This window comes from Streptococcus anginosus subsp. whileyi MAS624, from assembly GCF_000478925.1.
Lineage (GTDB): Bacteria > Bacillota > Bacilli > Lactobacillales > Streptococcaceae > Streptococcus > Streptococcus whileyi.
The window spans coordinates 502,719-560,389 of record NZ_AP013072.1; the positions used below are offsets into that span (position 1 = coordinate 502,719).

At 38.0% G+C, this 57,671-nt stretch carries 50 protein-coding genes and 3 pseudogenes (2 of these 53 cut by a window edge); 35 read left to right on the forward strand and 18 right to left on the reverse strand.

The genetic code is table 11. The features are described from left to right. On the reverse strand, window positions 1-1,312 hold the 5' portion of the coding sequence (pepF, locus tag ANG_RS02610) for an oligoendopeptidase F (RefSeq protein ID WP_025271626.1). Its footprint begins 488 nt before the window's first position; 1,312 of the gene's 1,800 nt are visible here — the first part of the coding sequence; the start codon lies at window positions 1,310-1,312; its stop codon lies beyond the left edge, outside the window. 448 nt (window positions 1,313-1,760) lie between these two features. On the opposite strand from pepF, the gene pnp reads away from it, so the two are divergent. From pnp to rpsI, 12 genes are all read left to right on the forward strand, one after another. After that, window positions 1,761-3,941, forward strand: a complete 2,181-nt coding sequence (gene pnp, locus ANG_RS02615; RefSeq protein ID WP_003035136.1) for a polyribonucleotide nucleotidyltransferase — start codon at window positions 1,761-1,763, stop codon at window positions 3,939-3,941. Window positions 3,942-3,990: 49 nt separating this feature from the next. Beyond that, entirely contained in the window at window positions 3,991-4,575 is a 585-nt protein-coding gene (cysE, locus tag ANG_RS02620) for a serine O-acetyltransferase (protein ID WP_025271627.1), read from the forward strand. A gap of 45 nt (window positions 4,576-4,620) precedes the next feature. Then, window positions 4,621-5,385 carry a nucleoside phosphorylase gene (locus ANG_RS02625; protein ID WP_003035161.1) on the forward strand — a complete coding sequence of 255 codons (765 nt, stop codon included), beginning with the start codon at window positions 4,621-4,623 and terminating at the stop codon, window positions 5,383-5,385. After that, window positions 5,378-6,721 carry a cysteine--tRNA ligase gene (gene cysS / locus ANG_RS02630; RefSeq protein WP_020999811.1) on the forward strand — a complete coding sequence of 448 codons (1,344 nt, stop codon included), beginning with the start codon at window positions 5,378-5,380 and terminating at the stop codon, window positions 6,719-6,721. Before ANG_RS02625 ends, cysS begins: the two co-directional genes overlap by 8 nt. Further along, window positions 6,714-7,118, forward strand: coding sequence for a Mini-ribonuclease 3 (locus ANG_RS02635; protein ID WP_003026238.1), 405 nt, complete (start codon window positions 6,714-6,716; stop codon window positions 7,116-7,118). Before cysS ends, ANG_RS02635 begins: the two co-directional genes overlap by 8 nt. Next, a complete protein-coding gene (locus tag ANG_RS02640; protein WP_003035118.1) occupies window positions 7,105-7,977 on the forward strand; it encodes a helix-turn-helix domain-containing protein in 873 nt (290 codons plus the stop codon). The genes ANG_RS02635 and ANG_RS02640 overlap by 14 nt, the downstream gene beginning before the upstream one ends. A gap of 110 nt (window positions 7,978-8,087) precedes the next feature. After that, window positions 8,088-9,218, forward strand: a complete 1,131-nt coding sequence (locus ANG_RS02645) for an ABC transporter ATP-binding protein (RefSeq protein ID WP_003035146.1) — start codon at window positions 8,088-8,090, stop codon at window positions 9,216-9,218. A 155-nt stretch (window positions 9,219-9,373) separates the two neighbouring features. Beyond that, a complete protein-coding gene (gene rlmB / locus ANG_RS02650) occupies window positions 9,374-10,102 on the forward strand; it encodes a 23S rRNA (guanosine(2251)-2'-O)-methyltransferase RlmB (protein WP_003035157.1) in 729 nt (242 codons plus the stop codon). After that, window positions 10,099-10,623, forward strand: a complete 525-nt coding sequence (locus tag ANG_RS02655) for an NYN domain-containing protein (protein WP_003035162.1) — start codon at window positions 10,099-10,101, stop codon at window positions 10,621-10,623. The genes rlmB and ANG_RS02655 overlap by 4 nt, the downstream gene beginning before the upstream one ends. Continuing rightward, the gene (locus ANG_RS02660; protein ID WP_003035163.1) at window positions 10,613-11,482 is read left to right on the forward strand and encodes a DegV family protein; all 870 of its coding nucleotides are present in this window, start codon (window positions 10,613-10,615) and stop codon (window positions 11,480-11,482) included. Before ANG_RS02655 ends, ANG_RS02660 begins: the two co-directional genes overlap by 11 nt. Window positions 11,483-11,663: 181 nt before the next feature. Beyond that, on the forward strand, window positions 11,664-12,110 hold the full coding sequence (rplM, locus tag ANG_RS02665) for a 50S ribosomal protein L13 (protein ID WP_003026230.1): 447 nt from the start codon (window positions 11,664-11,666) through the stop codon (window positions 12,108-12,110). A gap of 19 nt (window positions 12,111-12,129) precedes the next feature. Continuing rightward, the gene (gene rpsI, locus ANG_RS02670) at window positions 12,130-12,522 is read left to right on the forward strand and encodes a 30S ribosomal protein S9 (RefSeq protein WP_003035124.1); all 393 of its coding nucleotides are present in this window, start codon (window positions 12,130-12,132) and stop codon (window positions 12,520-12,522) included. Between the two features lie 109 nt (window positions 12,523-12,631). Here rpsI and ANG_RS11340 read toward each other — a convergent pair. From ANG_RS11340 to ANG_RS02705, 6 genes and pseudogenes are all read right to left on the reverse strand, one after another. After that, window positions 12,632-13,852: pseudogene (locus ANG_RS11340) on the reverse strand (site-specific integrase). Window positions 13,853-13,921: 69 nt separating this feature from the next. Beyond that, window positions 13,922-14,182 (reverse strand): helix-turn-helix transcriptional regulator, encoded by a 261-nt coding sequence (locus ANG_RS02680; RefSeq protein WP_003035154.1) that lies wholly within the window; start codon window positions 14,180-14,182, stop codon window positions 13,922-13,924. A gap of 63 nt (window positions 14,183-14,245) precedes the next feature. Continuing rightward, complete coding sequence (locus ANG_RS02685; RefSeq protein ID WP_003035134.1) at window positions 14,246-15,616, reverse strand: Rep family protein; 1,371 nt, start codon at window positions 15,614-15,616, stop codon at window positions 14,246-14,248. A 280-nt stretch (window positions 15,617-15,896) separates the two neighbouring features. Continuing rightward, window positions 15,897-17,243: a hypothetical protein gene (locus ANG_RS02690; RefSeq protein WP_025271628.1), complete on the reverse strand. Its 1,347-nt coding sequence runs from the start codon at window positions 17,241-17,243 to the stop codon at window positions 15,897-15,899. Continuing rightward, complete coding sequence (locus ANG_RS02695; RefSeq protein WP_003035132.1) at window positions 17,236-17,583, reverse strand: hypothetical protein; 348 nt, start codon at window positions 17,581-17,583, stop codon at window positions 17,236-17,238. The genes ANG_RS02690 and ANG_RS02695 overlap by 8 nt, the downstream gene beginning before the upstream one ends. A gap of 464 nt (window positions 17,584-18,047) precedes the next feature. Continuing rightward, the gene (locus ANG_RS02705) at window positions 18,048-18,983 is read right to left on the reverse strand and encodes an IS30 family transposase (protein ID WP_020999450.1); all 936 of its coding nucleotides are present in this window, start codon (window positions 18,981-18,983) and stop codon (window positions 18,048-18,050) included. A gap of 132 nt (window positions 18,984-19,115) precedes the next feature. Here ANG_RS02705 and ANG_RS02710 point away from each other — a divergent pair, with 132 nt between their 5' ends. Continuing rightward, window positions 19,116-20,039, forward strand: coding sequence for a hypothetical protein (locus ANG_RS02710; RefSeq protein WP_003038291.1), 924 nt, complete (start codon window positions 19,116-19,118; stop codon window positions 20,037-20,039). Window positions 20,040-20,237: 198 nt separating this feature from the next. Here ANG_RS02710 and ANG_RS02715 read toward each other — a convergent pair whose 3' ends face one another. Then, entirely contained in the window at window positions 20,238-20,585 is a 348-nt protein-coding gene (locus tag ANG_RS02715; RefSeq protein WP_003038271.1) for a helix-turn-helix domain-containing protein, read from the reverse strand. Window positions 20,586-20,804: 219 nt separating this feature from the next. Here ANG_RS02715 and ANG_RS02720 point away from each other — a divergent pair, with 219 nt between their 5' ends. Both ANG_RS02720 and ANG_RS02725 read left to right on the forward strand, forming a co-directional pair. Further along, complete coding sequence (locus tag ANG_RS02720) at window positions 20,805-23,753, forward strand: SEC10/PgrA surface exclusion domain-containing protein (RefSeq protein WP_025271631.1); 2,949 nt, start codon at window positions 20,805-20,807, stop codon at window positions 23,751-23,753. Window positions 23,754-23,803: 50 nt separating this feature from the next. After that, a complete protein-coding gene (locus ANG_RS02725; RefSeq protein ID WP_003038287.1) occupies window positions 23,804-24,502 on the forward strand; it encodes a hypothetical protein in 699 nt (232 codons plus the stop codon). A gap of 184 nt (window positions 24,503-24,686) precedes the next feature. On the opposite strand, the gene ANG_RS02730 is transcribed toward ANG_RS02725, so the two are convergent. Then, window positions 24,687-24,875 (reverse strand): hypothetical protein, encoded by a 189-nt coding sequence (locus tag ANG_RS02730; RefSeq protein ID WP_003038285.1) that lies wholly within the window; start codon window positions 24,873-24,875, stop codon window positions 24,687-24,689. A 116-nt stretch (window positions 24,876-24,991) separates the two neighbouring features. Between ANG_RS02730 and ANG_RS02735 the strand changes: the two genes are divergently transcribed. Both ANG_RS02735 and ANG_RS02740 read left to right on the forward strand, forming a co-directional pair. After that, complete coding sequence (locus ANG_RS02735) at window positions 24,992-25,249, forward strand: type II toxin-antitoxin system Phd/YefM family antitoxin (protein WP_003038281.1); 258 nt, start codon at window positions 24,992-24,994, stop codon at window positions 25,247-25,249. After that, on the forward strand, window positions 25,246-25,617 hold the full coding sequence (locus tag ANG_RS02740; protein ID WP_003038274.1) for a type II toxin-antitoxin system death-on-curing family toxin: 372 nt from the start codon (window positions 25,246-25,248) through the stop codon (window positions 25,615-25,617). Before ANG_RS02735 ends, ANG_RS02740 begins: the two co-directional genes overlap by 4 nt. Window positions 25,618-26,144: 527 nt before the next feature. Here the strand turns inward: ANG_RS02740 and ANG_RS02745 are convergent. The 3 genes from ANG_RS02745 to ANG_RS11550 form a co-directional block, all read right to left on the reverse strand. Beyond that, window positions 26,145-27,215, reverse strand: a complete 1,071-nt coding sequence (locus tag ANG_RS02745) for an ATP-binding protein (RefSeq protein ID WP_080671903.1) — start codon at window positions 27,213-27,215, stop codon at window positions 26,145-26,147. 61 nt (window positions 27,216-27,276) lie between these two features. Beyond that, window positions 27,277-27,603, reverse strand: coding sequence for an AlbA family DNA-binding domain-containing protein (locus ANG_RS10855; RefSeq protein ID WP_080671904.1), 327 nt, complete (start codon window positions 27,601-27,603; stop codon window positions 27,277-27,279). 224 nt (window positions 27,604-27,827) lie between these two features. Then, entirely contained in the window at window positions 27,828-27,959 is a 132-nt protein-coding gene (locus tag ANG_RS11550; RefSeq protein ID WP_003038280.1) for a hypothetical protein, read from the reverse strand. A 971-nt stretch (window positions 27,960-28,930) separates the two neighbouring features. Here ANG_RS11550 and ANG_RS10860 point away from each other — a divergent pair. Further along, window positions 28,931-30,282 (forward strand): IS3 family transposase gene (locus ANG_RS10860; RefSeq protein WP_148290573.1). Its coding sequence is split into 2 segments (ribosomal slippage): window positions 28,931-29,393 and window positions 29,393-30,282, totalling 1,353 coding nucleotides; the frame shifts between segments, so codons are not numbered across the junction. A 50-nt stretch (window positions 30,283-30,332) separates the two neighbouring features. Here the strand turns inward: ANG_RS10860 and ANG_RS02760 are convergent. Then, window positions 30,333-30,914, reverse strand: a complete 582-nt coding sequence (locus tag ANG_RS02760) for a TetR/AcrR family transcriptional regulator (protein WP_003035520.1) — start codon at window positions 30,912-30,914, stop codon at window positions 30,333-30,335. Window positions 30,915-30,940: 26 nt separating this feature from the next. Here ANG_RS02760 and ANG_RS02765 point away from each other — a divergent pair. Continuing rightward, window positions 30,941-31,447: pseudogene (locus ANG_RS02765) on the forward strand (glycosyltransferase family 2 protein); the annotation flags it as partial. An 8-nt stretch (window positions 31,448-31,455) separates the two neighbouring features. Next, a complete protein-coding gene (locus ANG_RS02770) occupies window positions 31,456-32,559 on the forward strand; it encodes a glycosyl hydrolase family 8 (protein WP_003035429.1) in 1,104 nt (367 codons plus the stop codon). A 186-nt stretch (window positions 32,560-32,745) separates the two neighbouring features. Here the strand turns inward: ANG_RS02770 and ANG_RS02775 are convergent. Then, window positions 32,746-35,955, reverse strand: a pseudogene (locus ANG_RS02775) (LPXTG-anchored zinc carboxypeptidase). A 275-nt stretch (window positions 35,956-36,230) separates the two neighbouring features. Between ANG_RS02775 and ANG_RS02780 the strand changes: the two are divergent. Beyond that, window positions 36,231-39,512 (forward strand): polysaccharide lyase family 8 super-sandwich domain-containing protein, encoded by a 3,282-nt coding sequence (locus ANG_RS02780; RefSeq protein ID WP_038677202.1) that lies wholly within the window; start codon window positions 36,231-36,233, stop codon window positions 39,510-39,512. 317 nt (window positions 39,513-39,829) lie between these two features. Continuing rightward, on the forward strand, window positions 39,830-41,857 hold the full coding sequence (locus ANG_RS02785; RefSeq protein WP_025271633.1) for a SpaA isopeptide-forming pilin-related protein: 2,028 nt from the start codon (window positions 39,830-39,832) through the stop codon (window positions 41,855-41,857). Window positions 41,858-42,007: 150 nt separating this feature from the next. Here the strand turns inward: ANG_RS02785 and ANG_RS02790 are convergent, their stop codons facing one another. From ANG_RS02790 to ANG_RS02805, 4 genes are read right to left on the reverse strand one after another with little or no spacing between them, the layout of a single operon-like run. Next, the gene (locus ANG_RS02790) at window positions 42,008-42,637 is read right to left on the reverse strand and encodes a bifunctional 4-hydroxy-2-oxoglutarate aldolase/2-dehydro-3-deoxy-phosphogluconate aldolase (RefSeq protein ID WP_025271634.1); all 630 of its coding nucleotides are present in this window, start codon (window positions 42,635-42,637) and stop codon (window positions 42,008-42,010) included. 9 nt (window positions 42,638-42,646) lie between these two features. Further along, window positions 42,647-43,648, reverse strand: a complete 1,002-nt coding sequence (locus ANG_RS02795; protein WP_025271635.1) for a sugar kinase — start codon at window positions 43,646-43,648, stop codon at window positions 42,647-42,649. A gap of 31 nt (window positions 43,649-43,679) precedes the next feature. Continuing rightward, window positions 43,680-44,321, reverse strand: a complete 642-nt coding sequence (locus tag ANG_RS02800; RefSeq protein ID WP_025271636.1) for an RpiB/LacA/LacB family sugar-phosphate isomerase — start codon at window positions 44,319-44,321, stop codon at window positions 43,680-43,682. A gap of 15 nt (window positions 44,322-44,336) precedes the next feature. Then, entirely contained in the window at window positions 44,337-45,152 is an 816-nt protein-coding gene (locus ANG_RS02805; protein ID WP_025271637.1) for a gluconate 5-dehydrogenase, read from the reverse strand. 289 nt (window positions 45,153-45,441) lie between these two features. Between ANG_RS02805 and ANG_RS02810 the strand changes: the two genes are divergently transcribed. The 13 genes from ANG_RS02810 to ANG_RS02870 form a co-directional block, all read left to right on the forward strand. Beyond that, window positions 45,442-45,876 carry a PTS sugar transporter subunit IIA gene (locus ANG_RS02810; RefSeq protein WP_025271638.1) on the forward strand — a complete coding sequence of 145 codons (435 nt, stop codon included), beginning with the start codon at window positions 45,442-45,444 and terminating at the stop codon, window positions 45,874-45,876. 13 nt (window positions 45,877-45,889) lie between these two features. Beyond that, a complete protein-coding gene (locus ANG_RS02815) occupies window positions 45,890-47,080 on the forward strand; it encodes a glycoside hydrolase family 88 protein (RefSeq protein ID WP_025271639.1) in 1,191 nt (396 codons plus the stop codon). A gap of 10 nt (window positions 47,081-47,090) precedes the next feature. Continuing rightward, the gene (locus ANG_RS02820; RefSeq protein WP_025271640.1) at window positions 47,091-47,582 is read left to right on the forward strand and encodes a PTS sugar transporter subunit IIB; all 492 of its coding nucleotides are present in this window, start codon (window positions 47,091-47,093) and stop codon (window positions 47,580-47,582) included. A 16-nt stretch (window positions 47,583-47,598) separates the two neighbouring features. Beyond that, complete coding sequence (locus tag ANG_RS02825; RefSeq protein ID WP_025271641.1) at window positions 47,599-48,378, forward strand: PTS mannose/fructose/sorbose/N-acetylgalactosamine transporter subunit IIC; 780 nt, start codon at window positions 47,599-47,601, stop codon at window positions 48,376-48,378. After that, window positions 48,365-49,180 carry a PTS system mannose/fructose/sorbose family transporter subunit IID gene (locus tag ANG_RS02830; protein ID WP_003035586.1) on the forward strand — a complete coding sequence of 272 codons (816 nt, stop codon included), beginning with the start codon at window positions 48,365-48,367 and terminating at the stop codon, window positions 49,178-49,180. The genes ANG_RS02825 and ANG_RS02830 overlap by 14 nt, the downstream gene beginning before the upstream one ends. Further along, window positions 49,180-49,488 (forward strand): preprotein translocase subunit YajC, encoded by a 309-nt coding sequence (locus ANG_RS02835; protein WP_003035584.1) that lies wholly within the window; start codon window positions 49,180-49,182, stop codon window positions 49,486-49,488. The genes ANG_RS02830 and ANG_RS02835 overlap by 1 nt, the downstream gene beginning before the upstream one ends. Window positions 49,489-49,750: 262 nt before the next feature. Then, window positions 49,751-51,649 carry a heparinase II/III domain-containing protein gene (locus tag ANG_RS02840; RefSeq protein WP_025271642.1) on the forward strand — a complete coding sequence of 633 codons (1,899 nt, stop codon included), beginning with the start codon at window positions 49,751-49,753 and terminating at the stop codon, window positions 51,647-51,649. Window positions 51,650-51,731: 82 nt separating this feature from the next. Then, window positions 51,732-52,736 carry a LacI family DNA-binding transcriptional regulator gene (locus tag ANG_RS02845; protein ID WP_003035460.1) on the forward strand — a complete coding sequence of 335 codons (1,005 nt, stop codon included), beginning with the start codon at window positions 51,732-51,734 and terminating at the stop codon, window positions 52,734-52,736. A 111-nt stretch (window positions 52,737-52,847) separates the two neighbouring features. Beyond that, window positions 52,848-53,114, forward strand: a complete 267-nt coding sequence (locus tag ANG_RS02850; protein WP_003035507.1) for an ACT domain-containing protein — start codon at window positions 52,848-52,850, stop codon at window positions 53,112-53,114. 13 nt (window positions 53,115-53,127) lie between these two features. Then, window positions 53,128-54,465, forward strand: a complete 1,338-nt coding sequence (locus ANG_RS02855; RefSeq protein ID WP_025271643.1) for a PFL family protein — start codon at window positions 53,128-53,130, stop codon at window positions 54,463-54,465. 46 nt (window positions 54,466-54,511) lie between these two features. Further along, window positions 54,512-55,207 carry a histidine phosphatase family protein gene (locus ANG_RS02860; RefSeq protein WP_003035530.1) on the forward strand — a complete coding sequence of 232 codons (696 nt, stop codon included), beginning with the start codon at window positions 54,512-54,514 and terminating at the stop codon, window positions 55,205-55,207. Window positions 55,208-55,342: 135 nt separating this feature from the next. Then, a complete protein-coding gene (locus ANG_RS02865; protein WP_003035435.1) occupies window positions 55,343-56,038 on the forward strand; it encodes a histidine phosphatase family protein in 696 nt (231 codons plus the stop codon). 205 nt (window positions 56,039-56,243) lie between these two features. Further along, window positions 56,244-57,671, forward strand: the 5' portion of a protein-coding gene (locus ANG_RS02870; protein WP_003035577.1) for a BglG family transcription antiterminator. It continues 630 nt past the right edge of the window; 1,428 of the gene's 2,058 nt are visible here — the first part of the coding sequence; the start codon lies at window positions 56,244-56,246; the stop codon falls past the right edge of the window.

Genomic DNA, 57,671 nt, shown 5'->3' on the forward strand with positions numbered 1-57,671 from the left:
TTTGGCGCGGATTGTCAAATTGATGCTCTAAATAGTTGCTAAGCAGCAGCTCATTAAAGGTAGAAGGAGCTTCTACATAATAAGTTGACATGTGGGTATTAAAGTAGCTTTGGCTGTTGTCTGAGAAGATAAATTGACCAGAGTGACCAATTTCATGAATCAGAGTATATACATCACTCATACGACCCGTCCAGCTCATGAGCACATAAGGGTGCACACGATAAGGGTCAGTTGCATAGCCTCCGGAGTCCTTGCCGGCATTAGCTGCAAAATCCACCCAGCGCTCTTTTTGATAATTGGCAATTTCGCGCGTGTATTCTTCTCCAAGCGGAGCAACGGATTTCATTACTAGTTCGTAAGCGCCATCAATAGTGACATCAGGATTGAGTGCGCTATCCAAGTCCAATTTCCAATCTGCAAAGGTCATTTTTTCAAGACCGTTGATTTTAGCAACGTGTTTGAGGAACTTTTGTGCAACAGGGGCGAATTCTGTCATGATGAGGTCAATCTGCCGGTCAAACATAGAATGGTCTACCTCTTGCTCAGCCAAAAGATAGTCAAAGACAGAGTCATATCCCCGCATATCAGCAATCAGCTTTTCAGATTTCACTTGAGCCAGATAAGCTGCAGCAGTAGTATGTTGATGTTTGCGAAGTCCAGCTGAGAAAGAACGGAAAGACTTTTCACGGACTTGAGCATTTTCGTGATTTTGGTAGAAATTTTCGTAGCTGATAAAGCTATTCTTATAAACTTTTCCGTCTACTTCAAAATCCTCCATGGCAAAATCACCTGCCCTCATTTTGGTGTAAATGTCTTGTGGGCTGTAAAAAACTTCACTGAGATTTGTCAGAGCCTTTTCGACATCGGCACCTAAATAGTGAGCTTTTTGAATTTTTGCTTGACGAATTGCAGCAGTCAAATGCGGTAGTTGTCCGAGACGGTCAAGTACTTTTTCATCAGCATTTACCAAAGCTGCGTCAAAGAAGCTAAGCGCAACGCTGGCTTCTGTTTCAAAATCTGTACCTGCTTGCGCAATCTGTGCAAAGTTTTCATCACCGTAGTCCGTTGTTTGCGGCATAAAGCTGTAGTTGCCGATATGACTTCTTTGAATGTAGATTTGTTCTAATTCAGCAAAGGCTTTTTCAAAATCCTCGAAAGTATGGAGGTTATCCTTATAATCACGTGTGAATTGGTTAATATCCTCACGCGTTTTTTCAATCGCACGCAAGAAATCCTCTCGGTCTTGATAGAGGGCTGTTAAGTCCCACAGTTCATTTTCTGGAAATTCAGAACGTTGTTTTTGTTCAACCATAAATCTATTTCTCCTTGTCATTAACTTTCTTCTAGTATAGCAGAAAAACACAATAAATAGACGGCATTTCAAAAATTATCGCTAAATTCTCAAAAATTCTTGGTAAAAAGCTGTTTTAAGGCTTTTTCTTTTAGTTGAAAATATGATAAAATAAGATTTATACGTGCTTGATACAAAGATGAGGATTTAAAGGCTTATTAGGGACAATCCTTGTTTATTTCAAAAGTATAGCAGATGAACATTGTGAGCGTTTAACGAGATTTGCGACAGGAACTTGTTAAATCGGTATTATTTGGCAAGAGGCTTTGACTTAGCAAGGCATTTAGCGATTAGCGTAAACTGATTAGGTACTAAGTACCAATCAATTTTAATGCTTTGTATCTTGATCTTTGTAGGCAAGACGTATAAAAAAATTAGAAATTGAGCATAAGCTCAAAGAGGAATATATATGACAAAGCAAGTATTTAAAACTACTTTTGCTGGTAAAGACTTGGTAGTTGAAACAGGTCAAGTGGCAAAACAGGCAAACGGCAGCGTAGTGGTGCGCTATGGTGAAAGTACCGTTCTGACAGCAGCCGTTATGTCAAAGAAAATGGCGACTGGTGACTTCTTCCCACTTCAAGTCAATTATGAAGAAAAGATGTATGCAGCTGGAAAATACCCTGGCGGATTTAACAAACGTGAAGGTCGTCCTTCGACAGATGCGACTTTGACAGCTCGCTTGATTGACCGTCCAATTCGTCCGATGTTTGCGGACGGTTTCCGCAATGAAGTGCAGGTTATCAATACGGTTCTTTCTTATGATGCAGATGCTTCGGCACCTATGGCAGCCATGTTTGGTTCATCTCTTGCTTTGTCAATCTCAGACATTCCTTTTAACGGTCCAATTGCTGGCGTGCAGGTCGGCTATGTCAATGGAGAATTGGTTATCAATCCAAGTCAAGAGCAAAAAGAAGCTTCTTTACTGGAATTAACCGTTGCAGGAACCAAAGAAGCAATTAACATGGTTGAGTCTGGTGCCAAAGAATTGTCAGAAGAGCTGATGTTGGAAGCCCTTCTGAAAGGTCACGAAGCAGTTAAGGAATTGATTGCTTTCCAAGAAGAAATCGTGGCAGTAGTTGGAAAAGAAAAAGCAGAAGTTGAGCTTCTTCGTGTGGATGAAGAATTGCAAACAGAAATTGTAGCAGGCTATAATGCCGATCTTCAAAAAGCCGTTCAGGTAGAAGAAAAATTAGCTCGTGAAGCCGCAACGCAAGCTGTTAAAGACGAAGTTATAGCCCTTTACAAAGAAAAATATGCTGAGCATGAAGAATTTGACCGTATCATGCGTGATGTGGCTGAAATTTTAGAGCAAATGGAACATGCAGAAGTACGGCGTTTAATTACTGAGGACAAGATTCGTCCAGATGGTCGTAAGGTAGATGAAATTCGTCCACTAGATGCTGAAATTGACTACCTACCACGTGTGCATGGTTCTGGTCTCTTTACTCGTGGGCAAACGCAGGCTTTATCTGTCTTGACCTTGGCGCCGATGGGCGAAACACAAATCGTTGACGGTTTAGATCCAGAATACAAGAAACGCTTTATGCATCATTATAATTTCCCACAATATTCTGTAGGAGAAACGGGACGCTATGGAGCACCTGGTCGTCGGGAAATCGGTCATGGAGCTCTTGGTGAACGTGCACTAGCGCAAGTGCTTCCTAGCCTAGAAGATTTCCCTTATGCGATCCGTTTGGTAGCAGAAGTTCTTGAGTCAAATGGTTCATCTTCACAAGCCTCGATTTGTGCTGGGACACTTGCTCTTATGGCCGGTGGGGTACCAATTAAAGCACCTGTAGCCGGAATTGCTATGGGGCTCATTTCAGATGGTAGCAATTACACGATTTTAACAGATATTCAAGGCTTAGAAGATCATTTCGGAGATATGGATTTCAAGGTGGCTGGTACACGTGAAGGAATTACTGCTCTTCAAATGGATATCAAGATTGAAGGAATTACTGCTGAAATCTTGCAAGAAGCATTGGCTCAAGCTAAAAAAGCACGTTTTGAAATTTTAGATTTGATTGAACGTACAATTCCAGCTCCTCGTCCAGAACTCGCTCCAACCGCTCCAAAAATTGATACCATCAAGATTGATGTTGATAAAATTAAGATTGTCATCGGTAAAGGCGGTGAAACGATTGACAAGATTATCGCAGAAACAGGTGTCAAGATTGACATTGACGAAGAAGGAAATGTTTCTATTTACTCTAGCGATCAAGATGCGATTAACCGTGCCAAAGAAATCATTGCAGCTCTTGTGCGTGAAGCAAAAGTAGATGAAGTTTATCATGCCAAAGTGGTTCGGATTGAGAAATTCGGTGCTTTTGTCAATCTCTTTGACAAGACAGATGCCTTGGTGCACATCTCAGAAATGGCTTGGACGCGTATTAATAAGGTTGAAGATTTGGTACAACTTGGTGATGAAGTAGATGTCAAAATCATCAAGATTGATGAAAAAGGTCGTGTGGATGCTTCTATGAAAGCATTGCTTCCGCGCCCTCCTAAAGAGGATAAGGAGAAAAAACATCATCATAAAACGCATAAAGAGCATAAAGCTGTTCAAGAAGAAAAGTCGCAAGACTAGACAGGTTGCTAAGTGTTTGCCTTCAGTCTAAAGCTAGAAAGGAGTCATCATGGGTTGGTGGAAAGAGACGATAGATATTGTAAAAGAAAATGATCCGGCAGCTCGCTCTTCACTTGAGGTGCTGTTGACTTATCCTGGGATTAAGGCTTTGGCTGCTCACCGACTTTCTCACTTTCTGTGGAATCATGGATGTAAACTTTTAGCTCGGATGCATAGCCAATTTTGGCGCTTTTGGACTCAGATTGAGATTCATCCGGGGGCACAGATTGCTTCAGGTGTCTTTATTGACCACGGGAGTGGTTTAGTGATTGGCGAGACGGCCATTGTAGAAAAAGGAGTGATGCTCTATCATGGTGTCACTCTTGGAGGCACAGGGAAAGATTGTGGGAAACGTCATCCGACGGTTCGTCAAGGTGCGCTTATTTCAGCTCATGCGCAGCTAATTGGTCCGATTGAAATTGGTGAAAATGCCAAAGTCGGAGCGGGTGCGGTTGTGGTAGCAGATGTGCCAAGTGATGTGACTGTTGTTGGGATTCCAGCTAAAATTGTCCGAGTTCACGGGCAAAAAGATGTTCCAACGATCAAGAATTTAGAAGAAATCCGCGAAGAAAGTTATTATTCGTCTAAGTTGTAATGGGAAGTAGTTGAAATGTAGGCTGGGAAGAAGGTATATCGTATCGTGTTGTTAGAAGAATTTGAAAATGTAGCTGGTGTAATCGAGCCGACGAATAGACTACAAGATCAAGATGAGAGCTGTGAAACCATTATCCTGTCTTTTAATGGTGAAATTGTAAATCGTTTGATCGAAACGGGAACAGTTCGCGACGGTGGTCACTTAAAGAGTTTAAATGGTAAGCAGCCTTGGTATCTATATGAACAAGGGGAAAATAAAATTGCTGTTATGTTGGCTCTTATTGGAGCACCAGTGATTGTTGGTCAGCTAGAAGAGTTGGCAGCCAGAGGCTTTAAAAACTTCATCATCTTAGGCTCCTGTGGGGTTCTAGATGGCTCGCTAGCAGCAGATAAAATTATCTTGCCAGAATTTGCTCTTCGAGATGAAGGGATCAGCTATCATTATGCTCAGGCTAGCGATGAGATTGCCTATGAGGAAGCTTTGCTAACCAAGATGGAGAATATCTTTGACAAACATGGCATAGAGCATATCCGATCCAAGTCCTGGACGACGGATGCATTTTATCGTGAAACGCCAGCTAAGGTCAAGCACCGTTTAAAAGCGGGTGCTCAGGTGGTTGATATGGAAGCCTCGGCAATTATGGCCTGGAGCCAATTTCGAAAAAAGAAAGTCTATCAGTTTTTCTATACAGCAGACTATGTTGACCATCACAATCATGAGTGGGATGCAAGACATGAAGAAAGAAAAGCAGATGCCATGACTTTTTTTGATGTTGCTTTACAGATAGAAAAGGAATTAGAATATGATTAAAATCTATGACACCATGACCCGCAGTCTGCGTGATTTTGTCCCTCTGGAGGAAGGCAAGGTCAAGATGTATATCTGCGGGCCAACGGTTTATAACTATATCCACGTCGGCAATGCTCGCTCAACAGTGGCCTTTGATACAATTCGTCGTTATTTTGAGTATCGTGGGTATGAGGTGGCTTACATATCCAATTTCACCGATGTGGATGATAAAATTATCAATCGAGCTAAGGAAGAGGGGATCACACCTCAGGAAGTGGCAGACAAGTACATTGCGGCTTTTCGGGAAGATGTGACGACGCTGGGGGTTCAACCAGCTACCCAGCACCCGCGCGTAGTGGACTACATGATGGACATCATTGATTTTGTGCAGACTTTGGTGGATAAGGGCTACGCCTATGAGTCAGAAGGCGATGTCTATTTCCGAGTGGAAAAGTCTCACAATTATGCCAAACTAGCCAACAAAACCTTGGCTGATTTAGAGTTAGGCGCTTCTGGTCGGACAGATGAGGAGACCACCCGCAAGGAAAATCCAGTGGACTTTGCCCTCTGGAAGGCGGCTAAACCGGGCGAGATTTTCTGGGACAGCCCATGGGGGCCTGGTCGTCCAGGCTGGCATATCGAATGTTCCGTCATGGCGACAGAAATTCTGGGAGATACGATTGATATTCACGGTGGCGGAGCTGATTTAGAATTTCCGCACCATACCAATGAAATCGCTCAATCAGAAGCTAAAACTGGAAAGACTTTTGCCAACTACTGGATGCACAATGGCTTTGTCAATATTGATGATGTCAAGATGTCTAAGTCTCTGGGGAACTTCATTACCGTCCACGATGCCCTTAAAACCATTGACGGACAAGTCTTGCGTTTCTTTTTTGCGACTCAGCACTACCGCAAGCCTATCAATTTTACAGAAAAAGCCGTTCACGATGCGGAAGTGAATCTAAAATATCTGAAAAATACTTACGAGCAACCCTTTACGGGAACGGTCAATTTGACAGAATTGCAGGTTTTTCTGGATAAATTTACAGCTGCTATGGACGAAGATTTCAATGCAGCAAATGGGATTACAGTTGTTTTTGAACTGGCTAAGTGGATTAATTCCGGTCATTACAATCAAGAGGTGAAAAGCGCTTTTGCTGAGCTTCTGCAAGTTTTTGGTATTGTCTTTACAGCAGAAGTACTGGATGCGGATATTGAAGCCTTGATTGAGCAGCGCCAAGCTGCGCGTGTTGCCAAGGACTTTGCAACAGCTGATAAAATCCGTGATGAATTGGCAGCTAAAGGGATCAAGCTTTTAGATACCAAGGACGGAGTGAGGTGGATCCGTGATTGATGTCAATCTTATAAATGGTATTGCCTTGGCTTTTGAAGGCGATGCTATCTACTCAACTTATATCCGTCGTCACTTGATTTTCCAAGGCTTGACAAAACCGAACCAGCTACACAGAGAAGCAACCAAGTATGTGTCAGCTCGTGCGCAAGCTAATCTCATTTCGCAAATGTTGGAAGAAAAAATTCTGACAGAAAAGGAAGAAGACATTTATAAGCGTGGACGCAATGCCAATAGCCATACTAAAGCTAAAAACGCAGATATTGTAACCTATCGCATGTCGACAGGTTTTGAAGCCGTTCTGGGATATTTACACATGACCGATCAAATCAAGCGTTTAGAAGAGCTGATTGATTGGTGTATTGTGAGAGTGGAGGGCGCACATCATGACAAAAACTGATCTTTTAGAATGGTTCCCTCAAGGGAGGCTTCAATCCAATCCAAATGCAAAAGAGGATGAAGTGGCAATTCCCATTTCAAGTAATCAATGGTTGTTATTAAAAAAAAGCAGTCTGACAGAGCGAGAGCAAGAACTTATTTCTTTACTGACTGGGAAAGACTCTGCATTTGATGGTGGACCTTGGTATGATTATTTGGTTCATAACCGTGGCAAAATGCCTCAAAACGTTCAAAAGCTACAGTTCGTCCATTGTCATTTATTCCATTATGAAAATGAAACAATTGGGTCTTGGTTGGAAATGATGCGAACCATATTGCCCAATAGAATAGCAGATTTTCAGCTATCCTATCAGGATTACATCTTTGTGCTGGATCAAACGCAGTTAGTCCCTGTAAAAGATGTTCTTCGTGATACTTTATCGGCTATCGAATATGACTTCAGTTTAACTCTGACAATTCAAATCGGACAGATTTGGACTCGCATTTTTGAGGAAAACTATCCTGAGCTATTTCAAGCAGAGAATACCCTTTTTTCCAAGTGGTGGGAACAGGCTCAGCATTCCAATGTGCATTCTTTTTCTCAACTCTTTTTGTGGGGGATTAGCCAAAACGATTTCATATTGCCAATTTTAACAAAGAAACTTCACCAATTGATTGAAAGTCAGGAACAGCTCATTGATATTATCGCTGCTTTGTGGGAAAATACGGCGGTTGTGACAAAAGCTGCCCAGCAGTTGTATATTCATCGGAACACATTGCAATATCACATTGATAAATGGGAAGAACTGACGGGCTTACAGCTAAAAGACCTGACAGATTTGACCCTGTGTTACCATATTGTCATCAATGATTTAGTGTAATGTTTTGTGCATCCTGCACAAAACATTTTTTTTATTTTGTTCACTTTGCCATAGGATAATGAAGCGTTTTCATATATAATAAAATCATAATAACAAAGGAGTTCCATTTTATGGTAGAATTAAATTTAAAAAATATTTACAAAAAATATCCAAACAGCGAACATTACTCTGTAGAAGACTTCAACTTGAATATAAAAGATAAGGAATTTATCGTTTTCGTTGGTCCTTCAGGATGTGGGAAATCTACTACACTTCGTATGATTGCTGGACTTGAAGATATCACGGAAGGTGAATGTTCAATTGATGGCCGCGTGGTCAATGATGTTGCGCCAAAAGATCGTGACATTGCCATGGTTTTCCAAAACTACGCTTTGTATCCACACATGACTGTGCATGACAATATGGCTTTTGGTTTGAAACTTCGTAAATACAGCAAGGATGATATTGAAAAACGTGTAAATGAAGCAGCAGAGATTCTTGGCTTGAAAGAATTTTTAGATCGTAAACCAGCTGACCTTTCAGGTGGTCAACGCCAACGTGTAGCGATGGGACGTGCTATTGTTCGTGATGCAAAAGTATTTCTTATGGATGAACCGCTTTCTAATTTGGATGCGAAATTGCGGGTATCTATGCGAGCAGAAATTGCTAAAATCCACCGTCGTATTGGGGCAACCACTATCTATGTTACCCATGACCAAACAGAAGCAATGACTTTGGCTGATCGTATCGTTATCATGTCTGCAACAAAGAATCCTTCAGGAACGGGTACAATTGGACGTATAGAACAAATCGGTACCCCACAAGAAGTTTACAAAAACCCAGTTAATAAATTTGTTGCAGGCTTTATCGGAAGCCCAGCGATGAACTTTATCAATGTAACTTTGAAAGGTGATGAAATTGTAGCACAAGACCTTTCTCTGAAAGTACCAGAAGGTGCCTTGAAGGTACTTCGTGAAAAAGGCTATGAAGGCAAGAAACTCATTTTTGGTATTCGTCCAGAAGACATCAATACAGAAGCTGCTTTCCTTGAAACCTTCCCAGATTCAGTAGTACATGCTAAAATCTCTGTATCCGAATTGCTTGGTTCGGAATCTCATTTGTATTGCCAAGTGGCTGACAATGAATTTATTGCTAAAGTAGATGCTCGTGATTACCTCAAAGCTGGAGCAGGTATTGACCTTGGCTTTGACTTGAACAAAGCACACTTCTTTGATCCAGAAACAGAAAAGACAGTTTATTAATTTACAATGCCTTTAGAATAACTAATAAGAGAATGCAGGATGCCTTGTTTTTAATACAAGACTCCTGCATTTTTTATAGAAGAAAATTTGGATTTAACGGTAAAGTGATTTATAAATAAGAAGAAGCATTTTAAATTTTATGTTATACTAAAGTCATGGAAAATAACGATATTGTCTATGGTGTACATGCTGTAACCGAGGCCTTGATGGCTAATACGGGAAATAAACTTTATATTCAAGATGATCTTCGTGGGAAAAATGTTGCTCAGATGAAAGATTTGGCAGCAGAAAAAAAGGTTTCTATTTCTTGGACTACCAAAAAAACATTACAAGAAATGACAGGTGGTGCCGTTCATCAAGGTTTTGTTTTGCGTGTTTCAGAATTTGCTTATACGGATTTTGAGGCGATGTTGAAAATGGCAACTCAGGAAGACAATCCTCTGTTGCTCATTTTAGACGGTCTAACAGATCCGCATAATTTAGGCTCTATTTTACGGACGGCTGATGCGACAAATGTTACAGGTGTCATTATTCCTAAGCATCGAGCGGTTGGTGTCACGCCGGTCGTCGCCAAGACCTCTACTGGTGCGGTGGAGCATATTCCTATTGTTCGTGTGACCAATCTCAGCCAAGCTCTGGATAAACTAAAACATGCAGGTTTTTGGATTTTTGGCACAGATATGAATGGCACCCCTTCGACTAAGTGGAATACGGCAGGTAAACTGGCTCTGATTATCGGCAATGAAGGCAAGGGCATTTCTGCTAATATTAAAAAGCAAGTTGATGAAATGCTTACCATTCCTATGAATGGACATGTGCAGAGCTTGAATGCTAGTGTGGCGGCGGCTATTCTCATGTATGAAGTGTTTAGAAATCGCCTATGAAACGGAAAATTTTATTAGTAGATGGCTACAATATGGTAGCTTTTTGGCAAGAGACTCGTTCTTTATTTAACAAAGGGGAATTAGACGTAGCACGAACCATTCTGCTCAACAAACTTAGTAATTACGCTAGTTTTGAGCAATTGGAAATTATCTGTGTGTTTGATGCGCAGTATATGCCGGGAGTTCGCCAGACTTATGATGAGTTTAATGTTACGGTTGTGTTCACTGAGGAAGAAGAAACAGCAGACGATTACATTGAGCGTTTGGCAACTGATCTCAACAATCCTAGAAATCAGGTATCTGTGGCAACGAGCGACTTAAATGAGCAGTGGACTGTCTTTGCTCAAGGGGCTTTGCGTGTTTCGGCTCGTGAACTAGAAAAACGAGTAGCTGTTACAAAGTCGGATCTGAATCAAATGAGTCAACAGCTTCAAATGGGAAAACCACCTTTGCGTCCTATGGACAATCCAACCTTGCGCGATTTACAGAAAATGATGGAGAAAAAGAAAGATGACTTTTAAAATTTTAACGGATTCAACCGCAGACCTTCCAGAAAGCTGGGCTTTGGAAAATGATGTTCAAATCCTTGGCTTGACTATTCAGTTGGACGGGACAACTTATGAAACGGTCGGGGATAAGAAACTGACGAGTGAGCAGCTCCTCTCTAAAATGGAAGCAGGGAGCCAGCCAACAACCAGCCAAATCAATGTCGGTCAGTTTGAAGATATCTTTCGTGGTTACGCTGAAATCGGTATGCCAGTTCTTTATATTGCGTTTGCTTCAGTCTTGTCAGGAACTTATCAGAGTGCGGTCATGGCACGGGATATGGTTTTAGAAGATTTTCCAGAAGCGGTTATCCGGATTATTGATACCAAGGCTGCGTCTATGGGAGAAGGTCTTTTGGTGATGAAAGCGGTGGAAGCGAAAGCTGCCGGTCAAAGTTTGGAACAGATAGTTGCTTTGATAGAATCTTTAGTGCCAAAAGTAAAAACGTATTTTCTAGTAGATGACCTAAACCATCTTATGCGTGGTGGACGAATTTCAAAGACCGCAGCTCTCATGGGAAGTTTAGTCAATATTAAGCCGATTATTGCTGTGAAAGCCGATGGTAGGCTGGATTCTGTGGCTAAAGTTCGTGGAAAGAAAAAGGCTCATGCTGAAGTGGTGCGCATGACCTTGGAAGATATTGCCGATCCGCGCGTGGTAATCGCCTATGCAGGATCAGATAGTCAGGAAGTAGCACGAACTCTCAAAGATCAGCTTCTTGCCTCCGAACAAGTCAATGATGTTTTTATCTTGCCATTAGGTCCCGTTATTGCCACCCACACTGGTCCTGGAACTTTGGGCCTATTCAGTATTGCCTATGAAAATCAAGATTAAGCGAAATGAAACCGTTCTTTCATAAATAATTTATCAAATATATTGACTTTTACCCCTAAAATTTGGTATGATAGTAAACGGTATTGTTTACCCCATTTGTAAGGCCCCGGAACCTTCCAAATAACTTGCGGACCGGAACATCCGCCTTGTAAACAAAAACGATATTCATATAGGAGAAATCATGAACAAAACAACATACATGGCTAAGCCAGGTGAAGTTGAACGTAAATGGTATGTAGTAGACGCTACTGATGTACCTCTTGGACGCCTTTCTGCTGTTGTAGCAAGCGTACTTCGTGGAAAAAATAAACCAACTTTCACACCTCATACTGATACAGGTGACTTTGTGATTGTTATCAATGCTGAAAAAGTAAAATTAACTGGTAAAAAGGCAACTGATAAAGTTTACTACACTCACTCAATGTATCCAGGTGGATTGAAATCAATTACTGCTGGTGAACTCCGTTCTAAGAACGCTGTTCGCTTGATTGAGAAATCAGTTAAGGGTATGCTTCCACACAATACTCTTGGCCGTGCTCAAGGTATGAAATTGAAAGTATTTGTAGGTGCTGAGCACACTCATGCTGCACAACAACCAGAAGTTCTTGATATTTCAGGACTTATCTAAGGAAAGGAACAAATAAGCTATGTCACAAGCACAATATGCAGGTACTGGACGTCGTAAAAACGCTGTTGCACGCGTTCGCCTTGTTCCAGGAACTGGTAAAATTACTGTAAACAAAAAAGATGTTGAAGAATATATCCCACATGCTGATCTTCGCCTTGTCATCAACCAACCATTCGCAGTTACTTCAACTGTTGGTCAATACGATGTTCTCGTAAACGTTCTCGGTGGTGGCTACGCTGGTCAAGCAGGAGCTATCCGTCACGGTATCGCCCGTGCCCTTCTTCAAGTAGACCCAGACTTCCGCGACTCACTCAAACGCGCTGGTCTTCTTACACGTGATGCCCGTATGGTAGAACGTAAGAAACCAGGTCTTAAGAAAGCTCGTAAAGCTAGCCAGTTCTCAAAACGTTAAGAAACGGCTACAATACAGACTTTACAACACTTCATGGTTCACACCATGGGGTGTTTTTTTGATGTTTTTTAGCAAAATTCACACCACTTTTCACACCAAATTCACACCATTATTTTTTAAGGTTGCGATAGGCAATTTCTCCAACAGCCATTGGAACGACATTTGAAGTATTAACATAAGTTTTGGTAGTAAAGGTGTCGCTATGTGTTAGAGCTTCTGAGATGGCTTCTAATGATGTTCCTGCTTGTTTAGCTAAAGTTGCTCCTGTGTGGCGTAGCTTATGCGGTGTAGCGTGTGTCAGCCCCTTGTGTCGGCGTTTGACAGACTTCATCTTGTTATTGAGGTAATCAGCGTGTAAAGGGCTATTAACATTCCCTTTCATGTCAATATAGGTAAACACATATTGTTCATTAGATTGAATAATACCAAATTTTGCTAGTTCGGTTTTTTGTTGTTTTTTCCAAGATAGAAGTAAATCAGCTAATTCAGTTGGGATTTGGAAAGTTGTTTTCTTGTTTCCTTTGGTGGATTTTGGATTTTTATATTTATCTAAGGCCTGTATTAACTGAATTTCTTGTTTGTTAATATCAATGTGTTTCCATTGAAGAGCGTAGCTTTCAGACTTTCTATCTCCTAAAAAGAAAGTGGTGAAGAATAGAACGTAGTCTTTGAATAAGAGTTTACCGTTTTCCAAGTCTTCCTCAAATGCGGTAAACCACGCCTGTAGCTCTGCTTGTGATAGGTATAAGTCTTCATCGTTTTTGGCTTCTTGTAGCTTGATTTTCTTAGTTGCTTTGATTCGTCTGATAGTTTTTGAAATGCGGTTAGTTTCTATATATTCCAATTCTTAAGCCCAGTCAAAGATAGAATTAACATAGCTTCTAATGGCCTTGAAGTTTGCATATTCTTCTGCTTTTTGGGTTAATAGATTCAAAACAACTTGCTTGTTCTGGTTGAGAAAATCAATAGAATAATTTCCAAGTATAGGTAGGATATGTTTTCTAAAGACAATTTCTGTTCCGTCAATTGTTGCTTGTGACGGTGGTTTTAAGGTTGAGGTTGTCTGCCCTACCTTGTAGGATTCCCACCACACTTGATGATAAAACTCTTTGAATTGTATAGAACCAGTTCTTTCAAGTTGTGAAGTAGAATCGCCACTTAGAATTTTATCTATTTTATTTTGTAGTTCGAGTTCATATTTTTTAGCCTCACTCCTTAACTTGAAGCGTTTTTCTATCGCTTTTTTATCAATTCCAAGAGAAGTTTTGACTTCTTCAGGAATATAGATTCGTAAGCGATAAGTTCCATTTTTGGTTTTTTTAATTGACATAGTATTCTCCTCGTGAATTGAGCTAGAAAAATACCGTGATTTTATTATAAACAAACCACGGCAAAATTTCTACTGTTTTTGCATCCAACGATTGATTTCATTTTTATCAAATCGAACAGTCTTTCCTATACGAATTGTTGGTAATCCTTTTTGAATCCAACTATCGAGAGTATTGTTAGAAATTCCTAAGTAAATACAAGTTTGTTGTTTATTTAAAAACGGACTTTCGAGATTGCTATTGTTTAGTCTGTTTTCAATTTCTTGTTTGATTAAATCGGATATTAAAAGCTGTATTTGATGTATTTGCTCGTCTGGTAAAATGACTTGCATGCTGTCACCTCTTGTATATTATTTAGTATTTTGAGATAATAGCAACAACAGAAGTAGTTGTTACTATTTTTGTTGAATGTTTTGGTTATCATTGTTGGTTTGGTCGCTAGCGTTGATAACCTTTTTTGTTGTATTCCATTGCATGTTTCGGATTACTGTTTTGACTAAATGGTCTAGAGCATTGTTTTTTGTATATTGCTCTACTTCTGAAAAACAATAGGAATGATATCTAGGTTCATACCAAGGATTACTAGAAGTTGTATCAGTTTTTTTAGATTTTATGGGTAAGGACAACCAAAAAGAATCATTGATAGTCAATAAGTAATCAATACGTCGAATAAATTGACCTAAATCTTCGCCGATATTACCTTTGGAAGCTTCGAAAAAGCTGACTGGTTTCTTAGTACTTGTAATGATGATGACTTTTGCTGAGCCCATCTTATTGTGATATCTTGCAGAGATAGGGCTAATCATATAAGGGTCTAGTAATTTCAACCAATCTGATACCGTTAAACTATCTCCTCTGATATCATCTAAGAATAAAATATCCTGCCCGTTATATTCATCAAAAGCATTTGTGGAAGCTGTTACACAAGTATCCCAATTTTGTCCAAATTTTAAAGACACTTTTTGTAGAATTCGAATGAGCTGTTTACTTATTGTTGTTTTTCCAATACCGCTATCAGCAGTGATAAAAATGACTGTTTTTTTAAACTCACCATTTTCAAGTTCTGAAATGGTCTTATAGCTTTTTCGTTCACTAGATGTATCCAGTGCTTCGTTTATTTTTCGCTTATGTTGTCCATAAATGGCGTAATATTCATCTGTTAGCATGATATTACTTTTGGTGATTTCACCAGAAAGAATTTTTTCAATTAACCAATCAACGCTAAGAGCTGTTTCTTTTGCTTTTTTAGTTGCCCTCCCCTTCATCCAAGTTTCCATACTTCTATTGTAGACACTAAGATAATCTTCCCCCAATAAGGTTACGACTTCATCAGGAGAATATTGGAACTTACTTTCATCTTTAGCATGAACTAGATAGGCTAAACAGTTGTCATAACCGTATCGTCCAGATTTCAATTTTTCCAAGTATTGTGGCTCTATACCAATAGCAAGAGCGATTTTGCTGAGAGAAGCACCTTTTTCGAATTTGAATAAAAAATGGATATGTTCTGCTTTTTTCTCTGTTACATTTTTCATTTCGTCTTGATTCCACACGGTTATTTCATCTTTATCATGCTTGATACCGTAAGCTTCTTTTACGCTTATATTTTCATTATTCAGTTTATCAACGACAACTTGTAGTAGAGGTTTACAGTTCCCATCTCGTGCTAGCTTAATAGGAGTTTTATCTTCCCATGTTTCCCAGTATGTATCCTCTAATTGTTGTACAAGCATAATAGCTGTGAGATTAGCTTCTTTTTTTACCATAATAAGGATTTTTCCTTTCTAATTATTCTTCTAACTATTCTACTGCTAAATCAAGTTTTTTGATTTTGAAACACTCTCAAAAAATCTTGATTTAGCTAGTTTTTTTGATATGCCCGGCACTCGACAAGCCCAGTGCCGGGCAGGCGTAAGAATAGTTGAAATTAAAATTTGTTTCAGCTTTTCAAGCTGACCGACCTCGTGACCCGTCGGCTGCGTCAGGAGTCCCTATTTAGATAAGGTAAACTTTGCTAATCTTATCTAAATAGAGATTAAATATACTTTATTCTTCGAACCAAGGTGTCTCAAAAAAATGTGGTTCGTTTTCCCATTTACGCCCACTTCCGACAAACCTTGCCAGCCCTTGCCCTTTCCCATATGCACGCTTCGGCATGTCAGCGAAACCAGACATTAGATATTTACGCTCATCAGCGGAATCAGCTGCGCCACCCAACATAATCACCGCATCGGAGCAGTTGACGCGAGCTAGAGAGGGGAGAAATCCCTCTTTTGTAGCAAATTGGCTAATAGCTATGATATGTATTCCAGCAGAACCACCAGTAGCAGATAGACGGTTGATAGCAGTATTCCAGCGTGAAGTGAGTTTAAGGCTTTTATCCACTTTATCCAATGACTCAAGAGAGGCGTTTAGGTTTCCTAGTTCATCGAAGAACAGTCCTATATCAGGCATATTTTCCATTTCTAGATACTTTTCTTTGTTAGCTTCGTTGATTTCAGCCAGTCGTTTGTCCATTACAGTGCACCAATACTCTGCACGCTCCACAATTTTGATAGGGTCTGATTGCCATTTAAACTCTTTAACATATCGGTCGAATTTAGCTGAATTATATTCTACTATCCATTCTTGTAGTGACATTAGATGCGCTATGTATCGACCAGCCAAGACAGATTTCCCTGCTCTAGTACGAGCAATTATAGATATCATAGGTGTAATGTCAGAATGCCAAATAAGGTCTTTAGATAAGCGTATGGAGTGTTTGTTTTCACATACCAGACTGTTCAAGGAGTCCTTGTTTCTGACAGTTAATCGTTGAGAAGTCAACACATCTTCAAAATAAAATATGATAAAACTATCTCCGACAGATAATTCAGAACTCACAACTGCAAATCTTTGATATGTACCTGCTAAGATTCCAGATACACGTTGTTCGAACTTTTCACGGTTAGCACGTTCCCAGTTTGCAATGTTTTCAATAGCGATATATCCATTTGATAGGTCTTCATCAACCCATACATGTATCTCAGGCATTTCATCGCCAAAACGTGTTGAATTCGATAGTTTGAGTACATCTGTAATTTGTTTGTCGTTAAACAATCGCTTTAGTTTTTTTGCTAGCTTTTGGGATTGAATAGACATAGCAGGTATAGAAATTGTTGACACTTCTTCACGTTTAAGATATGTATAGATAGATAAAACGATTGATAATAGAGTGCAAGTCAAAAAAAATAATGATGGCTTCTCAAAGAATTTTGAAATAAAAAGATGAGAATTTAGAGCTAGTATACAAATAAGATAACACATAGCAGAAAACATCAAACTTATCAAAGAAAATTGATAACCTTGAAATTTACTGTTTGATTGTCGTTTGATTCTTCTGTATTTACGCATTACGTTGAACCACGCTAACGGAATCAGCCGAATACCAACCAATGCCGTTATTGGTTGCACCACCACGGACATTTCGGAATTGAAGAACAGTACCAAATTTGACTTCCACTTGATTCGGTGCTTTAATTGTGTATTCTAAATCATTGTTAGTATCAACTACTGAATACTTAAATTTATTACCCACCTCTTCAATAGAACCAGTAGAAAGAACGTTGAGAACAGGGACAACATCAGTTGTATATTTATTACCAGTTTTTTCACTGACCATTACTTTAGATTGTGTTTTTTGCTTGAGAACTTCCTCTAAAGTTTTAATCCAAGTTGTTTTAGACACTTTCATCACCCCCTTTCAGTGTTGCTTGTTCTAAAACTGTTATTAGAGAATTAAACAAATATGTATCATAAGTTTGTAAATAATTAACCAAGAAATGCCATTTGGAAGGCAGATTATCAGTTAGATATTGACACTTGACATAATTATTATAATCTACTAACATGGTCCGATACGATCGATACAATTTTTCGAAATATTGAAATTCATTATAATTAGATTTAGTTTGAATCCATATCACAAATTTTGTAACTTTATTATTCATAACTTTAGTATTGAATGCCTTTCTTTCTTTTATTTATTAGACGATTTTCTCGTTTAATATGCTTTAATTATATAACGTAAATTGCGTTTTTACAGTTTATTTGATATAATATTTAAAGAGATAAAACAACTATATAACAATGATTTGTTTATAGAATATATTGCGTTTTTCTTTTGTTTTTGATAAATTGCAAGAATAAGTGCAACATTTACTCGTACTCATCCACTAGAGCTTCACAAGCAGTTCTGTAAGCTAAACATTTTCGTGGTCGGTGATTGATATCATATAAGGCCTTGTTCAAAGCCTCATCAGAGATAGCGGCTAAATCTGTTTTCTTTGGAAAATATTCTCTTAGTAAGCCATTGGCGTTTTCATTGCTTCCTCTCTGCCAGGATGAATAGGCGTCCGCAAAGAAAAAGGAAATTCCTAAATTCTCTACCAGAGGATAGCAGGCAAACTCTTTTCCCCTATCTGAAGTGAAGGTTTTAAGAGCCTCTTTTGGAAATAGCTTATAAAGTTGTTCGATGGCTGAAAACATGGATTTGGCTGTTCTGTCTGGTATCTTGAAAGCTAAGTAAAAGCGCGTTTTTCGCTCCAGAAAGGTCGCTAAACAGCCCTTGCTTTTGCCTCTGGAAGACACCACAGTATCGAGCTCCCAGTGACCAAAGGTCTCACGATTCCTGACCTCTTTAGGACGTTTGGCAATCGATGTGCCAATCCTAAATCTTCCACGTGTTTCTTTAGGTTGTCGAGTTTTTCCTTTACGACGAAGGACACTCAAATCCAGAGCAATCAAACCAGCATAGAGCCAGTTATAGATTGTTTTAAAAGCTACCATCGGCCTTTGTTCAAGCTGATAGCGGCCACAAATCTGTTCAGGCGACCAGGAGGATTTTAAACCGTCCTCAATTTCCTTTTTCAACGTTGGTGTCAAACGAGACTTCCGACCTTTTTGCTTAGCCCTGTGGTCATACTGTTCCTGTGCTAGGGCTGCGGAGTAACCATTTTGGCATCGTCTTAACTCTCTTGAAATGGTAGACTTATGGACGCCAAGTTTACTTGCAATTTGGCAAGGTTTCAAACCTAATTCCAAGTAGGTTTCTATCTTTATTCGGTCGGTTATGGTAAGATGGAAGTAGCTCATAGTTTTTCCTCGGGATTCTGTTTGTGTGGTTACTTACAGTTTACACCAATGAAACGCTATGAGTTTTTTTGTTGCACTATATTTTACAATTTATCTTTTTAAAAAATAAAATGCGTTTTTCAAGGAGGGGATATGATAAAAAAATATACAAATGATGATTTAATAAAAATATTTAAGAGATTAACTGGTATTACGGTCCATAAATCAACTGTAAATAGGTGGATAAAAAATATATCTAATAATAAAGGTGAAACAAGAGGACGAAAACAATATATTAACGAAGATTTATTTTATCAAGTTCTTACAGATAATATTAAAAGGAAAACGAACATAATATTAGACATTGATTCTATAAATGAGTTGAAGAAAGATGAAAATTATATTCCACCAGAGATACAGAAGGCAAAAGATAGTAATATAAAGCGCTATGATCAATTATACGAAGAAGATATTAAGAATTTTTTGGGATGGAAAAATAATCCTTTATCTAATAGTGAAAAGCGTTACTTGAAGTTGAATGATTCGGTCCTAAATGATGTGGAAGAACAGTTTAATAATTATGTTAGACAGAATTTTGATGAATTTCTATTTCAAATGAAAATAGCATTTATGCAACAAATAGATTCCTTTGAACTATTAAGCGAGAATCGAAAAAAGTTAAAATCTGATGTGTATGAATATTGTGTAAGCAATACGGAAAATAGGGTTTCACAAAGATTAATCGAGTTATGTGACAATAATTTTGAAACTGGTAAGAAAGACTATGAAAAAGAGATTAGTGATATTAAAAATAATTTGTTTAATCGTCCTGAAGTATATTTTAATAAAACACCAAGAGAAATTTATTTAAAAAAAGAACTTGAAGCTAAGAAGTTAGAGTTGCAAGTTAAATGTTTATTTGCTAACTATACAAAATCAACTAAGAAAAAGTTTTATGAAGATGAGTTGGAAAAAGATTTAAAAAAACGATTAAGTCTTATATCTGATGATATCACTGGTGATAAGTTAAATGAGCTTAATGAACAGCTAAATGATTACTCATATTATATATATTAGAGAAGTAAAAAGTATCTCTATCTAATCATACTCAAAAGATAGTAATATGAATTACTTTATTCAAAAAGATAATTTAGAGACAACGAACATAAAAATATATTCAATATAAAAAATCCGATAAGTTCACATAAAAACTTATCGGATTTTAATTCATCTTTATTAATTAGGTCATTATAAAAGTAAGGAATAAATAAAAAATTAAGATTTTCCTTTGTCTTTTACAGTTTCTATAAGAATTTGAAAAGCAATTAATAGTTGTTTTTGTTCAGATGAGGGTAATTCAAGCAAATCATCAACTAATTTTTGAAGTTCTTTATTTTCTGTATTAACCTGACTTTCGAAAAATTCTACCGTATTAGAATCTAATGCAGTTAAAATTTTTTCAAGTGTATCTATTTTGATGTTAGAACCTTTTGTTTCTAAATTTGAAATATAGTCTGTTCCAACATCTGCTTTTTCACTTAAAGTTTGCTGACTCATTGATTTGATTTTTCGTAAAGTTCGTACTCTTTTTCCTATGTAATGCCGTAAATAAAATTTTGTCATAATGATAACCTCGTATATAAAATATGATACAGAGTTTACAAGTACAACATAACCAGCATACAAACTAAAAATATCAAATATATTGTCTATAGACTAATTTTGTGTTAAAATAGTTCTAAACAAGTGCTAAATACTTGACAAAAACGCTTGTTATACTACATATAACAAGGCTTGACTTTGTAGTCAAGCCTTCCTAAAAGTTAAAAAACAGGAGGAACTATGGGAAACAAGGTTATTAAAGGTACAGCAACAGGGGCTATAGCACTAGCTGCGTTTGGTGTAGCTAGTGGGGCAACTGTTCAGGCAGAAGAGTTGACCAAACCGTCAACTACTCTGTCTTCTGATGTAACAGCACCCAAGGCGCATAATATTAAAGTCTTAGACGGTGTTCTATTGACGAAGGATAGCGCTGTGGTCACTACCACCCCAACAGAGAAGACGGTTGAGGAAGCGCATGGGATTAAGCAACAGGCTGACCAAGCGGTGACCGACCAAGCCGGGAAAGTGGCTGAAAGTGCTCAAGCCGAAGCCAACAGCCAAAAAGCGGTAGAAGATGCCAATGCCAAGGTAGCCGAAGCGGAGAAGAATAAGGCTGCCGCTACACCAGATGCGATTGCCCAAGCAGAAAAAAGTGTAACTGATACGCAAAAAGAAATTGCACAAAATCAAAAAGCAAGTGATACCGCAGCAACCACCACACAAAAAGCGACTGACGCGGCGACTACCCAAAAACAAGCGGTAGAACAAGCCCAAAAAGGGGTAGAAGCTGGACAAAAAGCAGTTGATACGGCTAAAAAAGGTGTCAATACCGCCAAAGCAGCGCTCGATGGCACAGGCGAACAAAAAGCCCTTGACGAACAAAAAGCAGCCAACAAAGGCTTAGAAGATGCCAAAAAGGCAGAAAGCGATGCCACTCAAAAATTGGTAGACGCTAAAAAGGCAGATACCGACCGTCATGCCCAAATCAAGGACTTGAAAGACCAAGCAGCCACTCAAAGCAAAACGGCAACCGACACCGCAACCGATGCGGCTGCGAAAAAGACAGCGGATAGCGCTGCTAAAGCGGATGTCAGCACTGCTAAAAAGGACGTAGAAACGGCTCAGGCAGCCCTCGATGGAACCGGCGCCCAAAAGGTCTTGGATGAACAAAAAGCTGCTGAGAAGGCTCTTTCTGACGCCAAAACCAAAGAAGTGGAAGCCGCTCAAAAATTGGACGAAGCCAAGAAAGCAGTCAAAGAAGCAGCCGAAGCCAAACGTGATGCGTTGCAGAAAGAATTGGACGACAAGAAGAAGTTATCGACGATCACCGTACCACAATATGTGATTGATGCGTATAAGAAGTATTTGGATTCTGAACGTGAAGAAGCCGATAAAGATGCGCTTCAAGATGTCTTCAACAAGTGGATTGAGGAAGGTGCTTACGACATTGAACGTTATGGAAATGTACCAATTGATCCATCAACGGTTGATCCAGCTCATATGACCCGTGAACAAGCAAAAGCCTTAACCCAATATTATGCACACTTAGTTACAGCAGTTCGCCGCCAAATCTGGGGTACTAATGTGAAGACTTACACCACCGAAGAAGCAATGGACTATGTGCAAAAAGTTGCCGAAGCATATGCAAAAGAAAACAAACCATGGTCATCTGGTCACAGTCATGATGCATTGAACGCAGGTCAAACTAATTCTTCTAAGTTAACATGGAATACAGAAAATATCAGTACGCTTCGTACAAGTACTACAACCATGACAGAAATGTATCGATTTATCGTTCGTACAATCATTGGTATGATGGTGGATGACTACCATAGTAATTTTGGTCATATGGACAATATGCTTGGTAGCTCTGACTACGACGACGTTATCGGTGTCGCATCCAGTGTGACCCCAAACGGTCTTGGTCGCATGCATTATGTTGGTTTCCCAACTGCACACGCCGGTCAAGCCCTACCAGACCCATATGACACAACGCAATTGGAAAAAGACTTGGCTCAAGCCGAAAGTGATTTTCAAGCCGCACTCACAGCCTTCAATGAAGCCAATGGGGTTCTGACTGCTAAACAAGCTGCTTTTGATGCAGCTCATCAAGCATTGAGCACGACACAAAGCGAATTGGCTACTGTACGCAACCAAGCGCTCCAAACACCTAGCGCTGAAATGGCACACCGTGCAGCAGTTGCAACGCGTACTAGCGCAGAAACCCGCAAAGCGAGTGCAGACAAAGCGGTTACCAACCTCAACGCATCCATTCAAGAAAAACAAGCTGCGCTTCGCAAAGCACAAGCGGTCTTAGTTGCCAAAGAAGAAGCGGCTCAAAAGGCTGCAACCGCTCTTCGTGAAGCAGAAAGCAAAGCAATAGAAGCGCAACAGATGCTCAACGCTACCAAAGCCAAATTGGCAGCACTTACCGGGGTGAAAGACGCTACACCAGCGGCTAATGAAGCCCTTGAAAAAGCAACGACTGCGCGCAAGGATGCACAAGCTCGTAAAGATGCGGCAGACAAAGCGGTTGCCAACCTCAAAGCATCTATCAAAGAAAAACAAGCGGCGCTTCGTACCGCAGAACAAGCCTTGACGGCAGCTGAAAACAACTTGGCTGTGTTGAAAGCAAGTAAAGCAAATGAAGATGCCAAATTGGTAGCTGCTGAACAAGCGGTAGCCGATGCTAAAGCCGTGGAAGCTAAATCGGCTGCGGAACGTGCAGTGCTGGAAGGCAAGTTGAAAGACCAACAAAACTTGCTGACCATGTATAAGAATGCAGATAAGTTGCTTAGTGAAGCAGTATCAAGACAATTGGAAGCAAGTGCGAAACATAAGGAAGCCGTTGCGAAAACATTAGAAGCGCGTAGTAAACTGGCGGAACTGTTGAAAGACCAACGGGATGCAAATAGCCAGTATGAGGCGGTGAAGAAGGCTTATGAGGAGTGGTTGGCTTCTAAGAAAGCAGCAGAAGAAAAAGCACAAGCTCTTTCAATGCGTCAAGCTGCCAAACCAATGACCACAAGCAAAAAGATTCGCCCAACCATTCACTCAAGCTATATTTATAGCCGAGCTGACAAACAACTCCCACAAACTGGAGAAAAAGGTTCATGGCTGGCATTGATAGGTATGGGAATCTTAGCAAGTCTTAGCTTTGGTGTACGTAGAAAACAGGGAAGAAACTAAGATTCTAAGGTTATATATGTTCATCAAATCAATGTAAACGAGGTAATACAATGGGATATGATTTTGAAACTTTACTGGGGTGCGAAGGAGAAAATCTTGCTGAAGCATATGATAGAGCTGTATCTGAATATCAGGAACGGGAACTAGAAGAAACACAAGTTGAAGATGTTATAAATTTAGAAGACTTTCTTTATTTGGGAGATGTGTTTTGTGAAGTTCCCTATCAGCTAGATCCTGCTTTTCTACATTTTATACTTCTAAACTGCTATAAGAAGATTAAAAATTTTGAATATGCTGATTATAAATTTTCAGATGCCGGCTTAATTAGAGAAAATCCACATTATTTTTTCCAAGGAGAAAACAATATTAGTATCACTATAGAGTATCAGGAAAATAAAATGTTATTTCTTGCGGACACAAAAGAGGGCGAGGAATTTATCCTAAAGGTAAAGAAAGAAGTCTTTAAAAATAAAGAAAATATTGCACTTTCTTCAAAATGGCTAGCTGTAGCAGGAATAGCAAACCGTCAAGTAATATGTTATTCTTTTCAGCGCCTAAAAGAATCAAAGCCTGATAAAATTTATAATGAACAAGATGTCTCAAATGGTAAATCTTATGATTCTGAAGGTTTTAAGGTGACTTGTTATAATAACGGTACCGTTTTAACACAAGGGGGCATGTTGTGGCATGAAGAGTATTTCTCTCTACAAACCTTTTGGTTGGCAGTACTAGAAAAAGTATTTCTTTAAAATTGCCTCAATCATATTAACGTATAAGTCTTTTTTGAGGGTTGTTGATAGCATTCTTTAGTCATCTCCTATACAGAAAAAGCTCTGGTATCTAAAAATACTAGAGCTTTTAAACTATCGAAAAAATTTTTAGCATTCTCATTGGTTATTAGGCACAATGTACTCATAACTTTCGTATTGATTCTTAACCAATGTTCCATTCCTTTCGTCTGTTGATAACATAAGCTTTTAAATCTATCACATCTTGAACAGTAGGTTCATAATTTTCAATCATTGATGACCCGATAGCATACCAGACAGTATCAAAATCTGAAAAGTTATCAAAAGGAATCCCTAAAATTGTTAATTCTTCTTTATTTACATCAAGTGTCATGGCACACCTCCTTGTATCACATTGTCTCTATTATATCATGTAATAGGATAAATCCATCCTATATTTTTGATTTTGTTGCTTAAAAATGGTATGATAGACAAAAGGAGGCGATGACAATGCAAATTAATCTTGAAAATTTAATTTCAATCACGGAGGCAAATCAGAATTTCTCTAAAGTTGCTCGTATGGTTGATAGTGAGGGTACAGCTGTTATTTTGAAAAACAATAAACCTAAATATGTTTTAGTTGACTATAATACCTTGGTTCAAGAAGAAGAGGCAGAAGCTGTTGTTGCAGATCAAGCTAGTGTTGACGAGGTGGCAAGTTCTATCTTGTCACGCCACCTAGAAGCCTTGAAGGAATTAGCCAAATGAAGCGATTAACCGTTGAACAGGTTGTTGCCTTACATAGTCAATTGATTATATCTACGGGAGGAATGGATGGTGTACGAGACAAGGGGTTAGTTGAGTCCTCGCTTTCTAATGTTTTTGATACTTATTTTGGAGTTGATCAATATCCAACTATTGAAGAGAAGGCGGCTAGACTTTGTTATTCTTTGATTAAGAACCATGCTTTTTTAGACGGGAACAAGCGTATTGGTATTTTTGCGATGCTTGTGCTACTAGAAATTAACGATATTGTGCTTGATTGTACTGATGAAGAGTTAGTTCATCTTGGATTAGGTGTAGCAGCATCAGAATTAACCTACGAAGATATTTTAGATTTTGTAAAAAATCATTGATACAAAAAGCAAGTGACTACTAAAAATCACTTGCTTTATTTTTTAATTATTCGAAGATAAAAATGGTGTGAACTTTTGGTATTTTTAGCTCAATTCGTGTATTTTTGTAGTGAAATTCCCACCATTAAATAATATTTGTAAAGTATGCTCATACACGAAGCCGTTGGATGTTAATAGAATGAGCTGAGCGCCAAGAAATCAATAGCAAGCGAACCACTCAGCATAATAAGGTTATCTATACTTTGAAATTGCTCAGTTGGTATCTGGAGCAGGTAGGGAAAGATATTCAGTTGTTTAAAGATATTGAAGACGATAGAAAGCAGATTGGAGAGTTTGCTTCTTATATGCCATAAATGAACGATAGAAAAGCAGACTGTAACAGGTCTACTTTTTGGACTCCTACAATGTGTTGAAAAGACTCTGCTATTTCAATACATTATAGGAGTGAGATGTAGTATTGGGCTAGTCTATTTTATGGTGTTAATTCCTTCTCATTAGAATAGACTTATGGTAATTTATAAGAATCTTTAGTGATTAGCTATGAAATCACCAAGGTTTTTGATTTGTTGCTTGAAAATGTGGTACTGCTCAGTTGAGCTTTTTGGAAGAATATATCTCGTAGAGCGTCCCTTGCCTTCTATTTCTATGTAATTTTTATTTTGTAGTAATTTCAGATTTTCTCTGAACTTATACTCAGTCATTAGAGAATTTTCAAGCACATCATTTTTAGTTATATGACCATTTTCGATAATATATCTAAGTATCGTTTTTTCATCATCTGATATATCTTTGTAGGAAGATAATAAATTTACTTTCCAAATTGTGACGATAGTGCTATCAAAAGTAGTTCTAACTTCGGGAATTTTTAGTTTATATTTTTCAGAAATATCAAAAATCTTTGGACCACCTGAACCAGCTTTCTCTGATAAACCAATTCTGCGGAACAATGAAGAGATTGTACTATTTCGTGTTTTTGAAGTGCCACCATGTATAAATTCAGGAATAGAAATTTTCATCTTACCTGGATTTTTAAATTCATAATAATCTTGGTATGCTGTAATGACTATAGGTGAATCAAAATCATAGTAAGCGTGCATCAAGCAGTTAATAAAAGCTTCACGAATAGATTCAGATAGGTCTTTCTTAAATGGTAAACGGTGAGCAGATTCATCATCCAACTCGAATTTATCGCTCGTTGTAGCGGTTAATTTCTTGTAGACCAAATTGAAAAAATCGAACATATTCAAATCAGGATACATCATATCTCCTGTTGAAATCCTATCATTCCATCTGGTTGAAAGGGAGGTGTCTTTTTCAAAGTAATCTAACTGAAATTTAGGATAGCGAGAAATTATAGAATTGTACTTTCCGAAGAATAGTAGACCACCTGCAGTAAGTTTATATTGATTATCTGTGCGGTCTTTTTTAAATACACCAATTTCCGTTAGAAAATCTCTTAGAGAAATTTTGTTATATTTTTCATTGCCAGTAAGTTCAATCAATAAGTTTTTATAATTAGCTATGGTATCTACATTCAGGTCGTCTTCATCAAAGTTATTAAGTAATTCGCTATCAATGTCATCATGAGAACTAGCCATAAGATATTTTAGTTCTTCTTTATCAAGGTGGACATCACCCTCTCCTAATCTCTTGTATGATTCACGATAATCCAGGGTTGGCTTCTCTTACAGTAACTACTATGAGGTGTTTATCTTTATTGGGGATTTTTACATATTCGATATCATTATCGGTAAGTAGATTACAGCTGACTTTTTGCTTGTTAGCAACCAATGCTAGTAAATTATCTCGAATTTTCTGAGGGTCATCAACTCCTTGATAGGGATCAGTGTTCTTTTCGTCAATTCCGAGAATTATTTTTCCGCCATCTGTATTCGCAAATGCCGAATAGGTTTCCCAGAATGAGTTTGGGAGGCTGTTTTTAGCTTTTTTATATTCTAAATTCGCTCCTTCAATTTTAAAATCCATCTCTATCCTTTCTATAATACATATTTTATTTGACGATTATCACGCGAAAAAAATTCTTAACGGAGAACCAAAATCCTTGATTTTATTGGATTCACACACATTCTTTTTGTACTACCGCGCGAATATCACGCGAAACCTGATTATTTATTATCCGAAATAATATAGATACCAGTTGAATTCTAGTCAATATTTAATTCCTTTCATTTGTTAATAACGTAAGCTTTTTAATCCATCACATCTTGAACAGTTGGTTCATAAATTTCAATCGTTGATGAACCAATGGTATTAAAGTCAGAAAAGTTGTTGAATGGAATTCCTAGTATAGTAAGCTCTTCTTTATTTACATCAAGGGTCACGGTGAATCTCCCTTTCCGTTTCTTAATTTGATGATTATCACGCGAAAAAAATTCTTAACGGAGAACCAAAATCCTTGATTTTATTGGGGTTATATAATTTCTTTTTAAACTATCACGCGAATTTCACGCGAATACCTGTTATCTATTCCTTTCTATTATATCATATCATCAAGTCAGAGGACTATTGATTGACTAAAATCATCGAGGAAATAGTGGGAACTTTCGGTATTAATCAACTCAATTCTTTGTAATTTTGGGGTAAAATTCACACCATTCAGATGAAATTAGTTGAAATTTAATGAAATTTCAAGTATTGAAAACTATTAAAAACGTTGATTTTAAAGGCTTTTTGAAATTTATTCAAATACATATTTATAAAAACAGGTCTTAAGAAAGCTCGTAAAGCTTCACAATTCTCAAAACGTTAAGAACCAGCTACAATACAGCATTTACAACACTTCATGGTTCACACCATGAGGTGCTTTTTTTGCGATTTTTAGTAAAAAAGCACCACTTTTCACACCATTATTTATTTTAGGTTTCGGTAGGCGATTTCTCCAACGGTCATTGGAACGATGGTAGAGGTATTGATGTAGTTTTTAGTTATGCAGTCGTATTTATGAAGTTTTACCAGAGTGCTTCCTATTTTACACACTATTTTTACGCTAATGTTTGTCATCATCAGTCATATAAGTAGTAAATTGTAGTCTGATAATCACTTCAAAAGTAGATAAATCATTTCTTTCTTTGCTTAATTCTAAATTATATGAAAGTCAGAGCACTGTTTAAATGTTGCTGTTACAAACCAAGGAAAAAGAGATACAAAAATAGCCTCTACAAACATATTGATTGTATGGGCTATTCTGTCAAAAATTACCAGCTAGGAAAAATGACTATATTCTAAAGACTCGATTTTGAACTGCACCCCAAAAGTTAGACAAGAAAACTCTAACTTTTAGGGTGTTATTTTTATGAAATTAAGTTATGAAGACAAGGTTCAAATCTATTACTTGCGAAAAAGCGGCGCAACTCTCAAGTCATTATCAAAACAGTTTAACTTCAATCAGTCAGGGATCGAATATCTGATTCGGCTGATTGATAGGCATGGAGTAGGCATTGTCAAGAGAGGTAAGAAGACTTATTATTCTCCTGAACTAAAGCAAAAAATCCTTCATCAAGTTCTTCTTGAAGGGCGTTCTCAATTGTCAGTCTCTCTCGATTTTGCCCTTCCTAACAGGGGGACTCTCCCAAATTGGCTGGCACAATATAAGAAAAACGGCTATACTATTGTTGAGAAACAAAGAGGGAGACCACCAAAGATGGGACGTAAGAAAAAGAAAACTTGGGAAGAAATGACGGAACTAGAGCGACTTCAAGAAGAGAACGAGCGTCTTAGAACGGAGAATGCCTATCTAAAAAAGTTGAGGGAGTTACGCTTAAGGGACAAAACCTTACAGCACGAAAAGCAGAGACAATTAGAGAGATGGTCAAGGGAGGATTCCGATTAAGTTTCCTACTAGCCATAGCTAAACTCTCTCGTGCAACTTACTATTACCAGCTAAAACAGCTGGACAAACCAGACAAGAATCAAGAGTTAAAAGCTGAAATTCAATTGATTTATGATGAGCACAAGGGAAACTATGGTTATCGTCGGATTCATCTTGAACTGAAAAATCGTGGCTTTCACGTTAATCATAAGAAAGTTCAGCGATTGATGCAAGTGATGGGACTACAAGCTCGAATTCGTCGTCAACGGAAGTATTCTTCTTACAAGGGGGAGATTGGTAAGAAAGCTGAGAATCTCATTCAGCGTCAATTTCAAGCTTCTAAGCCTTATGAGAAGTGCTATACAGATGTAACCGAATTTGCCTTACCAAACGTCAATGGAAAGCTCTACCTGTCTCCTATTTTAGATGGGTATAATAGTGAAATCATTGCCTTTACCTTGTCACGTTCACCTGACTTGAACCAGGTCAGAACAATGTTAGCCAAGGCTTTTCCTGCTGAAACCTACAAGGGAACCATTCTCCACAGTGACCAAGGCTGGCAGTATCAGCACCAGTCTTATCATCAATTCTTAGAAGCGAAAGGAATTGTCCCATCTATGTCTCGCAAGGGCAATAGTCCAGACAATGGGATGATGGAGTCCTTCTTTGGCATCCTCAAATCGGAGATGTTCTACGGTTATGAGAAGAGTTATCAATCGCTTGAGGAGCTGGAGAAAGCTATTGCAACTTATATTGTTTATTACAACAATAAACGGAGCAAAACTAAACTAAAAGGACTTAGTCCTGTGCAGTACAGAACTAAATCCTTTCACTAATATTTTTTGTCTAACTTTTTGGGGGCAGTACATTTTTCGGGCTCTTTTTTCTAGTCTATATGATTATCTTCGTCTAGTGAGATGTATTGGTCAAGAGAAGAATGAACGAGGGTTAAAAATTTTTCTTTGAAGACTTGTGGTGGGAGTGGCTTTTCTTGGGCTATCCATACTTCAATGTTGGCAATCACATAATGAACCAGTAGGGAGATGATAAAATCATCTGGCAAATCAATAAGGGATTGATTCGGTTTGATATTTTCAAGTGCCCATTTTGTGTAAATCTTTTTTAAATAATTGGTCCAATAAGGATCCGTTGAGCTAGAATACAGCATTTTTAGCCATTTTCGATTTTCATAAAGAATGGGGAAAATATTATCTGCAATGAAAAGAAATGGGTCTTTATTTTCGAGAGTATCATATTCTAAAAACATTTCGTAAATGGGCTTATCAATACTCTCATGAATGGATTCAATGATGTCGTCAACACTATTGAAATGATGTTTGTAAATTGCTTGACGTGAAATACCAGCTTTCTTAGCGATATCACTCATTGAGAGATTGACTTCATCAGGATTTTGCATTGCCAAGTCATAGAAAGCATCCAAAATCTTTTGTTGACTACCTTTTACCATATAAAACAACTCCTTGTTCTTTTTAGTATAATGGAAAGAGAAAAAGATTGCAAGAAAAAGTGAATAATAAAGACGTTAATGCAGTCCTTTTAAAATTGCTATTTGATAAGAGTAATTGGCGTGTGAAATTAGAAGTTGCATATTATTCCTGTGTTTTCTTCTGGTTTAATGCAGCGATTATTTTATCGGATATTGTCCTTTTGTCAAATGTGATTGCTATTATTGTTCATCTATTTGTCCCAAGTGTTCATATTCCTTTTACATTTGATTCAAGTAATATTTACATTGCGCAATTGATGTTGTTTAATTAGCTTTTGATGATTATGCTGTATCTCTTACAAATCAATATCTCTCTTGCTTCCCAATTTGGTCAAGCGACTTCTAAGCAGATTTGGTTAGCTTTGATTTCTTACTTTACTTATTCGCAGCTATTCATCATTGTTTCAATTGATGCTGTAACTTCTGTGACCTTGGATAAACTCTTCCATCGTGACGGAACCAAGTGGGTTAAAACGAAGCGATTTGCAGGATAGGAGGAAACGTGAAAAGAACAAATTTAAGATATGTTTGGTTAGTTGCTATTTTATTGGCAATCATTACTATTTTTACTTATGTTAGATTCAATAGTACAGGTCATTTGAAGAATCAGATTTACCAACAATGGTCAAAAAATTATGTAGTTCAGCAAAAAGACAAGGCCTACGTCAAAACAACGAACGATAAGAAAAAGGATGTTGTGCTGTCTGAATCGCAGGGCTATGGAATGGTGACTGCGGTTGAAGCGGCAAAGCAAGGGTATGCCAGCCAGAAAGATTTTGAACGTTTGTACAATTATTATTTGGCACATCGTATGAAAAATACGCAGCTGATGTCATGGCGACAAACAGTCAAGAATGGTGTCGTTACAGCCGAAACCAATAATGCAACAGATGGCGATCTTTATATTACGTATGCTCTGATTCAAGCAGCTAAATTATGGCCACAGAAGGCTGCCGTTTATAATGCGCAGGCCAAGGCAATCTTGAAGGATATTTTGACTTATAATTATAACAGTACAACAGGAGTGCTGACGGTTGGAAATTGGGCAACTTCAGACTCAAAATACTATCGTCTAATGCGAACATCAGATGTTCTTCCAGCTCAGTTCCAAGCTTTTTACAAGTTGACAGGTAATAGGCAATGGTTAAATATCAGATCAAACATGCTATCTAAATTGGAAATGATGAGTGCTAAATCAAAAACAGGTCTACTTCCTGATTTCCTTTGGGTGGAAGCAGATACAGTTCGGGCAGCTGAGAAAAAAGCTGTTGCTTCTAAGTATGACGGTGATTATTATTATAATGCTTGTCGCTTGCCATATAATTTAGCGCAAAGTTGGGATAAACAAAGCCGAAAGATATTGAATAAAATGATGAATTTCTTTATGAAACAAGAAGTGCTTTATGCTGGTTATACGTTAAAAGGCAAGGCTCTAAGTCATTATCAGTCTGCTAGTTTTGGCGCTCCGATTTTCTATGCAGCCAGCCGAAATTCAGCATATCGAAAACTGGTTCAGCAAAATAAATATATTTTTATGCAAGATTTGTCAAAGGAAAATTATTACGAAGCAGCCATGATTACCCTTGTTGCACTAGATGCTTTATAAACTAAATAGAAGTGGACACAAATTGGTATTTCGTAAGAAATTGATTTTGTCGCCCCACCCTGTAGGGTTGAGTTGGTGGTATTAGTTAGGGATTACTTAACTACTGCATATTGAGTTTTATTTTAGAAGAAAGTAAACGAGTCTGGGACATTTTTGTCTCAGACTCGTTTTTACTAGTAGAGTATTCTATTCTTCTTTTTTCTTTAAATGGAGCAAGTAGCCACTGACAAGAATGAACATGCTAGCAATAACCAAGCTGCTTTGATTTTCTTTGCTTCCTGTTTGTGGAAGTTGAGCTTTTCGAGTAGCGTTCATGATTTGAGGTTGAGGAGTGTAGCGTAGGGTTGTAGCTTGACCAGTCTGAGGTTTTTGATTGATGATTTCAACAACTTCAGTAGAAGGTTTTTGTTCTTTCTCAAGATCTTTCAGTTGAGCTAATTGACTGCCAAAGATAGCATTGGATACCCAACGGTAGAAATGAATCGTGTGAAGACGGTTTGTTGGGTTGCCAGCATAAATAAAGAGTGGTTGTTCTTTGTAGCTACCAGAAATAGCTACAATCTTATTGGCTAACTGTTCATTACCTAGCCACCAACCAGCGATATAATAATCACTGCCAGCAATCGAAGCTAATGTCTTGAAATTTGCAGGTACCTTAGCAATCCAGTTTCTAGAATTAGAATAGAAGAGATCATTCTTATTGTAACCACTAGTCAACGGATCTTTGTCATCAATGATAGCTTTCATCAGGCCTTCATAATCACTACCATTTTTGAGTTGTTATGCGTCAAAGCCGTCAACCGCACCGAGTTCTTCAAGGCGTTGCATAGCAGTTCCGCCAACTACAATGGTTGGCTTCAGACCAAGGAGAGACTTGTCAAAGTTGTCACTTTCTAAAACAATCACATCAGCTTCTTCAGGGGTATTGACAATGTCAAATCCTAAATTCTTCAAAGCAAGAGCGGTATGAGCAGGAGTATCCACACCAGCCCAATAGTATTGATGAGGCGGTGCATAAACTTTTAAAGCTTTTAAGGCTTGACCTTGAGGAACTTTATACAGTGCATCTCCATAAATTGCAAAGTTGTTCAGCAGGTTGGCAAAAGTAGGTGTATCCACGATGTAGCCATCGTCTGTCAAATAAACTTTCTTACCGTCTCGGATTGCACGATTGACAGCGCGAACGGCACTTTCTGAAGTATTAGCAATGACATAATATGGTGCTTTGTGGTCAATTTCGCTAGTCCGAATAGCACGAAGAGCAGTTACTTCACCGAGTTTACCGTCAAAGAGTTTTTCTTTAAAGACTGCTACTGCTTTGAATCCCCTCATATCTGGGAAATTAACCAGCAATTCTGCATACATAGCGGCCCAAGCAGATTCGTTGGAGCCCTTGTAGAGGATATGGTTGGCATAGCCACGTTTAGCTTGTGCCATGTCAACAACCAAATCCCCCTTCTTATAACCGCTAGTGTCTTCCTTCAATTCTTGAATGACAACTCCGTTTCTCTTGAAGTATTCAATCATATTGAAGGCTTGTTGAGAGTCGTTGGATTTGTCAAGTCCCATTGGAATAACGTAGTAGTCAGGGAAGAATTTCTTTTGTCCATGTTTGATACGACCGACCACTTTACCATCTGGTCCAACTAATTCATTTTCAGCTTTTGGATCTTCTACTTTGTTCACGCCACGAAGGTAGAAGTTGAGGCGCATTTCCATGAGTTTATCAGGATTTTGAGATAAGTAGTCAATTCCGCCCAAAACAGCGTGGAAACCAGCCTTGTAAGATTCTTGATTTCCTTGAGGGATTTCAATAGTGTGTCCTAGAATGCCATGATACATGCCATAAACACCAGTATAACCAGAAAAAGAGTCGTCCCAACCGTCGCCCCAGTCTAACTTCGGAATGATGTAGTGATCATAGTTAGAATTGGCAACGCCAGCACGTCCCATGTGATGAGCATTTTCTAGCATAAGGTCTGCCAAAAGGTCATACTCAAAGTTTGGATCGTGCGGAGGTGTAGCTGGCTCGATAAGGAAATCTTTGACAAATCCGTGAATGTCATAAAGGGCAATCGGATTCCATTTATTGATAAGTCCAGCAACCGTGCGAGTTTCAGGGTTTGTCTGATAGCTCGTATCGCGGTTAGGATCCAGACCATTTGCAAGTGCACGTGTATTGGCAACATCTCCGTCAGGATTTTCTGTGAAATCAAAGAGGAAGATGAATTTCTTGAGAAGGTCTTTAACGGAGAGGGTTACGATTTTTTGTGTTCCATCTGCTTGAGTCGTTTTAAAGCTGATTTGGTCTTGGGTTGCGAAAGAGTTGAACAAGCCGGTAATAATATCAATAGCAGGTTGCTCATCAGCATGTGTGTTGTTGATGAGGATAGGAAGTTTGTAGTCTAATTTGCCGTCTTTGAGTGCTGCTAACATTTCAGCAGGTTTGGTTAGCGCCATTTTATTGGTTGAATTGAGGTAATCATCAATGCTTTTTTGATCAGAACTGATAATGCCTAACTTAATTTTCCGTCCTTGAGCGCTGGTACCAATGTCTTCAATTTTAACAAGCCGATCATTTTTAGCTTCTTGACGACTTTTTTCGATAGCCGCTAACATTTCTTCGTGAGTATGGAAGTTTTCATACGGTCGGAAAACAAGTGTTTTTCGAATCGTCAGACCGGATGCTTCGTCTGTTCCAACGAGCTCATGATTTCCGATAAATTGCCGATAAGTTCTACGGATATTGTTTGGTGTCCGAAGACTTAAATCCTTTCCAAATAATTCATTAAATTTGAGAGAAAGCTTGAGGTCAGAACCATTAGTTGTTTCCTAAATGGTGACAAAGGAATCTCCTGAAAAATCTCCTTTCTCCATATTCCAAGTTTTCCATTCAGCGATTGGCTTGTTATCTAATTTCCAAGAGATTTTACCAGCTGTAGCTCCCTGTTCCTGCACAGTCTCAGTAATGGTGGCTTTTTCAGACATATGGACTGTACTATTAGCTAATTGAACCTTTTTTTCTTCTGTTCAAGCTGCTCGTGTTTCTGTTTTTGCAGGTGTTGCAGGAGTCTCTGTTCTGGATTCGTTTGTAGTAGAAGTCGAACTGTCTATTGAAGGAGCGCTTTCTGATTTTTGTGCTTCTTCTTGATTGGTTGTTGTGGGAAGCTGAGCTTCAGCTGGTGAAGAATCTGGCGTTGCTGTCGCTTCTGTTGCGTTTGTTGTCGCACTTGACTTTTCGGCAGGGACTACCGTTTCTGTCTTGTTAGTAATAGGCTTCTCCGTGCTATCTTGCGTATCTGCAGCAGCATTTCCTTGCGTTAAAACTGTAACAAGAACGGCAGCTGATAAGCTGAGAACATTTGTGTACAACCGTTTCTTATATGAATTTTTCATAAGAAACCTCCTTTATTATTTGAAGTATACAAAGGTAGTATACTAGGAAATGTAAACGATTTCAAGAAAAAATATAGATAAAAAACAGAAATATGTATAAAACGACAGATATGTAATGAATATGAGTGGAAACAAAAAATTATGATGAATGTAACAGAAAACGTTTACAAAAAACAGTAAAAATGATATGCTTTATATAAACCGGCTTACTAACAAAAAGAGATGTACTGAATAATCCTCTCAATGATTGAAATTTATATGTATAGGAGTTGAATATGAATTCAGAAATTAGAAATCATTTTGTATCGAAAAAGTTGCTTATTTCCATTTCATCTGTGCTTTTATCTGGAATCTTATTGGTGAATGCTTCGACGATTGTTAGAGCAGATGAAGCAACAATTAATCCATCTCAGAACTCTGGAGTAACTTCACAAGCAGATACTCAGATAGAGAAAATTACAGAAGAGACAAACCAACAGAGCATGGTAAATCAAGCTATTTATAATCTTTTGAAAAATGGAGATTTTAGTCAGTTAGAAGATAAGCAAGGTTATTGGACAGGGACAAAGGCTATTGGTTGGACAGCTTGGATAGATAACAATTACAAAGACAATACTCCTTCTAGAAAGATAGAAGTGATTGATCAAGCTGTTATGCTGTCTAGTTCGGAACCTTTTCGAGCAGTTGTGCATCAGGAACTAACTGTTGATGCCAGCAAAAAATACAAACTCCGTTTTAAAATCAAAGCAGAAAATAAAACTGGTGCAGCTTATGTTCGTATCATTGAAGGCGAGGGGACTCAGAAGAATCTTTGGTATTCTGAAAAAATATCAGGAACAACCGATTGGAAAGTGTTGGAAAAAGATTATGTTCCCCTTTCAGCTGCTAAAAAAATTAAAATAGAGTTGTTTTATGATAAAGGAACGGGCTCAGTTTCTTTTAAAGATGTTGAATTAGTAGAAAATGGAAATAAGGTGGAAGAAAAACCGCAGGAAACAGAAAAGGGAATAGAAGATAAGATTGATCTTCCATTAGGGAAAAAATATGTTTTAAACAAAGTGGAATATAATTATTCAATAGAAAATAGTACAATAGCCTCTGTAAAAAATGGAATTGTTGAACCACTAAAAGAAGGTCTGACGAATATTAAAGTTGAAAAAGACGGCAAAGTCGTAAAGACAATTCCTTTAACGGTAACGAGGTCTGCTAAAGATCAATATAGTCAACTGTTGGAAGATTGGAATGATATTATTGCAGGTAATCGCTATTTCAATCCAAAAGATCCATACATGTCTACTTTTAACAAAGAATTAGAGGACAAAGTAACAGAAAACTTGAAAACAATCTCATCTAAAGAAAATCGAACTTACTTATGGGAAAAATTAGCAAACTATGAAACTTCTTCTAACTTGACAGCAACTTATCGCAAGTTAGAAGAAATGGCAAAGCAGATCACGAATCCTCACTCTAGCTATTATCAAGATGCCAACGTTATCCGTACTGTTCGAGAGGCTATGGAATGGCTTCATAAAAATGTATACAATAGCTCTAAAAATATCGTTGGAAATTGGTGGGACTACGAGATTGGTACACCAAGAGCCATTAATAATACACTGTCTTTGATGCAGGAATATTTTTCAAATGATGAAATAAAAACGTATACTGATGTTATTGAAAAATTCGTACCAGATCCAGAATATTTCCGGAAAACAACTACGCCATTTAAAGCTTTAGGTGGTAACTTAGTAGATATGGGACGTGTAAAAATCATTGCGGGCCTGTTGCGCAAAGATAAGCAAGAAGTTGCTGCTACGATTCGTTCCATTGAGCAAGTTTTCGCTTTGGTAAATAGTGGTGAGGGCTTCTATCCAGACGGTTCTTATATCGATCATACCAATGTTGCTTATACAGGAGCTTATGGCAATGTTTTAATTGATGGGCTTTCTCAATTGTTGCCGATTATTCAAAAAACTTCAACTCCTATAGCAACAGAAAAAATGAAGACCATGTATCATTGGATTGACAAATCATTCTTGCCTTTGATTGTTCATGGAGAGCTAATGGATTTGAGTCGCGGACGTTCTATTAGTCGTGCTAATAGTGAAGACCATGTGGCAGCAGTTGAAGTACTTCGAGGCATTCATCGAATTGCAGAAATGTCAGATGAAGCAACAAAACAAAATTTGAAATCAATTATTAAGACGATTATCCAATCCGATACGTTCTATAATGTATTTAACAATTTGAAAACATATCGTGATATTAGCCTGATGGAAAATCTGTTAAATGATGCCTCTGTAGCAACAATCTCAAGAGAGAGTTACTTATCAGCTTTTAATGCAATGGATAAATTAGCTTTGTATCATGCTGAAAAAGATTTTGGCTTCGGCTTGTCTATGTTCTCCAGCCGAACCAAAAATTATGAAGGAATGAACAAGGAAAACAGAAAAGGTTGGTATACAGGAGATGGCATGTTCTATCTTTATAATGGAGATTCGAGCCATTATAGTAATCATTATTGGGCGACTGTTAATCCGTATAAATTGCCAGGAACGACCGAAACGTCTGCTCCTAGAGAAGATGATTCTGGTCAAGGCGTGCTGCCATCTGGTTTTGTAGGGACAAACAAGCTAGATGAAAAAAATGCGACAGCAGCTATGGATTTTACAAATTGGAACAAAACATTGACAGCACATAAGAGTTGGTTTATGTTAAATGGTAACATAGCTTTTCTTGGAAGTGCCATTCAAAACCGTTCAAATGATACAGTCTCAACCACCATTGAGCAAAGAAAAGAAAACCCAGAAAGTCCTTACAAAGTATATGTTAATGATAAAGAAGAAGGTTTAGCGGACAAAGAAAATCCGTATAATGCGACGAAGAGTGTCTTTCTAGAGTCAAACGACAAAAATAAAAATATCGGTTATTTCTTCTTTAAAAAGACAGACATTACAATGATGAAGAGGATTCAAGAAGGGACTTGGAAAGATATCAATGCTTCTCAATCCGATGCGAAAGTGCAGAATACCTTTATTACCATTAGTCAGACTCATAAGGGAGATGGTGATAGCTATAGTTATATGATGATTCCCAATGTAGATCGTACCACCTTTAATCAAATGGTGAAAGATTTGGAAGGCGCTCTCCTTAAAAATAATGATAAATTGCAAGCTGTTTATGATGCTCAACAACAAGTTTGGGGCATTGTGAAATATGATGATTCTGTTTCGACTATTTCAGACCGATTCCAAGTAAGGAAACGAGGGTTGTACACTATTAGAAAAGAAGACAATGAATACAAAGTTTCGTACTATAATCCAGAAACAAAAAGCTCTGCTAGTAAAGACGAGGTCTTTAAAGAATTAGCAATAGCAAAACCAACTGATGAAAATTCATCAAAAAATAAGGGAAAGAAAATGAAAGAAAGTGAGACTGAGACAGCACTTCCTAAAGGAAAAAAGAAAACTCTTCCTCAAACGGGAGAAGGAGCCACTGTTTTACCCCTTTTGGGCATATTATTGGTGGGAAGTGGTTACGTTGTTCTTCGGCTGAAATAAATCTCCAAAAGCTGAAAATCAATTGATTTGATTTTCGGCTTTTTGTTTTTACTTCATTCATAGTCATGATAATAAAAAATAGAATTTTTGCATAGAATTATATGTTCAATACTCGTTTTAAATTTAGGGAACTATATAGCACTTTATCCTAATCACAACATATAGTATCTTAAAATAAGATTTTTGTAAATTTGACAATCATACTTTGTGGTTGTGTGAACAGGTATATCATTTCCTAAATTTATTTATTATATGGTATAATAAATAAGGATGATCTCTAAAAAATGATAAATATAATCTATTGACAGGAGGATAAAATGTTTAAAATAAAAAGAAGAACAAATAAGATTATCAGAGGTGCACTATTTCTGCTAGCTCTCCTTTTTAGTTTTCACATAACGGTAAAGCAAGTAATTCATGCTAAGACGATTCCAAATGTCATCACTTCAATGAAGGTGACGGATAGTGACGGAAATCCTCTCCAAGGTGACCTTAAAAAATGGCAGGATTTCAAGGTTAGTGCAACCTTCTCGTTGCCAAATAATACGGTAGAAGCAGGTGATACGACCACAATTGATTTTCCCAAACAGCTTGTTTATAACTCGCCTAATAAAAGTTTCAATATTGTAAGCAGTCAGGGAGATATTGTTGCAGTAGCAAATATTGATGCAACAAATAAAAAAATTGTTCTTACTTATACGGATTATGTTGAAAAACATTCGGATATTAAAGGGACATTTGATTTTCATGTTCGTTTTGATCATCGCGAGCATAAAGTCAACGGAAAAGTTGATTTAGAATTTAAAATTGATGGTAAGATAACGAATGCAGGGAAACCTGGTTTTGTTGGTGCAGGTGAAGCAGAAAAATTTGCAATTGTAAAGGGCGGATGGCCTTTGACCAATGATCCAGAGAGATTGGGCTATGATGTAGCGATAAACCGAACACAAGAAACCTTTAAAAATGCTGTTATTGAAGATGAGTTTGTGGGGAATGGTGTTATTGAAGCCGATTCTGTCAAGATTATCAAGGGAGTATGGCTTTATAATTCGACAACTTCCGAATGGGAATTGCAGCAAGCAGAAGATGTGACAGCTAAATTGAAGGCTAATATTATAGTAAATAAGCGAAAAGCTACTGTCAAAATTGGTGACATTGCTTCAAATGAGGGCTACTATATCAATTATAAAGTTAAATTGAATGGTGAGCCGAAGATTGGAGATGCTTTTATAAATAAGGTCAAATTAACAGCTGACAATACTGTAGATAGAACTACAGAAGTTGAGACACGATATGTAAAAGCCAATGGGAAGGCTGATGGACAAAACTTCACGATTAAGGTTAAAAAAGTTGATGCTAACGGTCAGCCTCTTTCAAATGCTGAGTTTCAAGTGATTCGCAATCGTACGAAAGAAGTGGTTGGGACTATTACAACGGATGCCAATGGTATGGGAGAATTGTCACATCTTTTGAAAGATGAATACACCTTGAAAGAGAGCAAGACACCAGATGGTTATGAAAAAAGGGATGAAAAGTTCAAGATTTCCCCTTCTGATTTTGGAACAGAACAAACTGTTTTGAGAACGATTGTCAATCAAAAAGTAGTGAACAAGAAGATAAAAATCAGCAAGCTAAATCCAAATGGTAAAATGATTTCAGGTGCCAAACTTCATGTTTACAAAGGAGAAGGAACACAGGGAGAGGTCGTTGCTTCTTGGACATCAGAGTTAGGAAAAACACATGAATTAAGTTTAGATCCTGGAATTTATACTTTTCATGAGGAAACGGCTCCTAATGGCTACAAAGCTGTCAGTGACATTGTTTTTGAGGTAACAACAGCTGGACAAGTGAATATCCTTAAAGCTAAGAATAATACGGCAACTGTCAAAAATGATAGATTAAATATTACAGATCAGTTTGATGAGGCAAGAATAAATATCTCGGTTGTGAAACATTGGGATGACAAAGATAATCAAGCTGGAAAACGTCCAAATCATATTACAGTGAATTTGCTGGCTGACAGGAAAAAGATAGAATCTCAAACGATTAAACCAAATGAAAACGGTAAATGGCATGCAGAATTTACCAATAAACCAAAATATAAAAATGGAAAAGAAATTCATTATACCATCACTGAAGAGGTTGTTGCTTCTTATCGCTCAGAGATTAGTGGTGATGCAGCATCAGGTTTTGTATTGAAGAATTTATATGATCCATCTCAACCGCCAGCACCAAAACAAAAGATTTTACCAAGGACAGGAACGACAGTTATGGGTGCCTTGATTGTTGTAGGGTTGGTAGTTCTTAACGGGAGTATCTACTTAGCAAAACGAAAAAATAGGTAGGGTTATCTGGTTTGACAAATCGTCCTCTATAGGTATTTTGATAGTGTAAGATAGTTAAAACAGGCTAGGATTTTCCTAGCCTGTTTAGCTTGTATTTTTCAATAATAGATTTCTTGTTTTTCTTTTTTTTAATAGAAAAGGACTAGATTTTTACTTCAGTGCGGTATATTGTTTAGCAATTGTTGTAATCGCTTCGTAATTACCTTGGCTGGCAAGTTTGTTAAATTCTCCACCAATACCAATGGCGTCCGCACCAGCAGAAAACCAATCTGAAACATTATCCAAATTGACGCCACCTGTCACCATGATAGCTACTTGAGGAATCGGTGCTTTAACGGAAGAGATATATTTTGGACTTAGAGCACTTCCTGGAAAGAGTTTGATGATTTCACTGCCAGCTTCCAGTGCTGTGGTGATTTCTGTTAAGGTCATACAACCCGGAATATAGGGAATGCTGTAGAGATTACAGATTCTTGCAGTTTCAGAGTTGAAAGAAGGAGAAACAATATAATGAGCACCTGCTAGCATTGCATCTCTTGCGGTTACAGCATCCAGTACAGTTCCAGCTCCGATACAAACACTGGCATCATCTTGATATAGGTGGTTTAGCTCTTTTAAAATTTCGCCAGCGTATTGATTGGTATAAGCAACTTCAATAGCTTTGATACCACCTTTGATACAGGCGATAGATGCTTTGAGGCCTTCTTCTTTTGTCTTTCCACGAACAACAACGACAATTTTTTGTGTTTTTAATTCAATAATGATATCTGACTTAGTCATGCTATTCTCCTAACGAATAATATCTTTGGTGGTTGTTAGCAATTTTTCAATGGCTGTAGCAGATTTGCTCATACTGTCGCCAGCAAGAGTACACTTCATAGTCGCACTAGCAACAGCAAAGTCAAGTGTATCTTTTAAAGAAGCTTGCATGAGTAATTGATAGAGTGCGCCAGAAACAAAAGCATCTCCGCTTCCAACACGTTGATAGACAGCAGTTTTTAGCTGGACAGATTGCTCAAATGTATCACTGAGCGCATAAGCCTGATAGACATTTTTATCTTGTGCATCAGTGGAGCGGAACGTATGAAAAATGGCTTTAAAAGAATAGATTTCTTTTAAATGACGCATGCGATTTTCAATCTCCGCCAAACTTGCTGTTTCTCTTGGAAACATGTCAAGATCTGTTTCATCTGCCATAATTGGATCGATTCCAAAGCAATAGTCGGCATAGCGAGCGAATTTTGAAAATTCATATTTGGCTTCTAATACAGAAATCATTTTAGTGCGCAAGTTGAGATCCATAGAAATGGTGATGTTCCTTTGCTTTGCTTCTTTCAAAAGACATAGTAGCACTTCGCGGACTTGCTCATCAATGGCAACTGTGATGCCACTGAAATGAAAATGGCTGATTCCTTTAAACAAGCTGTCCATATCCAGCATTTCAGGACGAATCTGATTGATACTGGTATGCTTGCGGTCGTAAAAAACTTCACTTTGGCGGCAACCAAATCCATTTTCCAGATAATAAACCCCAAGTCGGTCACCAAGTCGGAAAATAGTGCTAGTGTCGATGTCATGCTGTTTCAAAAACGTTAGGAATCGATTACCAATTTCATTATCTGGCAATCCTGTAAAAAGTTTTGTGCAAATTCCTAAGGCCTGTAAATTACAGGCGATATTGACTTCCGATCCGCCAAAATAAGTTGTGCTGACCACTTGGTCACCAAGAGAAGAAACGTCTACAGGCGTAATTCGAATCAGTGGCTCACCAAATAGCAATAATGTCGTCATGTGTCAATTCCTTTCGGGTTGCAAAATGGATTTATACATCAAGAAGTCCTTTTAAGTAAGCTGCGATTTCATTATCTTGGCAGTTCGCAAAGAAGTATTCTTGGAAATGTTCTCCTGCAATTGTTTCTCTCAAGAAATCTTGGTCGATGTTTTTTAGAACGCTTAGCAGGTCGTTATGGGTAATCTTTTTAACCTCGTTTAAAATACGAGCATTTCGTTGTTCAGGAATTGCTCTTTCCTTTGGATAGCCACCACCAACTTCTTCAGCAAAAAGTCGTTCAAATATCAATTTTAGATTTAATTCTGCACCCCAGCCAAAGCCTTTTGCATAAGGGATTGAAAGAGCATTGCCACCATTTATTTGAGAGAAGAGGTAGGCGTCTGTTGGTTCGACAGCCAAGCCACAGACCACACCAGGAAAACTATTTAAAGCAACCATCGCTCCTTCACCAGTACCGCAACCGGTGATGACAAAGTCAGCAGCTTTTGTATTTAAGAGAATGGCTGCTAGTAAACCATTTTGAACATAAGTTAATTGGCTTTCGCCTTCTTTTCCATACATACCGTAGTTGTACAGTTCATATCCTTTTTTGTCAGTTGTTTCTTTTAAGGCATCATAAATAATGTGGTTTTTAGCAGCTTGACTATTTTCGTTAATTAAAACAATTTTCATTTTTAGTCCTTCTTTCTATTCTGGTTGTTTTCCGATATAAGCTAGGATACCACCGTCAACGTAGAGAATATGTCCATTGACAAAGTCGCTAGCATCACTAGCGAGAAAAACAGCTGGTCCCATGAGGTCTTCTGGATTTCCCCAGCGTGCCGCAGGTGTTTTAGAGATGATAAATTGGTCAAATGGATGGCGTGAGCCATCTTCTTGTAATTCGCGTAATGGTGCTGTTTGAGGAGTGGCGATATAGCCAGGACCAATACCATTACACTGAATATTAGCACTGCCGTATTCTGAAGCGATGTTACGCGTTAGCATTTTGAGTCCACCTTTAGCAGCGGCGTAAGCACTAACTGTTTCGCGACCGAGCTCGCTCATCATAGAGCAAATGTTGATGATTTTTCCGTGTCCTTTTTTAATCATCGAAGGAATGACGGCTTTGGAAACAATAAACGGGGCGTTTAAGTCAATATCAATCACTTTGCGAAAATCAGCCGCACTCATTTCGCACATAGGAACTCTGCGAATGATGCCGGCATTATTGACCAAAATATCAATAATGCCGACTTCTCGCTCAACTTGCTCAACCATTGCTTGGATGCCAGCTTCGTCAGTAACATCGCAAACATAACCATGTGCTGAGATTCCTGCTTCATGATAAGCAGTTAAACCTCGGTCAACTAATTCTTGGTTGATGTCATTAAAAACAATAGTGGCTCCTGCTTCAGCGTAGGCTTTGGCAATGGCAAAGCCTATTCCGTAGGAAGCTCCAGTGATAAGGGCGATTTTTCCCTTTAGAGAAAATTGTTCTATGGAGAAAATTTTTTCTGTCATATTTTATTTCCTTTCAGTTTAATAAGATTTCATTCTAACAAGATTATATTCTAGTAAACCGGTTTTGTCAACGATAAAAAATGTTTTTTTGATATTTAGTAGTGGAACCTTTGTAAAAATCTGCTTTTCGGATTTTTGAAGATAATCTACTAAATGTTAAAAAGAAATATAGATTTCAAAAGAGATGTAAGCGCTAATATTTTTTTGAAAAAAGTATTGACAAGTAAAAAACAATAGGCTACAATGGAAAATGTAAGTAAACCGGTAAACTTAAAAGAGAGGAGAATGTATGAAAATCATAGTTATAGGACATGGAAATTTCGCTACAGGGATTCATAGTTCTTTGAAATTGATTGCGGGCGAGCAAGAGAAAGTAGATGCTATTGATTTTGTGGAAGGCATGTCCGCAAACGAACTAAAAGAAAAAATTCTAGCTGCTATTACAAGCGACGAAGAGGTCTTAGTCTTGTGTGATTTATTAGGTGGAACGCCGTTTAAGGTGGCATCCACGATAATGGGAAATAGACCAGATTTGAAAATGAATGTTTTGTCAGGTTTGAATTTAGCTATGTTGCTGGAAACCGTTTTTGCGAGAATGACACTTTCATTTGATGAAGTTGCTAAAAAAGCAGTTGCAGCAGCACATGGCGGTGTTGTCAATGGCAGAGAGTTGTTTTCAGATGATTCAGAAGTAATAGAAGAAGATTTTGAGTCAGGAATTTAAAAAGGTAAAAGGAATGATTAAAAAAGTTACGATTGAAGAAATTAACGCTCCTGAACGATTTGTAGAAGTTCCGCTTTTGACAAAAAATGAAGTAGAACAGGCAATTGAGAAAGTCATTCGGCAGTTAGAGATTAATCTTGATTATTTTAAGGAAGACTTCCCGACTCCCGCAACCTTTGATAATGTTTATCCAATTATGGATAATACAGAATGGACCAATGGTTTTTGGACGGGAGAACTGTGTCTGGCTTATGAATACAGTCATGATGAAAAATTTAAAGAAATAGCTCATAAAAATGTCTTGTCTTTCTTGGAACGGGTCAATAAAAGAGTAGAACTAGATCACCATGATTTAGGCTTTCTTTATACTCCATCGTGCATGAGTGAATATAAGTTGGATGGTGACCAAAATGCTAAAGAGGCTGCCTTAAAAGCAGCAGATAAGCTGATTGAACGCTATCAAGAAAAAGGAGGCTTTATTCAGGCTTGGGGTGAGTTAGGTAAGAAAGAACATTATCGTTTGATTATCGATTGTTTGCTCAATATTCAGTTGCTATTCTTTGCGTATCAAGAAACAGGTGAGCAAAAATATTATGAGATTGCAGAAAAACATTTTTATGCCTCTGTCAATAATGTCATTCGTGATGATGCCTCATCTTTTCACACATTTTACTTCGATCCTGAAACAGGTCACCCTCTAAAAGGTGTAACAAGACAAGGTTATAGCGATGATTCTTGCTGGGCAAGAGGACAATCTTGGGGTGTGTATGGTATTCCATTGACTTATCGCCATTTGAAAGATGAATCTTGTTTTGATTTATTCAAAGGTGTAACGAATTATTTCTTGAATCGCCTGCCAAAAGATCATGTTTCCTATTGGGATTTAATCTTTAGTGATGGTAGTGAACAGTCTCGTGATTCTTCTGCGACAGCTATTGCGGTCTGTGGGATTCATGAAATGCTGAAATACTTGCCGGAAGTAGATGAAGATAAAGACATTTACAAACATGCGATGCACGCTATGCTTCGCTCTCTGATAGAAGATTATGCTAGTGATCAGTACAAGCCTGGAGGAACGACGCTTCTTCATGGAGTGTACTCATGGCATTCTGGCAAAGGAGTAGATGAAGGCAATATATGGGGCGATTATTATTACTTGGAAGCTCTAATACGTTTCTATAAAGATTGGAATTTATATTGGTAGGAGGAGAGAGATGACAACACCAAATATTATTATGACCCGTGTGGATGAACGATTGATTCATGGTCAAGGACAGTTATGGGTGAAATATCTAGGCTGCAATACAGTTATCGTGGCAAATGACGAAGTGAGTACTGATAAGATTCAACAAACATTGATGAAGGCGGTTGTACCAGATTCTATTGCCATGCGCTTCTTCTCGTTGCAAAAAGTTATTGATATTATTCACAAAGCAAATCCTGCTCAAACGATATTTATTGTTTTGAAAGATATGAAAGATGCACTAACTTTGGTAAAAGGTGGCGTTCCAATTAAGGAAATCAATATTGGAAATATTCACAATGCAGAAGGAAAAGAACAGGTTACACGTTCTATTTTCCTTGGAGAAGAGGATAAGGCAGCGATTAAGGAACTGAGTCAGTCTTATCAGGTAACTTTTAATACAAAAACAACTCCAAGTGGTAATGATGGAGCTGTAGAAGTAAATATATTGGATTATATTTAAAAAAAGGAGATTCATGATGTCAATTAATTTATTTCAAGCGATTTTAATTGGTTTATGGACAGCGTTCTGTTTTAGTGGAATGCTGTTAGGGATTTATACGAACAGATGTATTATTTTGTCATTTGGCGTAGGGATTATTTTAGGAGACCTGCCAACTGCTTTAACAATGGGAGCGATTGGTGAATTGGCTTATATGGGATTTGGTGTTGGTGCTGGAGGAACGGTTCCGCCAAATCCAATCGGACCTGGTATTTTTGGAACGTTGATGGCGATTACAAGTGCAGGAAAAGTTACGCCAGAAGCAGCACTTGCTCTATCTACTCCAATTGCCGTTGCAATTCAATTTGTACAAACTTTTGCATATACGGTACGTGCAGGTGCGCCAGAAACAGCTATGAAGCATTTGAAAAATCGTGATATGAAGAAATTCAAAATTACGTTGAATGCGACGATTTGGTTGTTTGCTGTGATTGGCTTTGCTTTGGGATGCTTGGGTGCTCTGTCAATGGATACTTTGCTGAAATTAGTAGGCTACATTCCGCCAGTATTACTTTCTGGTTTAACGGTTGCTGGTAAAATGCTTCCGGCTATTGGGTTTGCAATGATCTTATCTGTCATGGCTAAGAAAGAATTGATTCCGTTTGTATTACTAGGTTATGTTTGTGCGGCTTATCTAAAAATTCCGACAATCGGTATTGCTATTGTAGGTACAATCTTTGCTTTAATCGAATTTTACAACAAACCAAAAACAGCAGATCATGTGGTAGAGGAGGGAGCACACGATGACTGGATCTAAATTAAACAAGAATGATTATCTCAAAACATCTTTGCGGGCATTCTTTTTACAAAATGGCTTTAACTACAGCAATTATCAAGGGCTAGGGTATGCAAATGTTATGTATCCTGCTTTGAAAAAACACTATGGTGATAATCAAGAAGGTCTTTACAAAGCATTAGAAGAAAATTGTGAATTTTACAATACGAATCCTCACTTTCTACCCTTTATTACGAGTTTACACTTAGTCATGTTAGAAAATGATCGTCCTACAGAAGAAACACGTAACATTAAAATGGCATTGATGGGACCTTTGGCCGGGATTGGAGATTCACTTTCACAATTCTGCTTGGCACCACTCTTCTCCACAATCGCAGCTTCTTTTGCGAAAGATGGTTTGATTATTGGTCCAATCTTGTTTTTCTTGGCTATGAATACCATTTTGACAGGGATTAAATTATCTACTGGTTTGTATGGCTATAAGTTGGGAACAACTGTCATTGACAAACTAAGTGAGCAAATGGCGACTATTTCACGGATTGCTAATATCATTGGTGTGACGGTTATTGCAGGTCTAGCAGCTACTTCTGTTAAGATGACAGTGCCTATTACATTTGCCGCTGGAAAAGTAAAAGCAGGTACAAATCAAAGTATCGTGAGCATTCAAGGTATGCTTGATAAAGTAGCACCAGCGCTTCTGCCAGCTCTCTTTACTCTTTTGGTTTACTATTTGATCAAAGAAAAGAAATGGACAACCTACAAACTAGTTATTTTGACAGTTATCATTGGTATTATTGGCAGCTGGCTTAAGATTTTAGCATAATGAATACGACTTTACTTTATGGAATATTGATTGTTTTGGCAGGAACTCCGATTATACTGTCAAGCATCAGTCATTTCCGTCAGCAAAAAATGCTTCAAGAACAGATGGAGCAACGAAAAACTTATCTAGCTTCTTTAACAGCTGGTGATGAAGTTCTATTACTGTCTGGAATTCATGGTAAAATTATTTCCATTCAAGATGAGTTGGTGACCTTGCAAATTGCTAAGAATGTAACGATTTATGTGGAAAAAGAAAGCATAATGGGAAAGACAAAGGAACAAGGACAGAAGTTTCCAACCTCTGATTAATGGTAAGGTGTAGCATTATATGGTATTTGAATTGATAATCTAGTAACACGAATGCTGCTTGCTTTATTTATGATGGATTGGAGATAAAAATCTCTAACCTCAAAGCGTACTGTATAATAAATCAACAACTAGATGACAGATTAGGTTCTCTTCCAGACTTAAAAAAGCGAATGGAGAGAACCTAATCTGCTTTGTAGGGTAGGATAAAAGGCAGATTTCTAGAGAAGCAGAACTGTATCAACCATTTTTTAGGTAAGGAAATATGAAACAAGAACGAACTATTTTTTTTGAAGATTTTGATATAGAGTATTATCGACATTATATTCTTCGCTATCAAAAGGAAGAATATAGCCGCATTCAGCACTCCCTTGAACGAATGTTTAGCCATTATTTTTTGTTTGATGGAAATTGGGATATGGAGCCGTGCCCGAGAAAACATCAGATTCAGCCGATGAATTGGGAAGTGCTATTTGAAGAAGATCCAGAGTGGACGTACATGCTCAATCGGCAGGAGTATTTACTGAACTTTGTTATTGGTTACTTGGTCGAGGGAGACATGCGATATATTCAAAAATTGAAGTTTTTCATTTTTGATTGGATAGAGCAAGTACAGGAATTTTCTCCGCAATCTTTGACGACTAGAACCTTAGATACAGGGATTCGCTGTTTTACTTGGTTGAAAATTTTGCTGTTTTTACTGGAATTGGATTTGCTGGAAGAAAAGGAGTCGCAAATCATTTACCGCTCTCTTGAAACTCAGATTCACTTTATGAGAAGGTGTTATCGTGATAAGTATACACTCAGTAATTGGGGGATTTTGCAGACCATTCCAATGATTGCCATCTATCATTTCTTTTCAGAACAGCTCGATATTGAAGAAGAATATCTGTTTGCAATAGAAGAATTACAGCAACAGGTACAAATTCAAATTTTGGAAGATGGCACCCAGTTTGAGCAGTCTATTTTGTATCATGTAGAAGTTTATAAAGCTCTGTTAGAATTGTGTATCTTGCTACCAGAGTTGAAGCACAAGTATGCGACTTTGTTAGGAAAAATGGCTACCTACATTCAGATGATGACAGGCTTGGATGGAAAGACAATTGCTTTTGGTGATAGCGACTGTACAGATACGTGGGATATTCTGAATTTATCTGCTCTCGTTTTAGAAGATGAACAATTACTCTCATTAAAAAATCCATACTTAGATCCATATAGTTTGCTGTTGGTTGGGAGAAAAGGTGCTGATCGTTTAGCAACATTAAAAGATCAAAAACAAGGAACAAGAACTGCTTTTTTCAAGGATTCTGGTCAGGTTTGTATTCAGACGCCTCGGAGCCATTTCTTTTTCAAAAATGGACCGATGGGTAGTGCCCATACTCACAGTGATCAAAATAGCTTTTGCCTACAGGATCAAGGCAAGCTAATTTTTGTGGATTCTGGTCGCTATACCTACAGAGAGACAGGAGAACGTTCTGTTCTAAAAAGTGCTTGGAGTCACACCGGATGTATCCTTGATGAGACACCGCCTGAAATAGTATCTGGTTCTTGGGATTACGAAAATTATCCACAATCTTTGTTTTGCGGATATCAAGAGAACGCAGCTATTCACTATGTAGAGGGGAGTTATCTTGCTTCAAATCCATCTTCTTACTTGCATACTCGGAAAATCATCATGTTGGAAGAAGGTGTTTGGCTTGTAATAGACGATATTAGATGTGCCGGAGATCATAAGTTACGAACTCAATTTATACTAGATAGTCAAGTTATCTACAGTCCAAGTCAAGTCAATAACCTCAAGCTTTGGAGTAAAATTCCGCTAGAGTTAGAAAAAACATTTATTTCGAAGAAATACAACGAATTAGAAGAGAGTTCTAAACTGGTTAAAATACAGGAATTTTCAGATCGAATCATTGATGCCACTCTGATTACGGATCAATCATTTGCTGTAAAATATCATACAGTTTATCATACAGATGGGCGCCGGCTTCCTAATGCACTTGCACTTGAAATAGAAAATGACTGCACAAATAAACTGATCTTAGTGTTAAATGATGATATTTACAAAGGAGAAAAATTATGTGTGGTCAATGGTATTAAAATGAGAGGAAAATGTGTTATCTATGACAAAAAAACTTGTACAAAAATCAGACTAAAAAGTTAGAAAAGTCTGATTTTATGGGATTTGAAGCCATCGTTTTGTGATAAAATATGTTATAATATGAGTGCTTAGGAGGGACCTTAAATTGGCAAAAAAATTGACCATAAAAGATATTGCAGAAATTGCTCAGACCTCAAAAACGACTGTTTCCTTTTACTTAAATGGTAAATATGAAAAAATGTCTCAGGAAACCAGAGAGAAAATCAAAAAGGTTATTGAAGAGACTAATTATAAGCCTAGCATTGTAGCGCGCAGCCTCAACTCCAAGCGAACCAAATTGATTGGCGTTTTGATTGGTGACATTACCAATAGTTTTTCAAATCAGATTGTCAAAGGAATTGAGGATATTGCACATCAAAATGGTTATCAGGTTATGATTGGAAATAGCAATTACAACCAAGAAAGTGAAGACAAATATATCGAAAGTATGCTTTTGTTAGGAGTGGATGGTTTCATTATTCAGCCGACTTCAAACTTTAGAAAATATTCTCGTATTATTGAGGAAAAAAAGAAGCGAATGGTCTTTTTTGATAGTCAATTGTATGAACATCGGACAAGTTGGGTCAAAACGAATAATTACGATGCAGTCTATGATGTGACACAGGCTTGTGTTGCAAAAGGTTATGAAAAATATATTCTCATCACGGCAGATATTAGCCGATTGAGTACACGGATTGAACGAGCTAGTGGCTTTATGGATGCTTTGGCAGATTCCAACTTAGAATATACAAGTTTGATTATTGAGGATGAGCACACTGACTTAGATAAAATGAAAGAATTTTTGCAAAAGGAAGTCAATTCAGGAGAGAAAACCTTAGTTTTTGCACCAAATTGCTGGGCTTTACCACTGGTGTTTACCGTTATGAAAGACTTGGATTTTGATATACCAAATGTGGGCTTGATTGGTTTTGATAATACAGAATGGACGAGCTTATCTTCACCAAGCATCACGACAATTGTCCAACCAGCTTTTGAAGAAGGGCAGCAAGCAACGAAAATTCTGATTGATCAGATTGAAGGTCGTCATCAGGAAGAAAAGCAGCAAGTGCTGGATTGTAGTGTTCATTGGAAAGAATCAACAATCAATTGATAACGATTAAGCAAGGCTTGAGGATTAAAAGTCGGATTTTTCTCTTTCAGTTTATGCAAATTTCCTTTACTTATGCTACAATAGGAAAAAGTATGTTGATTGGAGCAAAGAATGAAAGCGATTATTACGGTTGTTGGTAAGGATAGAACGGGGATTGTGGCAGGAGTGTCTAGCAAGATTGCAGAGCTTGGTTTGAATATTGATGATATTTCACAAACGGTTTTAGATGAATTTTTCACGATGATGGCAGTCGTTTCTAGTGATGAAAAGAAAGATTTCACTGTTTTGCGCGAGGAGTTTGAAGCCTTTGGCAAAACTCTCAATATTAAAATCAATATTCAAAGTGCAGCAATTTTTGATGCCATGTACAATATCTAACAGAGGTGAAAAAATGGATATAAAGCAAGTTACTGAAACGATTGCCATGATTGAGGAGCAAAATTTTGATATTCGGACGATTACCATGGGGATTTCACTTCTCGACTGTATTGATACGGATATTGAGCGAGCAGCAGAAAAAATCTATCAAAAGATTACAAGGAAAGCTAAAGATTTGGTGGCAGTTGGTGATGAAATAGCCGCGGAGCTGGGTATTCCCATTGTCAACAAGCGTGTCTCGGTGACTCCGATCGCCTTGATTGGTGCTGCGACAGATAGTGATGACTATGTGCCTTTGGCAAAAGCACTGGATCGAGCAGCAAAAGAAATCGGTGTCGATTTTATCGGTGGTTTTTCTGCTCTGGTGCAAAAGGGCTATCAAAAAGGGGATGAAATCCTTATCCGTTCCATTCCGCGAGCTTTAGCGGAGACTGATAAGGTTTGCTCATCTGTTAATATTGGATCCACCAAGTCAGGAATCAATATGACAGCAGTTGCAGATATGGGACGTGTCATCAAGGAAACTGCAGAACTTTCTGACATGGGGGCAGCGAAATTAGTTGTTTTTGCCAATGCGGTCGAGGATAATCCTTTTATGGCGGGTGCTTTTCATGGCGTTGGCGAAGCTGATGTCGTCATCAATGTAGGCGTTTCTGGTCCTGGTGTCGTCAAACGTGCCCTTGAAAAAGTTCGCGGCGAAAGTTTTGATGTAGTGGCGGAAACAGTCAAGAAAACAGCCTTTAAAATCACTCGGATCGGTCAGCTTGTCGGGCAGATGGCCAGTGAGCGGCTGGGAGTTAAATTCGGGATTGTTGATTTGAGTTTGGCACCAACACCAGCTGTTGGGGATTCTGTCGCTCGTGTTTTGGAAGAAATGGGATTGGAAACGGTCGGTACGCATGGAACGACGGCAGCTTTGGCTTTGCTTAATGACCAAGTAAAAAAAGGTGGCGTAATGGCTTGCAATCAAGTCGGCGGTTTGTCTGGTGCTTTCATTCCAGTTTCAGAAGACGAGGGGATGATTGCAGCAGTTCAAAATGGATCTCTCAATTTAGAAAAATTAGAAGCCATGACCGCTATCTGCTCAGTAGGCTTGGATATGATTGCGATTCCAGCAGATACACCTTCTGAAACCATTGCTGCCATGATTGCAGACGAAGCCGCTATTGGGGTTATCAATCAGAAAACGACAGCGGTGCGGATTATTCCAAAAGGCAAGGAAGGTGATATGATTGAATTTGGCGGTCTTTTAGGAACGGCTCCGGTCATGAAAGTTAATCAGGCGTCATCTGTTGATTTTATCGCGCGTGGTGGACAAATTCCAGCACCAATTCATAGTTTTAAAAATTAAAATGTGGTCTGTATGACAGGCCTTTTCTTTTGAAAAGGAGATTAAAATGGCAAAAACAAAATTATACATTATTCGTCATGGGAAAACGATGTTTAATACGATTGGTCGGGCGCAAGGTTGGAGTGATACGCCGCTTACGGCTGAAGGAGAACGCGGCATCCATGAATTAGGAATCGGTCTACGAGAATCGGGGCTTGCATTTACAAGGGCTTTTTCTAGCGATTCTGGGCGGACGATTCAGACCATGGGGATTGTCCTTGAAGAGCTCTGTTTAACAGGTAAAATTCCTTATACCTTTGACAAACGGATTCGTGAATGGTGTTTTGGCAGTTTCGACGGTGCTTATGGTGGCGATCTGTTTCATGGCGTGATTCCACGAGTGCTGGATGTAGAAGACTATAAGAAACTAACCTTGCAGGAACTGGCAGATGGTCTAGTCGAAGTGGATACAGCTGGCTGGGCAGAACCTTGGGAGCAATTGAGTGGACGTATTTTAGAAGGTTTTACAGCCATTGCAAAAGATGTAGAGGCTTCTGGCGGGGGCAATGCTCTTGTCGTCAGTCATAGTATGACAATCGGTGCCTTTGCTTGTTTGATTGATCCGTCTATCATTTTAAATCCTGGTGTGCAAAATGGCAGTGTAACGGTTGTGGAATATGAAAATGGGAAATTCACCATTGAAGTGTTAGGAGACATGGCTTATCGCCAAGTGGGTGCTAAGATACTGGAAAAACAAAACTAATCATAAAAACGGGAATGTGAGAAAAGTTATTTTTTACGAATGGTGACTTTTGTCTTACTCCCGATTTTTCTTTCATCTCTCAAACGACTTTCTGCAAAAAATGATATAATATAGTAAGAAAAACGGAGGTAAAATATGGCAAAAACAAGATTATACATTGTTCGCCATGGGAAAACCATGTTTAATACAATCGGTCGGGCGCAAGGCTGGTCTGATACGCCTTTGACTGCTGTGGGGGAACGTGGAATTCGTGAGCTAGGAATTGGACTTCGCGAGTCGGGGCTGCAATTTGCAAAAGCTTTTTCTAGCGATAGCGGGCGGACGATTCAAACCATGGGAATTATGCTAGAGGAACTCGGATTAACCGGACGTATTCCTTATCGCACAGACAAACGACTTCGCGAATGGTGTTTTGGTAGTTTCGATGGAGCTTATGATGGTGAGCTATTTATGGGAGTGATGCCCCGTGTTTTCAATGTAGAGCATGTTCATCAATTGAGTTATCCTGAGTTGGCCGAAGGTCTGGTGGAAGTGGATACTGCTGGTTGGGCTGAAAGTTGGGAAAAATTGAGCAATCGTATTTGGACAGGATTTTTAGACATTGCAAAAGAAATAGAAGCCTCTGGTGGTGGCAATGCTTTGATTGCTAGCCACGGCATGACTATTGGAACTTTTGTATATCTCATTGACCAAACAAGACCGCATGGTTTAGATAATGGTAGTGTGACGGTTGTTGAGTACGAAGAGGGTCGCTTTACAGTTGAATATGTTGGTGATATGTCTTATCGCACAGTGGGGGCAAAAGAACTAGCAGAACAGTCAGCAAAATAAAGTGTTCAAAATCAACTGATATGAACAAATCAAGGGAGTTTAGATAGAATTTGTATATGAAAAAGCAGGGAAATTTCCCTGCTTTTTCATATATTTCTCAACCAAAGCACAATTCGAAGCTAATGACCTGGGTAATAAATTGGGCTGAATCTGAATTGAAAGCGGATACTTTTTATATTATACTAAAATTGTAGGAGGTATCATCGTGTTATCAAATGAGCTCATTGAAAAATTTCAAATCTTTTCTAGCTATCCGAATGCCTCTATATTAGAATTAGCTGTTCTCCTGAAATCCAATAGAAAAATGGTGCTGACGGATATACGTAAAATCAATGATATATTGTTTAGTGTGGGGTTACCACGGATACAAATAGAAGAATCGTATATTCAAATGCCAGATATTTCTCTCAATGATCTATTTTCCCGGATGTCATTAGACTCAGGTGAATATTTGTTCTTTGAAGAGCGATTGGATATGATCATACTTTATATTCTATTGAATACTGATTTTGTCTCTAATACTCATTTGCAATGCTTACTTCAGATGAGTAAAAATTCGGTTTTATCTGATTTAAAAAAAGCGAGATTGCAGGCAAAGAAATATGGGGGACAACTTGTCTATACTCGACAAGAAGGTTACATTATACGTGCAACCGACACAAAGCGTATGCTTCTACTTGAGCAAGTGGTAGAAAATATCTTAGCCAAAGCTAGTGGCAGTTGGGTCATCAAATATGTGCTGGATGAATGCCAGCTTCAAATAAATGTTGAAGAGATTTATAACTTCTTATATGATTTGGGCTGTCAATATCATTTGGTTTTTATTTTTGAAAAAACCAAAGCAGTGAGCTACTTATTAGCAGTTTTGGCTAGCCAACAATGGGAAGAACAGACTGTCATTGGACCTCCATATTTATCGAAAATGGAACAATCTTCCATAGGGAGACTTGTGAAAGAGTTGGTGGTTTCTTATCCTTTGCTAGAGCAGAAACGTTATTTTATCATGAGTCGGTTGGCAGGATGTATTCAAGGAGATTTGATAGACAATCCAGACCCGTTAATGATTTTCATTATGGATCGGATTATCAATCAAGTAAAAGCTTATACAGGGATTGAATTTAGAGATTCCATTCAATTTAGAAAAGATTTATATGCTCATCTTTATCCGGCTTTTTATCGACTTTTGTTTGATATTCCATTGAATAATCCTTTAAAAGAGCAGATTCTAAAGGATTTCAATTCACTCTTTCATCTTGTAAGGCGAAGTTTGAGCCCTTTGGAAAAATATTTGAAAAAGACGATTAGCAATGATGAAATTGCTTATTTCACCATTCATTTTGGTGGGTATCTGGAGCAGATTGGGACATCAAATCAGAGTGCGAAGTTGACTGCTCTAACTATTTGTCCAAATGGTGTTAGTTCTTCTTTGATTCTTCAGTCGGAGTTAAAGCAGCTATTTCCTAAAATGGTATTTCGAGAGGTGCACCAGCTAAAACAGGTGAAAGAAATTGGTGTTTCTACTTACGACATGATTTTTTCAACAATTTATTTTGAAACGAATAAGCCACTTTATTTGTTAAAACCTTTGATGAATTCAATGGAGAAAATCATGTTGAAAAAACAAGTTTGTACC

What these genes read in the sequence shown, in the direction of transcription:
- ANG_RS02695 (WP_003035132.1), bottom strand. Translation starts at nt 17,583, where the DNA reads ATGAAAGTGTCTAAAACAACTTGGATTAAAACTTTAGAGGAAGTTCTC.
- ANG_RS02680 (WP_003035154.1), bottom strand. Translation starts at nt 14,182, where the DNA reads ATGCAAGTCATTTTACCAGACGAGCAAATACATCAAATACAGCTTTTA.
- ANG_RS02830 (WP_003035586.1), top strand. Translation starts at nt 48,365, where the DNA reads ATGACTGGATCTAAATTAAACAAGAATGATTATCTCAAAACATCTTTG.
- cysS (WP_020999811.1), top strand. Translation starts at nt 5,378, where the DNA reads ATGATTAAAATCTATGACACCATGACCCGCAGTCTGCGTGATTTTGTC.
- ANG_RS02685 (WP_003035134.1), bottom strand. Translation starts at nt 15,616, where the DNA reads ATGGTAAAAAAAGAAGCTAATCTCACAGCTATTATGCTTGTACAACAA.
- ANG_RS02660 (WP_003035163.1), top strand. Translation starts at nt 10,613, where the DNA reads ATGACTTTTAAAATTTTAACGGATTCAACCGCAGACCTTCCAGAAAGC.
- ANG_RS10855 (WP_080671904.1), bottom strand. Translation starts at nt 27,603, where the DNA reads ATGGATTTTAAAATTGAAGGAGCGAATTTAGAATATAAAAAAGCTAAA.
- ANG_RS02705 (WP_020999450.1), bottom strand. Translation starts at nt 18,983, where the DNA reads ATGAGCTACTTCCATCTTACCATAACCGACCGAATAAAGATAGAAACC.
- ANG_RS02780 (WP_038677202.1), top strand. Translation starts at nt 36,231, where the DNA reads ATGAATTCAGAAATTAGAAATCATTTTGTATCGAAAAAGTTGCTTATT.
- ANG_RS02800 (WP_025271636.1), bottom strand. Translation starts at nt 44,321, where the DNA reads ATGAAAATTGTTTTAATTAACGAAAATAGTCAAGCTGCTAAAAACCAC.
- ANG_RS02740 (WP_003038274.1), top strand. Translation starts at nt 25,246, where the DNA reads ATGAAGCGATTAACCGTTGAACAGGTTGTTGCCTTACATAGTCAATTG.
- ANG_RS02785 (WP_025271633.1), top strand. Translation starts at nt 39,830, where the DNA reads ATGTTTAAAATAAAAAGAAGAACAAATAAGATTATCAGAGGTGCACTA.
- ANG_RS02795 (WP_025271635.1), bottom strand. Translation starts at nt 43,648, where the DNA reads ATGACGACATTATTGCTATTTGGTGAGCCACTGATTCGAATTACGCCT.
- ANG_RS02715 (WP_003038271.1), bottom strand. Translation starts at nt 20,585, where the DNA reads ATGACAAAATTTTATTTACGGCATTACATAGGAAAAAGAGTACGAACT.
- ANG_RS02835 (WP_003035584.1), top strand. Translation starts at nt 49,180, where the DNA reads ATGAATACGACTTTACTTTATGGAATATTGATTGTTTTGGCAGGAACT.
- ANG_RS02730 (WP_003038285.1), bottom strand. Translation starts at nt 24,875, where the DNA reads ATGACACTTGATGTAAATAAAGAAGAATTAACAATTTTAGGGATTCCT.
- ANG_RS02820 (WP_025271640.1), top strand. Translation starts at nt 47,091, where the DNA reads ATGACAACACCAAATATTATTATGACCCGTGTGGATGAACGATTGATT.
- ANG_RS02710 (WP_003038291.1), top strand. Translation starts at nt 19,116, where the DNA reads ATGATAAAAAAATATACAAATGATGATTTAATAAAAATATTTAAGAGA.
- rpsI (WP_003035124.1), top strand. Translation starts at nt 12,130, where the DNA reads ATGTCACAAGCACAATATGCAGGTACTGGACGTCGTAAAAACGCTGTT.
- ANG_RS02655 (WP_003035162.1), top strand. Translation starts at nt 10,099, where the DNA reads ATGAAACGGAAAATTTTATTAGTAGATGGCTACAATATGGTAGCTTTT.
- ANG_RS02735 (WP_003038281.1), top strand. Translation starts at nt 24,992, where the DNA reads ATGCAAATTAATCTTGAAAATTTAATTTCAATCACGGAGGCAAATCAG.
- ANG_RS02805 (WP_025271637.1), bottom strand. Translation starts at nt 45,152, where the DNA reads ATGACAGAAAAAATTTTCTCCATAGAACAATTTTCTCTAAAGGGAAAA.
- rlmB (WP_003035157.1), top strand. Translation starts at nt 9,374, where the DNA reads ATGGAAAATAACGATATTGTCTATGGTGTACATGCTGTAACCGAGGCC.
- ANG_RS02810 (WP_025271638.1), top strand. Translation starts at nt 45,442, where the DNA reads ATGAAAATCATAGTTATAGGACATGGAAATTTCGCTACAGGGATTCAT.
- ANG_RS02790 (WP_025271634.1), bottom strand. Translation starts at nt 42,637, where the DNA reads ATGACTAAGTCAGATATCATTATTGAATTAAAAACACAAAAAATTGTC.
- ANG_RS02865 (WP_003035435.1), top strand. Translation starts at nt 55,343, where the DNA reads ATGGCAAAAACAAGATTATACATTGTTCGCCATGGGAAAACCATGTTT.
- ANG_RS02760 (WP_003035520.1), bottom strand. Translation starts at nt 30,914, where the DNA reads ATGGTAAAAGGTAGTCAACAAAAGATTTTGGATGCTTTCTATGACTTG.
- ANG_RS02720 (WP_025271631.1), top strand. Translation starts at nt 20,805, where the DNA reads ATGGGAAACAAGGTTATTAAAGGTACAGCAACAGGGGCTATAGCACTA.
- ANG_RS02860 (WP_003035530.1), top strand. Translation starts at nt 54,512, where the DNA reads ATGGCAAAAACAAAATTATACATTATTCGTCATGGGAAAACGATGTTT.
- cysE (WP_025271627.1), top strand. Translation starts at nt 3,991, where the DNA reads ATGGGTTGGTGGAAAGAGACGATAGATATTGTAAAAGAAAATGATCCG.
- ANG_RS02855 (WP_025271643.1), top strand. Translation starts at nt 53,128, where the DNA reads ATGGATATAAAGCAAGTTACTGAAACGATTGCCATGATTGAGGAGCAA.
- ANG_RS02815 (WP_025271639.1), top strand. Translation starts at nt 45,890, where the DNA reads ATGATTAAAAAAGTTACGATTGAAGAAATTAACGCTCCTGAACGATTT.
- ANG_RS02725 (WP_003038287.1), top strand. Translation starts at nt 23,804, where the DNA reads ATGGGATATGATTTTGAAACTTTACTGGGGTGCGAAGGAGAAAATCTT.
- ANG_RS02645 (WP_003035146.1), top strand. Translation starts at nt 8,088, where the DNA reads ATGGTAGAATTAAATTTAAAAAATATTTACAAAAAATATCCAAACAGC.
- rplM (WP_003026230.1), top strand. Translation starts at nt 11,664, where the DNA reads ATGAACAAAACAACATACATGGCTAAGCCAGGTGAAGTTGAACGTAAA.
- ANG_RS02825 (WP_025271641.1), top strand. Translation starts at nt 47,599, where the DNA reads ATGTCAATTAATTTATTTCAAGCGATTTTAATTGGTTTATGGACAGCG.
- ANG_RS02850 (WP_003035507.1), top strand. Translation starts at nt 52,848, where the DNA reads ATGAAAGCGATTATTACGGTTGTTGGTAAGGATAGAACGGGGATTGTG.
- pnp (WP_003035136.1), top strand. Translation starts at nt 1,761, where the DNA reads ATGACAAAGCAAGTATTTAAAACTACTTTTGCTGGTAAAGACTTGGTA.
- ANG_RS02690 (WP_025271628.1), bottom strand. Translation starts at nt 17,243, where the DNA reads ATGCGTAAATACAGAAGAATCAAACGACAATCAAACAGTAAATTTCAA.
- ANG_RS02840 (WP_025271642.1), top strand. Translation starts at nt 49,751, where the DNA reads ATGAAACAAGAACGAACTATTTTTTTTGAAGATTTTGATATAGAGTAT.
- ANG_RS02745 (WP_080671903.1), bottom strand. Translation starts at nt 27,215, where the DNA reads ATGGCTAGTTCTCATGATGACATTGATAGCGAATTACTTAATAACTTT.
- ANG_RS02640 (WP_003035118.1), top strand. Translation starts at nt 7,105, where the DNA reads ATGACAAAAACTGATCTTTTAGAATGGTTCCCTCAAGGGAGGCTTCAA.